The 56,424-nt window shown below is 44.9% G+C and carries 48 protein-coding genes and 3 pseudogenes; 42 read left to right on the top strand and 9 right to left on the bottom strand.

The genetic code is table 11. The features are described from left to right. Positions 1-774: 774 nt before the first annotated feature. Positions 775-1,629, bottom strand: a complete 855-nt coding sequence (locus tag J7E85_RS19860; RefSeq protein WP_215160725.1) for a LysR family transcriptional regulator — start codon at positions 1,627-1,629, stop codon at positions 775-777. A 131-nt stretch (positions 1,630-1,760) separates the two neighbouring features. Here J7E85_RS19860 and J7E85_RS19855 point away from each other — a divergent pair, with 131 nt between their 5' ends. The 6 genes from J7E85_RS19855 (at position 1,761) to J7E85_RS19830 (ending at position 7,698) form a co-directional block, all read left to right on the top strand. After that, a complete protein-coding gene (locus tag J7E85_RS19855) occupies positions 1,761-2,750 on the top strand; it encodes a zinc-binding dehydrogenase (RefSeq protein ID WP_215160723.1) in 990 nt (329 codons plus the stop codon). A 398-nt stretch (positions 2,751-3,148) separates the two neighbouring features. Beyond that, positions 3,149-4,219 (top strand): DUF3048 domain-containing protein, encoded by a 1,071-nt coding sequence (locus tag J7E85_RS19850; protein WP_483311330.1) that lies wholly within the window; start codon positions 3,149-3,151, stop codon positions 4,217-4,219. Between the two features lie 231 nt (positions 4,220-4,450). Continuing rightward, positions 4,451-5,065, top strand: a complete 615-nt coding sequence (locus J7E85_RS19845) for a DUF47 domain-containing protein (RefSeq protein WP_053489885.1) — start codon at positions 4,451-4,453, stop codon at positions 5,063-5,065. Positions 5,066-5,079: 14 nt separating this feature from the next. Beyond that, positions 5,080-6,069, top strand: a complete 990-nt coding sequence (locus J7E85_RS19840; RefSeq protein WP_215160719.1) for an inorganic phosphate transporter — start codon at positions 5,080-5,082, stop codon at positions 6,067-6,069. Positions 6,070-6,171: 102 nt separating this feature from the next. After that, a complete protein-coding gene (corA, locus tag J7E85_RS19835; RefSeq protein WP_215160717.1) occupies positions 6,172-7,128 on the top strand; it encodes a magnesium/cobalt transporter CorA in 957 nt (318 codons plus the stop codon). 204 nt (positions 7,129-7,332) lie between these two features. Further along, entirely contained in the window at positions 7,333-7,698 is a 366-nt protein-coding gene (locus tag J7E85_RS19830) for a YrhK family protein (RefSeq protein ID WP_215160715.1), read from the top strand. Positions 7,699-7,907: 209 nt separating this feature from the next. Here J7E85_RS19830 and J7E85_RS19825 read toward each other — a convergent pair whose 3' ends face one another. Continuing rightward, positions 7,908-8,510: a hypothetical protein gene (locus J7E85_RS19825; protein ID WP_215160713.1), complete on the bottom strand. Its 603-nt coding sequence runs from the start codon at positions 8,508-8,510 to the stop codon at positions 7,908-7,910. Positions 8,511-8,798: 288 nt separating this feature from the next. On the opposite strand from J7E85_RS19825, the gene J7E85_RS19820 reads away from it, so the two are divergent. From J7E85_RS19820 to rlmD, 4 genes are all read left to right on the top strand, one after another. Beyond that, positions 8,799-9,089 (top strand): YerC/YecD family TrpR-related protein, encoded by a 291-nt coding sequence (locus tag J7E85_RS19820; protein ID WP_053489879.1) that lies wholly within the window; start codon positions 8,799-8,801, stop codon positions 9,087-9,089. A 4-nt stretch (positions 9,090-9,093) separates the two neighbouring features. Then, positions 9,094-9,858, top strand: a complete 765-nt coding sequence (locus tag J7E85_RS19815; RefSeq protein WP_215160711.1) for a sirohydrochlorin chelatase — start codon at positions 9,094-9,096, stop codon at positions 9,856-9,858. 18 nt (positions 9,859-9,876) lie between these two features. Continuing rightward, complete coding sequence (locus tag J7E85_RS19810) at positions 9,877-10,758, top strand: diacylglycerol kinase (RefSeq protein ID WP_098742048.1); 882 nt, start codon at positions 9,877-9,879, stop codon at positions 10,756-10,758. Positions 10,759-11,155: 397 nt separating this feature from the next. Further along, the gene (gene rlmD / locus J7E85_RS19805; RefSeq protein ID WP_215160709.1) at positions 11,156-12,667 is read left to right on the top strand and encodes a 23S rRNA (uracil(1939)-C(5))-methyltransferase RlmD; all 1,512 of its coding nucleotides are present in this window, start codon (positions 11,156-11,158) and stop codon (positions 12,665-12,667) included. A gap of 271 nt (positions 12,668-12,938) precedes the next feature. Here rlmD and J7E85_RS35155 read toward each other — a convergent pair. Further along, positions 12,939-13,381, bottom strand: a pseudogene (locus tag J7E85_RS35155) (transposase); the annotation flags it as partial. Positions 13,382-13,534: 153 nt separating this feature from the next. Continuing rightward, on the bottom strand, positions 13,535-14,509 hold the full coding sequence (locus J7E85_RS19795; protein ID WP_215160705.1) for an HNH endonuclease: 975 nt from the start codon (positions 14,507-14,509) through the stop codon (positions 13,535-13,537). Between the two features lie 331 nt (positions 14,510-14,840). Between J7E85_RS19795 and J7E85_RS19790 the strand changes: the two genes are divergently transcribed. The 12 genes from J7E85_RS19790 to J7E85_RS19740 all read left to right on the top strand — a co-directional run bounded on the left by J7E85_RS19790 (position 14,841) and on the right by J7E85_RS19740 (position 29,844). Then, positions 14,841-16,649, top strand: a complete 1,809-nt coding sequence (locus tag J7E85_RS19790; protein WP_215160703.1) for a hypothetical protein — start codon at positions 14,841-14,843, stop codon at positions 16,647-16,649. A 359-nt stretch (positions 16,650-17,008) separates the two neighbouring features. Continuing rightward, positions 17,009-18,445, top strand: a complete 1,437-nt coding sequence (locus J7E85_RS19785; RefSeq protein ID WP_215160701.1) for a TIGR02391 family protein — start codon at positions 17,009-17,011, stop codon at positions 18,443-18,445. A gap of 58 nt (positions 18,446-18,503) precedes the next feature. Then, the gene (locus J7E85_RS19780) at positions 18,504-19,151 is read left to right on the top strand and encodes a hypothetical protein (protein WP_215160699.1); all 648 of its coding nucleotides are present in this window, start codon (positions 18,504-18,506) and stop codon (positions 19,149-19,151) included. 240 nt (positions 19,152-19,391) lie between these two features. Next, positions 19,392-19,556, top strand: a complete 165-nt coding sequence (locus J7E85_RS19775) for a hypothetical protein (protein ID WP_215160697.1) — start codon at positions 19,392-19,394, stop codon at positions 19,554-19,556. 113 nt (positions 19,557-19,669) lie between these two features. Continuing rightward, the gene (locus tag J7E85_RS19770) at positions 19,670-20,827 is read left to right on the top strand and encodes an ATP-binding protein (protein ID WP_215160695.1); all 1,158 of its coding nucleotides are present in this window, start codon (positions 19,670-19,672) and stop codon (positions 20,825-20,827) included. After that, positions 20,820-22,037 carry a hypothetical protein gene (locus J7E85_RS19765; RefSeq protein WP_215160693.1) on the top strand — a complete coding sequence of 406 codons (1,218 nt, stop codon included), beginning with the start codon at positions 20,820-20,822 and terminating at the stop codon, positions 22,035-22,037. The genes J7E85_RS19770 and J7E85_RS19765 overlap by 8 nt, the downstream gene beginning before the upstream one ends. Positions 22,038-22,332: 295 nt before the next feature. Next, positions 22,333-22,467, top strand: coding sequence for a hypothetical protein (locus J7E85_RS34615; protein WP_285228833.1), 135 nt, complete (start codon positions 22,333-22,335; stop codon positions 22,465-22,467). Beyond that, positions 22,461-23,036, top strand: a complete 576-nt coding sequence (locus J7E85_RS19760; RefSeq protein ID WP_251035864.1) for a site-specific integrase — start codon at positions 22,461-22,463, stop codon at positions 23,034-23,036. Before J7E85_RS34615 ends, J7E85_RS19760 begins: the two co-directional genes overlap by 7 nt. A gap of 206 nt (positions 23,037-23,242) precedes the next feature. Continuing rightward, complete coding sequence (locus J7E85_RS19755; RefSeq protein ID WP_215160691.1) at positions 23,243-23,434, top strand: DUF7695 domain-containing protein; 192 nt, start codon at positions 23,243-23,245, stop codon at positions 23,432-23,434. A 244-nt stretch (positions 23,435-23,678) separates the two neighbouring features. Then, positions 23,679-26,942 (top strand): type I restriction-modification system endonuclease, encoded by a 3,264-nt coding sequence (hsdR, locus tag J7E85_RS19750; protein WP_215160689.1) that lies wholly within the window; start codon positions 23,679-23,681, stop codon positions 26,940-26,942. Continuing rightward, positions 26,939-28,357, top strand: a complete 1,419-nt coding sequence (locus J7E85_RS19745) for a class I SAM-dependent DNA methyltransferase (protein WP_215160687.1) — start codon at positions 26,939-26,941, stop codon at positions 28,355-28,357. The genes hsdR and J7E85_RS19745 overlap by 4 nt, the downstream gene beginning before the upstream one ends. Then, positions 28,357-29,844 (top strand): restriction endonuclease subunit S, encoded by a 1,488-nt coding sequence (locus J7E85_RS19740; protein ID WP_215160685.1) that lies wholly within the window; start codon positions 28,357-28,359, stop codon positions 29,842-29,844. Before J7E85_RS19745 ends, J7E85_RS19740 begins: the two co-directional genes overlap by 1 nt. Positions 29,845-30,256: 412 nt before the next feature. On the opposite strand, the gene J7E85_RS19735 is transcribed toward J7E85_RS19740, so the two are convergent. Further along, a complete protein-coding gene (locus J7E85_RS19735) occupies positions 30,257-30,604 on the bottom strand; it encodes a helix-turn-helix domain-containing protein (protein WP_215160683.1) in 348 nt (115 codons plus the stop codon). Between the two features lie 274 nt (positions 30,605-30,878). Between J7E85_RS19735 and J7E85_RS19730 the strand changes: the two genes are divergently transcribed. From J7E85_RS19730 to J7E85_RS19705, 6 genes are all read left to right on the top strand, one after another. Further along, positions 30,879-31,364 (top strand): hypothetical protein, encoded by a 486-nt coding sequence (locus tag J7E85_RS19730; RefSeq protein ID WP_215160681.1) that lies wholly within the window; start codon positions 30,879-30,881, stop codon positions 31,362-31,364. A 596-nt stretch (positions 31,365-31,960) separates the two neighbouring features. Next, a complete protein-coding gene (locus J7E85_RS19725; RefSeq protein ID WP_215160679.1) occupies positions 31,961-32,290 on the top strand; it encodes a nucleoside triphosphate pyrophosphohydrolase in 330 nt (109 codons plus the stop codon). Between the two features lie 355 nt (positions 32,291-32,645). After that, a complete protein-coding gene (locus tag J7E85_RS19720) occupies positions 32,646-34,865 on the top strand; it encodes an MrcB family domain-containing protein (RefSeq protein ID WP_215160677.1) in 2,220 nt (739 codons plus the stop codon). A 7-nt stretch (positions 34,866-34,872) separates the two neighbouring features. Further along, on the top strand, positions 34,873-37,257 hold the full coding sequence (locus J7E85_RS19715; RefSeq protein WP_353049534.1) for a DUF2357 domain-containing protein: 2,385 nt from the start codon (positions 34,873-34,875) through the stop codon (positions 37,255-37,257). A gap of 105 nt (positions 37,258-37,362) precedes the next feature. Further along, on the top strand, positions 37,363-38,445 hold the full coding sequence (locus J7E85_RS19710; RefSeq protein WP_215160673.1) for an endonuclease NucS domain-containing protein: 1,083 nt from the start codon (positions 37,363-37,365) through the stop codon (positions 38,443-38,445). Between the two features lie 24 nt (positions 38,446-38,469). After that, on the top strand, positions 38,470-39,153 hold the full coding sequence (locus J7E85_RS19705) for a hypothetical protein (protein WP_215160671.1): 684 nt from the start codon (positions 38,470-38,472) through the stop codon (positions 39,151-39,153). 38 nt (positions 39,154-39,191) lie between these two features. Here J7E85_RS19705 and J7E85_RS19700 read toward each other — a convergent pair whose 3' ends face one another. After that, the gene (locus J7E85_RS19700) at positions 39,192-39,440 is read right to left on the bottom strand and encodes a helix-turn-helix domain-containing protein (RefSeq protein ID WP_215160669.1); all 249 of its coding nucleotides are present in this window, start codon (positions 39,438-39,440) and stop codon (positions 39,192-39,194) included. A 168-nt stretch (positions 39,441-39,608) separates the two neighbouring features. On the opposite strand from J7E85_RS19700, the gene J7E85_RS19695 reads away from it, so the two are divergent. Continuing rightward, positions 39,609-40,088, top strand: a complete 480-nt coding sequence (locus J7E85_RS19695; protein WP_215160667.1) for a hypothetical protein — start codon at positions 39,609-39,611, stop codon at positions 40,086-40,088. Positions 40,089-40,237: 149 nt separating this feature from the next. Here J7E85_RS19695 and J7E85_RS19690 read toward each other — a convergent pair whose 3' ends face one another. Then, positions 40,238-41,566: an XRE family transcriptional regulator gene (locus J7E85_RS19690; protein WP_251035863.1), complete on the bottom strand. Its 1,329-nt coding sequence runs from the start codon at positions 41,564-41,566 to the stop codon at positions 40,238-40,240. Positions 41,567-41,839: 273 nt separating this feature from the next. On the opposite strand from J7E85_RS19690, the gene J7E85_RS19685 reads away from it, so the two are divergent. Together J7E85_RS19685 and J7E85_RS19680 are read left to right on the top strand one after the other, a co-directional pair. Further along, positions 41,840-42,082 (top strand): hypothetical protein, encoded by a 243-nt coding sequence (locus tag J7E85_RS19685; protein WP_215160727.1) that lies wholly within the window; start codon positions 41,840-41,842, stop codon positions 42,080-42,082. Continuing rightward, a pseudogene (locus tag J7E85_RS19680) lies at positions 41,998-42,189 on the top strand (transposase); the annotation flags it as partial. The gene J7E85_RS19685 and the pseudogene J7E85_RS19680, both read left to right, overlap by 85 nt. Before the next feature lie 127 nt (positions 42,190-42,316). Here J7E85_RS19680 and J7E85_RS19675 read toward each other — a convergent pair. Continuing rightward, the gene (locus tag J7E85_RS19675; protein WP_215160661.1) at positions 42,317-44,641 is read right to left on the bottom strand and encodes a helix-turn-helix transcriptional regulator; all 2,325 of its coding nucleotides are present in this window, start codon (positions 44,639-44,641) and stop codon (positions 42,317-42,319) included. A 275-nt stretch (positions 44,642-44,916) separates the two neighbouring features. On the opposite strand from J7E85_RS19675, the gene J7E85_RS19670 reads away from it, so the two are divergent. From J7E85_RS19670 to J7E85_RS19640, 7 genes are all read left to right on the top strand, one after another. Beyond that, on the top strand, positions 44,917-45,855 hold the full coding sequence (locus tag J7E85_RS19670) for an ABC transporter permease (protein WP_215160659.1): 939 nt from the start codon (positions 44,917-44,919) through the stop codon (positions 45,853-45,855). A gap of 11 nt (positions 45,856-45,866) precedes the next feature. After that, positions 45,867-46,745, top strand: coding sequence for a carbohydrate ABC transporter permease (locus tag J7E85_RS19665; protein WP_215160657.1), 879 nt, complete (start codon positions 45,867-45,869; stop codon positions 46,743-46,745). A 78-nt stretch (positions 46,746-46,823) separates the two neighbouring features. After that, positions 46,824-48,353: a DUF3502 domain-containing protein gene (locus J7E85_RS19660; RefSeq protein ID WP_215160655.1), complete on the top strand. Its 1,530-nt coding sequence runs from the start codon at positions 46,824-46,826 to the stop codon at positions 48,351-48,353. A gap of 37 nt (positions 48,354-48,390) precedes the next feature. Continuing rightward, on the top strand, positions 48,391-49,437 hold the full coding sequence (locus J7E85_RS19655; protein WP_215160653.1) for a glycoside hydrolase family 130 protein: 1,047 nt from the start codon (positions 48,391-48,393) through the stop codon (positions 49,435-49,437). A 76-nt stretch (positions 49,438-49,513) separates the two neighbouring features. Next, complete coding sequence (locus J7E85_RS19650) at positions 49,514-49,930, top strand: hypothetical protein (RefSeq protein ID WP_215160651.1); 417 nt, start codon at positions 49,514-49,516, stop codon at positions 49,928-49,930. A gap of 44 nt (positions 49,931-49,974) precedes the next feature. After that, a complete protein-coding gene (locus tag J7E85_RS19645; protein WP_215160649.1) occupies positions 49,975-50,382 on the top strand; it encodes a nucleotidyltransferase family protein in 408 nt (135 codons plus the stop codon). 210 nt (positions 50,383-50,592) lie between these two features. After that, the gene (locus tag J7E85_RS19640; RefSeq protein WP_215160647.1) at positions 50,593-51,048 is read left to right on the top strand and encodes an NUDIX domain-containing protein; all 456 of its coding nucleotides are present in this window, start codon (positions 50,593-50,595) and stop codon (positions 51,046-51,048) included. Between the two features lie 38 nt (positions 51,049-51,086). Here the strand turns inward: J7E85_RS19640 and murC are convergent, their stop codons facing one another. Beyond that, on the bottom strand, positions 51,087-52,382 hold the full coding sequence (gene murC / locus J7E85_RS19635) for a UDP-N-acetylmuramate--L-alanine ligase (RefSeq protein WP_215160645.1): 1,296 nt from the start codon (positions 52,380-52,382) through the stop codon (positions 51,087-51,089). Positions 52,383-52,536: 154 nt separating this feature from the next. Between murC and J7E85_RS34890 the strand changes: the two genes are divergently transcribed. The 4 genes and pseudogenes from J7E85_RS34890 to J7E85_RS19620 all read left to right on the top strand — a co-directional run bounded on the left by J7E85_RS34890 (position 52,537) and on the right by J7E85_RS19620 (position 56,268). Then, the gene (locus J7E85_RS34890; protein WP_353049533.1) at positions 52,537-52,749 is read left to right on the top strand and encodes a YdcF family protein; all 213 of its coding nucleotides are present in this window, start codon (positions 52,537-52,539) and stop codon (positions 52,747-52,749) included. Beyond that, positions 52,728-53,093 carry a YdcF family protein gene (locus J7E85_RS19630; RefSeq protein WP_353049532.1) on the top strand — a complete coding sequence of 122 codons (366 nt, stop codon included), beginning with the start codon at positions 52,728-52,730 and terminating at the stop codon, positions 53,091-53,093. The genes J7E85_RS34890 and J7E85_RS19630 overlap by 22 nt, the downstream gene beginning before the upstream one ends. A 247-nt stretch (positions 53,094-53,340) precedes the next feature. After that, positions 53,341-54,626 (top strand): annotated as a pseudogene (locus tag J7E85_RS19625) (IS110 family RNA-guided transposase). A gap of 637 nt (positions 54,627-55,263) precedes the next feature. Continuing rightward, complete coding sequence (locus J7E85_RS19620; RefSeq protein ID WP_215160643.1) at positions 55,264-56,268, top strand: phosphotransferase enzyme family protein; 1,005 nt, start codon at positions 55,264-55,266, stop codon at positions 56,266-56,268. The last annotated feature ends 156 nt before the right edge of the window (positions 56,269-56,424 follow it).

The following is a 56,424-nucleotide window of genomic DNA, read 5'->3' as shown; positions in this document are numbered from 1 at the left end:
ATACATATAAACCACTCCTTAAGTGAGTTTTGATTTTTTGGATTAATGAGTCATTCCGTTGTTTCTGATGTCGTTGTTGTTGGTTCTTGTTGCCTTGGGAAGTGATCACCTTCTCTATGTCTTTATTATAAGTGAAAATATTCACATTACATGTGATAAATATCACAAAGTTGTGAACATTCCAGAATGGGCGGTACGCGGAGGGTAATCAGTCATCGAATGCACTGCTGTCTTGAGTGCATTGCTGTCTTGTGTGCGCCGCACTCTTCTGAGCACTGCTCCCTGTGTACAAGGTGTGTAGTCTTGGGCATGCTTGGATGGCTGTTCAATTCCCAATGATCAAGCCTGCGGCTCAGAACCATAGAGCGCTGCTGTCGGACGCCAAGAAAATATAGACATTGAAAGCCGCATAAGTTGTGTTTTTTTGTCTTAAGTCTATAAGTTTTTGTCGTAACTCAATGACAAGAAATTATAGACTTTGCCGAAATTGACAAGAACTTGGTTACTTAGCCGATTAGAAGAGTGTCTTATTAACTGGCATCGTCATATCAGCGTGAGTTCGAGGATACTATGAACGCAGCCGAAATCGTGTCCGTAGGCAATAAAAAAGCAGCTTCGTTCTCAAGAGATTAGATTTCAGGTGGCTTTCCTTGAAATGTCAAATCGGAAGTTGTGTTTTTGCCGTGATGAACCACAAAAAAATAACGGGAGGGGAGGGATCCCTCTCGTTATGGTTATTCGATCCGATGGGCCCGCTTCGGGCCAAAACTTCAATCATTTTAGATGTTCCGGCTCCAGAAAAGCTCGAAGGGCGCTGCTCAGTGGCACATCGCGGTGATAGATAAAATACACCACGACCTGGCGGTAGGACTCCGGCAGTGTCATGGCTGCAATATTTTTCTCGTTGGAAAGCGAAACGGCATTGGACCTCGGGAGGAGCGCTACGCCGAGACCCGAAGCAACCCCGCCTAACACGGCTTCGAGCGAACCGAACTCTATGATTTGCGGATGTTGAATTCCGGCTTCAGCCAGCAGGCGCTCCACTCTGGACCGGTGAGTGCAGCCTGTGGACAAAATAAGCATCGGCTTCTGCAGTTGCTCCTGCTGGCTTGCCGCTCCGGCTTCGGAGATGAGCACCAGTTCCTCATCATACGAAGGAATCTGCTTTAGCAGGGGATGCGTCAAAGGGCCGTACACGAAAGCGCCGTCCAGTTCGCGGTCCAGCACTTGCTGCATCAGCACGCTGGAGTTGCCCGTGGTGAGGGACAGGCTGACCTCGGGGTGACGGGCATAATAGTCGGCGAGGCGTCCCGGCAGATAAGCCGCGGCGGTGGATTCAATCGCACCGATTCGTAGCGGTCCCCGCGGCGTATCCTCCGCCTGTACGGATTTCTCCGCTTCATCCAGCAAATTTAAAATTTGACGCGTGTATCCAACCAGGCGCTCGCCGGCCGGGGTCAGTTCCATCCCTCGATTGCTTCGGATAAACAGCGCTGTCTGCAGCCTGTCCTCCAGCTGGCGGATCCGGCCCGTGACATTGGAGGGAACATACTGCAGGCGTTGGGCCGCCCGCGTAATGCTGCCTTCCTCCGCTACTGCGCGAAATATCCGTAAATCTCCACTTTCCACTAGTCTCACCTTCCTGCCTTCATTCTGACTGAATGCCATCTTCATTACTACTCATTTTACATGCTCCGAAGCGAACTATACAATTGAACCTAACATGGCCTACACAAGCCGGAAGAAGGGGAGAGATTCATGTGAAAGCAGCCATTCATCATGGCCGGAGCGGTCTGGACGGACTTCGGGTCGGCGATATGGAATCGAAACAACCGGGTCCCGGTGAGATTCGGGTCCGTTTAAAGGCGGCCGGACTCAATCACCGCGATCTGTTTCTGATGAAGGGACGCCGTGCGGCGGATGCGCCGCTCATTCTGGGTTCAGACGGCGCAGGCATCATTGATGCCGTGGGTGAAGGAGTGAGCGATCTGACTGTCGGCACGGATGTCATCATCCATCCGACGATCGGTTGGGATAACACCGAAGAGGTCCCGGTGGTGCCGCAGATCCTAGGCGGACCCACGGACGGTACGTTTGCCGAGACGGTCGTCATCCCAGCGGACAATGCCTTCAGAAAGCCGGCATACCTGACATGGGAGGAAGCGGGAGTACTGCCTTTATCCGCGCTAACGGCCTACCGTGCGCTGTTTACGAGGGCGCAAATCAAGGCGGGCGAGCATGTGCTTATACCAGGTATAGGAGGCGGGGTTGCAACCTACGCTATGCTCATGGCCCAAACTGCGGGGGCTGTCGTCAGCGTCACTTCCCGAAGCAAAGCCAAGCTTGAAGAAGCGCGGCGCTATTCTGTGCACGGGGCTTTTTCCAGCGGCGGGGATTGGAACGAAGAGCTGCAAGGGGTGAAGGTGGACGTGATTCTGGATAGTATCGGTCCGGCTACCTTTTCCAAATACTTGGAAGTGATTAAGCCGAATGGGCGGATCGTCAGCTTTGGGGCTAGCTCCGGCAACGTGGTAGAGGTTCCGCTGAGGGCTTTATTTTTTCCGCAGCTGTCCTGGATCGGTACGTCGATGGGGAGCCGCGAGGAGTTCGGAGAGATGCTTCGGTTCATGGAGAAGCACACCATTCGGCCACTGATCGACCGGATGTACCCGCTGGATGAGACACTGGCCGCGTTCCGGCGGATGACAGCGGGCGAGCAGTTTGGCAATATTGGTTTGCGGATCGGGTGAGAATTGGCATCTCTTTTCTCTTCGGAAACTTCTGCGGCTAAATAATCGGATTGAAGCAGGAAGGCTATAAAGCATACGCCCTATACGTATGCCTTTAGAGGCCTTCCTTTTTTATGTCAAAAATCGGGTCGTTAAGAAGCTCGCGATGGTTTGCCTTTTAACTGCTGCCAAGCCAATGCTGTCAAGCTTATTCATTAAAGGATTGTATCCCTTCCATATACAGACAAAGCACGGATTTTGTGATTAAATGTAAACTAAAGTTGAATTGTTGGTTGGAAATTTTGGGCAAATAGGTTGGAAATTTAGGGTAATAAGTAATGGGAGCGTTCATAGGGGGAAACAATATGCATAGCAAAGGGTCTTTCAGGAAATTCGCATGGAGGACAAGCTTGTTGTCGATGGCGACAGTATTGCTGCTGTCCGGATGTGGTGGTAAGCAGCAGGCAGAGTCTGTCCCGGCGCCGGTGGTGGAGGCTCCGATCGAGCAGCCAGTGGAAGTGTCTCAGGAGAATGCATCTTCTCCATATAAGGCACCTCTGACCGGATTGCCGTTAGAAGCATCACTGACGCAGCGGCCACTGGCCGTTATGATCAATAACGCCCCAGCGGCAAGGCCGCAGTCGGGTCTGGGACAAGCGGACATGGTGTATGAAGTGCTGGCGGAGGGAGGGATCACGCGTTTGATCGGCATTTTCCAAAGCCAGAGCGGCATTGAGAAGATCGGGCCGATCCGCAGCATTCGTCCTTATCTGATCAATCTAGGCGAGAGCTACGGCGGCGTTCTTGTGCATGCTGGAGGCAGCCCTGAAGCTTATAGCATCATCCAAAAGCAAGGCAAGCAGGATATGGACGAGATCGGAAATGCAGGCTCTTATTTCTGGAGAGACAAGGAACGCAAAGCGCCGCATAATCTGTATTCCAGCGACGAGAAGCTCCGTGAAGGAGCGGCCAAGCTTAATTATGGCAACGACGTGAAAGTGCCGCAATATTCGTTCTATTCGGAGCCGGCGGCTGCAAGCGGCGATGGTGCAGAGGGAACGGCGCCTGTGGAGGTTGTTTCCGGTGAACCCGGGGAGAAGGTAGAAATCAAATTTTTACTGGATAGTTATGTGGTGGCTTATGAGTATGACGGTTCGACCAATACGTACAAACGGTGGGTCAACGGATCGCCGCATGTGGATCTCAACGATAATGTTCAGCTGGAGGCCGCGAATGTCATTGTGCTGGGGGCGGATCATAAAGTGCTGGATGATGTGGGCCGGCTTGCCGTGAATGTGGAAACGGGCGGGAAAGCGATGCTGTTCCAGCGGGGCGAAGTCATCGAGGGGCAGTGGGTACGCGCAGCGGGCGATGCGATCCGTTTCGTGAAGGACGGCAAGGAAGTGCCGTTGGTGCCGGGAACGACGTATTTCAACATTGTGCCGAATTCGCCTTCTTTTGAAAGCCATGTGACCATTACGAATCCTTGATGCATAAGATGTGGATGGAGGATGCTCTGTCGGGATAATTTGCACTCATACGGAGATGTTAATAGGCAGGAGAATTGAAGCGATATCCATGTATCTTCTTTTTTGTTAGTTCCTTACATTTCTGAGTGTTACTTTTCTATACACACCCTGCCATGGATGTGATAAGATAGTCAAGGTTGTCTATCTTTTGAGGGCGTTCGCGGCAATTTATCGAAAAAAGGGGTTAAGAGTATGAAATTGAAGAAGAAGGATATATTCTTCCAAACGCTGGAGAATATGGCCGATACGGTGGTACAAGCCGCAGATTATTTTTCGCAGCACGTTTCCAATCTTCAAGATGTGCTTGAATTTGCCAATGAAATGAAGAAATACGAGTCCCAGTGTGATACCTATACACATACCATCATTACTGAGCTCAACAAAACGTTTATCACGCCAATCGAACGCGATGATATTATGGACCTGACAACCAGCATGGACGATGTGATGGACGGATTGGAAGCAACCGCATCCCGGTTCTATATGTACAATTTGGGGAAACCTGACGAGTACATGGTACAGTTTGCTGAAATTCTGCGTCAATCGGCTTACGAAATTCAGAAAGCCATTCATTTGCTCTCTCAAAAGAAACTTCTGGCTATTCGTGAGTACACGATCCGCTTGAACGATCTGGAGAACCAAGGCGACGAGCTGCTGCGCATCTGTATCAAGGATCTGTTCGCCACCGTCTCTGACCCGATTCTGCTGATCAAGAAAAAAGAGATTTACGAACGTCTTGAAACGACCACGGACACCTGCGAAGACGTGGCAAATATGCTGGAATCCATCATTATGCGCAACTCGTAAGGGAGTCCTGAACAATGGATACAACGATGTTAGTATTAGTAATTGTTGTTTTTTTGGCGCTTGCATTTGACTTCATCAACGGGTTTCATGATACGGCGAATGCCATTGCAACGTCGGTATCAACCCGGGCCTTGAAGCCGCGGGTAGCCATATTGCTTGCAGCCAGTATGAACTTCATCGGTGCGATGCTGTTCACAGGGGTTGCCAAAACCATCGGCGGCAGCGTCGCGGATCCGACCAAGCTGGATAACGGGATCGAGGTTGTTATTGCAACATTGCTTGCAGCCATCATCTGGAACCTGGTTACCTGGTGGTTCGGATTGCCTTCGTCCTCTTCCCATGCGTTGATCGGGGCATTGGCCGGTGCGGTATTTGTCGGCGCGGGAAGCGACATGCTGAATTACGCCGGATTTAAGGATATCGTCTTGGCGTTGATCCTATCGCCTATCATTGCCTTTGTGATCGGTTATCTGGTCATGCAGCTGCTCAAGGTTATCTTTGCTAAACACAGTCCGCATACAGTGAATAAAGGCTTCCGTACGATGCAAATCTTTACGGCAGCACTTCAATCCTTCACGCACGGTACCAACGATGCACAGAAGGCGATGGGGATTATCACCTTTGCTCTGGTCACCTCCGGTCAATTGACAGAGATGGAAGTTCCGCTCTGGGTTAAAATTTCTGCAGCGACAGCAATGGCGCTCGGAACCTCGATCGGTGGCTGGAAGATCATCAAGACCATGGGTACGAAAATTTTCAAAATCGAGCCGATCAACGGGTTCGCAGCTGACTTCTCGGCCGCATCCGTCATCTTCTCGGCTACGCTACTTCATCTGCCGATCAGTACAACCCATGCGATCACCTCGGCAATTCTCGGTGTAGGCTCAGCGAAACGCTTCTCCGCCGTGAAATGGTCTCTGGCAGGACGCATTATTGTGACTTGGTTTATTACGATTCCCATTACGGCTGTACTGGCAGGAGTCATATTTAAAATTCTTTTCTAAAACGTAATTACACATAGATAATGGATAGTAGTGGGCCAATCAGGAATCGATTGGCTTTTTTTGTTTAACGAAATCGAAGGTGCAAGGAAAGGAGAGCTTATCATGATTCGCACGTTCGCTATTACGCCAAGCTATGAAGCGATAATCGGCCTGCCACTTGAAGAGATTCGAATTGAGGATTACGCCTGGGTCTGGGTCGATTTCAGTGAGCCAACACCGGAGGAGGCCCGGATGCTGGAGAGCTATTTTCACTTTCATCCGCTGGCGGTGGAGGATTGCCTGCACATTCTGCAGCGGCCGAAGCTGGATTATTATGAACAGATGCAGTTTTTTGTTCTGCATGCCCTTCAGCCTGATACGCTGGAAGTCGTCGAGGTGGATCTGTTTCTTGCACCTTCCTTTATTGTCTCCTTCCACGAGAAAGCACTGCCCGAAATGAATGATGCTTGGGAACGCGTGACCTCGGTCGCCGGCAAGGGTCCGCTGGGCCAGGACGGTCCGAGCTTCACGGCTTATACGATCATGGATAAGCTGGTGGATCAGTACTTCCCAAGCTTGTTTGCCATTGAGGATGAGCTGGCGGACCTGGAAAGCCGAGGCGAGAAGGATTCGGTCGAGGAGCTAATGAATCAGGTGTTTGCGCTGCGTTCGAGGCTGCTTCGCCTGCGGCGGACGGTCGTGCCGATGCGGGATCTGCTGTACCGGATCGTGAACTCGCAGCATTTGGAGCATCACGCGCACCATGCTTATTTTTCCGACATCTATGACCATCTGCTGAAGCTGGCGGACATGATCGAGGCCGACCGCGAAATGACGGCGGATCTTCGGGATAGCTACATATCGGTGAATTCGAATCGGATGAATACGATTATGAAGACACTAACGGTGATCACCACCATCTTCATGCCGCTCACCCTGATTGCGGGGATTTATGGGATGAATTTCCAAAATATGCCGGAGCTGGAGTGGCATTACGGATACTTCTTCGTGCTGATTCTCATGTTTGTGCTTGGCGGGGGCATGGTGATGTGGTTTATGCGCAGAGGCTGGTTTAAATAAAAAGGTTTATTATGACGTGGACATCGTGATGCCATTCCGAAGTAGAGGCATGTTAGTCAGAGTTGCTGTGGGTTGGGTCCAAGTCCTTGCCAAGAAGTTATCGGATAAGCGGGAAGGTTGTCCTGCCTCGTAAGGCGAATGCTAAATCGCTGGGGTTTCTTGTTCCTCCGTAAGGGGTAAAGGCTTGCTGAGGAGGGACTGCATATGAAACTCAGGCTCAAACCACATCCCAAGAAGCGTTCATCGCGTCAACCAGATGAGCCTTTGCGTTCCTGGCTGCTGCGCCGGATGCTTCGCTTGGCTTGGAAGCGAAAACGAAAGCTGGCCGTTACGAACCGCTATGAGGTGGGCATGGTCATCAGCGAGATTGCGACCGGCCTGTTGTTCATTGCAGGCAGCATCATGATGTTCTATCCCCATATGAAGCGAATCCCGACCGTGCTGTATCTGCTGGGCAGCATTATGATGCTGCTGCGTTCCGGTCTGCGTGGCTCGTATTGGTTCCGGTTAAAATCACTCGAAAGCGACGAGAATAAAGAAGCCAGCCCCGAAGGGGACTGGACGCGCTGAGGATATTATAGGTTGATAAAAGGATTGGCTCCAGCCTAGGGTAACAGACTGGAGCCTGCTGCATGATGTATGTTGGTTCGGATGATCCCGCCTATAGTGAGCTTCAAACGTATCTGCTAAACCAATCGTGCCCAATATCCTTCGATGATCAGAGGATACGGTGTTTCTGTGACTCACGGTACGGTTTAAAGTCTACCGATCTACATAGATCAACGGCGACGTCTGCTTTTGCCGGATGTTCTGCGCGATCCGGAGCGGCGTCGGCTTCCCGAGGAACGGCGTCTTTTTGGTCTATATTCGTAGGTGTCCTCATTCTGATCCGTAAATGTGCTTGGAGAGGATCCGCTTTTGCCTTTCTTCTTAAGTGCGCCTGCCAGCACGGAGAATATGGGGGCAAGCTGCTGGAAGCCCTGCATGAGCTTTTGTACCTTGCCAATGTTGTTGACGATGCCGTCGATGCCGCCCATCCGATCGATGAGTCCCTTAACGTCGCTCATATTGTTGACCCCGAGCCCGCCGAGGAGCTTGCTTAATCCGCCTCCACCGCCGCTGCCGCTGCTGCCTCCTCCGCCAAGGAGACCTGCCAGGCCACCGCCGCCGGAATTCGTGGATGGAGCCAGAGCCGAAGCCGAAGCCTCCATGTCCGTTACACCGTCGGTATATGGATATAACGCGGTTTCACCCACTTCCGGATAATCGCTGTATGGAGAGATGCCAGGGTATGGCGATGGCGCCTGGGGCAGTGATTCATTTTCAATGAGGGAGCGCTGGTTGGTGGATCGGCGGTGATAATAGTGAGAATGACGCGTCATGATATCACTTTCCTTTTTGAGTTAAGATACTATACTGTATGATGCGGGCGGGCGATGGGTTTAGGCGGATGTCCCGATTTTCGGGATAGGAGCGGAATCGGGCGATAGCCCAGGAAGATTTTGGCGAGCACTGGAGATGGGAAATGTGAGCGTGTATAAGGGATGCTGCCCCTGGGGAATGGTTGTCCTGTAGTGCGTGAAATCGTTAATGCTTGAAAATACTATATCCGCTCGGGTACAATGGGAGTGCGAGTGTTATACACAGTAACAATAGGGGATGATCATCCAGTGCAATTAAAGAAGCTAAATGATAAAAGCATCGATCAATTATTCGAAGCGATATTAACCCTGGGCAGTGTGGAAGAGTGCTATGTATTCTTCGATGATCTCTGCACCGTTAACGAAATTCAGTCCTTGTCGCAGCGGCTGGAAGTGGCGCGCATGCTGGGCAAGGGATGCACATACAACCAGATTGAAGCAGAAACGGGAGCCAGCACCGCAACGATTTCGCGTGTGAAGCGTTGCCTGAACTACGGCAATGACGGTTATAAAATGACGCTGGAGCGTTTAGGACGTTAAACTTATGACGAAGCCGGGTGTGCTGGTTATTAGTCATGGTTCACGTGAACAGAAATGGGTGTCGCTTGTGGACGAAGCCGTCCAGAAGCTGGCCTCTCATATGGATATACCGGTCGTATCTTCGTACCTGGAATTGGTAGAGGGCCGTCTGATTCAGGACGGCATCACGGCCTTGGAAGATCAGGGTGTCACCGACATTCTGGTCATTCCTCTATTTGTCTCGTCCGGCAGCACACATGTCGACGAAATAGCTTATGCTATAGGAGCGAAGGCCGTTCCGGACATGGAGACGGACCTGGCGCCGTTTCGGGTTCAGTCCCGAGTTCATTTTGGTACACCGATGGACGACGAACCCGAGATGGCGGCCATGGTATGGGATAAGGTTAGAGAGCTGTCCGTTAACCCGGCTAAGGAGGTTATTCTTCTCGTCGGACACGGCAGCCGGCATGATCTGTTTCGCAGCCGCTGGGAAAAGGGTATTAACTCTTTGGCACAGCGAGTTAGCGAGGTAAGCGGAACAAGCGCAGATTATGCCTTACTCAGTCCCGGCGATGTTCGGGACAAGGTGACAGCATGGATGGAGCGCGGCTGCGATGTGATCGTAGCTCCGCTTTTTTTAAGTGAGGGGTATTTTACGGAGAAGGTGATACCTGATCGTCTCGAGGGGCTGGAATGCCGATATTCAGGCAGAACCTTGCTTCCGCATCCGCTGCTGCCGCAGTGGATGGAGTCGCAGGCTAAACTTCTTCTTCTATCCTTGAAATCATAAGTAGGTGGCGTATCGTTAATGAGAAATGCAAGGTTAATCTATAATCCAACCTCCGGCCGGGAGGAAATGAAGCGTCGGCTTGCTGATATATTGAACCGTCTGGACAGTGCTGGCATCGAAACCTCCTGTCATGCAACAACCGGAGAGGGGGATGCGACCCGTGAAGCGGCGGATGCCGTCGAACGCGGATACGATCTTGTGATCGCAGCTGGCGGAGACGGTACGCTCAATGAGGTCATCAACGGGATGGCCGGCAGGGATAACCTTCCGCCGCTGGGTATTTTCCCGATGGGAACCACAAATGATTTTGCGCGGGCGCTCGGCATCTCGAAGAACTGGGAGGAGTACTGCGACCTGGTGATTCGGGGCGAGACGCGTCCGATTGACGTGGGCAAAGCGAATGATCGTTACTTCATCAATATTGCGGGCGGCGGTACGCTGACCGAGCTCACATATGAGGTGCCCAGCAAGCTGAAGACGATGATCGGGCAGCTGGCGTATTATTTGAAGGGGATCGAGAAAATGGTCAGCCTCGCGCCGCAGGAGCTCATCATCAACGCCAGCGGTCATCCGGCGATCCATGACGAATTCATGGTGTTCCTCATTGCCAACAGCAACTCGGTTGGCGGCTTTGACAAAATCGCGCCGGGCGCGAGCATCGACGACGGCTTGTTCGACGTCATTGCCCTGCGCAAGTGCAATCTGGCAGAGTTCGTACGCGTGGCTACGATGGCTCTGCGCGGCGAGCACATCAACGACAAGCGGGTCGTGCATTTCCGCACCGACTATATGGAGGTCGTCTCTCCGGGACCGGTTCAGCTGAACCTGGACGGCGAGTTCGGCGGCGTCCTGCCGGGCACGTTCCGCGTCCTGCCGCAGCATTTGCGGATTTTTGGCTGAGATGTTTGGCTGGTAGAGAGGCGGTAGGCATGGAACGCGCGTAAGGCGTGATGGTTGCTGCTGAGTGCTCAGCGGGGACTGACCGCATTAGCGATGGATAGGCGATTGGGGCGATGGGCCATTGATCGAGATGGAACAGGCTGAGGATCGCCGCTTAGACTTCAGGCTCTTGTAAGTAAATGATTGGATTTGCAGGCTGGATGGATTGAATAACATACGAGGCTCCCGTATAATGATGGACGTGAGCTTGTGCGCTAAGCTCCCTTGGGGGAGCTTTTTGTTGTTTAAGCGAATGAAGGTTAACGGAAGATCATCCGCTTTGATTATGGATGGTGTACCGATTGGGAATATAGAGTGGTAAGGGACAAGTTGAACGGAAAGAAGTGAACAGCACATCATGAAGAAGAACCGCAAGGGAAGCGACACGCGCCGCAGCGGCAAGCCGGCGGCTTCGGCGGCCCTCCTGGACCTGCCGGTGGCCAAGAACGACGAGGTCGTGATCGATATTATAGGAATGAACCATGACGGGGAAGGGGTTGGCCGTGCGGACGGCTACACCCTGTTCGTTCAGGGCGCCCTGCCGGGCGAGAAGGCCCGAGTGAAGGTGCTCAAGACCAAGAAGCAGTATGGCTACGCCAAGCTGCTGGAGCTGGTCGAGCAGAGCCCGAACCGCATCGCGGCCCCGTGCCCGATCTACGACCAATGCGGCGGCTGCCAGCTGCAGCATATGAGTTATGCCGGACAGCTGGAGTGGAAGCGCCAGCTGGTGGTGGACAACCTGGAGCGGATCGGGAAGCTGCGGGTGGTGCGAGAGGCGGAAGGTGCTGGAGAGACGCGTGTGGACGACGGACAAGACAATTCAGATCAAGAGGGGATCCTCGTTCGTCCGACACTCGGCATGAGCGAGCCTTGGCGCTACCGCAACAAGTCCCAGGTGCCCATCGGGGTAACAGAAGGCGGCCTGGTCGGCGGGTTTTACGCCCGTGGCAGCCACCGGATTGTGGACATGGAGACGTGCCTCATCCAGCATGAACAGAACGACGAAGTCGTCAGACGCGTCAAAACTATTGGACGGAAGCTAGGCATTACCGCGTACAATGAAGAGACAGGCCAAGGCCTCCTTCGCCATGTGGTGGTGAAGATCGGTTTTGCTACCCGTGAAATGATGATTGTGCTCGTGACGAACGGCGAGCGGATTCCACGCGTGAACGAGTGGATCGCGACGATTCGCGAGGAGCTGCCGGCCGTCGTTAGCGTATGCCAGAATATCAATACGCGTAAGACGAATGTTATTTTTGGGGATGTGACCCGCGTCCTGTGGGGTCGTGAGGTCATCCATGACTATATCGGCGATGTGAAGTTTGCGATTTCTGCACGTTCCTTCTACCAAGTGAACCCAGCTCAGACCGAAGTACTGTACGGTAAAACGGTGGAGTATGCCGGATTAACCGGGGAAGAGACCGTGATCGATGCCTATTGCGGCATCGGGACGATATCTCTGTTCTTGGCACAGCATGCCAAGAAGGTGTATGGGGTCGAGATCGTGAAGGAAGCGATCGAGGATGCCCGTGCGAATGCCGAGCTCAATGGTATGAAGTATGTAGATTTTGAAGTCGGCGCTTCTGAGGATGTGATTCCACGCTGGAAAGAGCAGGGGATTGAGGCGGACGTCATCGTGGTCGATCCTCCGCGTAAAGGGTGCGATCCGCGCCTGCTAGAGACGATTCTTGAGATGAAGCCGGAGCGCGTGGTATACGTGAGCTGTAATCCATCCACACTGGCAAGGGATTTGAGGGTGCTGGAGGATGGCGGGTATCGGACGGTGGAGGTTACGCCGGTTGATATGTTTCCGCATACGGTGCATGTCGAATCGGTGGCTTTGTTGGTGTGGGTTGGTACAGAAGGCTGAGATTGTAGTAGTGGAGCGGATTTAGGGAGTATTACAGATGGAATTGTAGTGTGAAACAGAAGCTTGAAATTAATAGAGTTGACTGATTGTTGACGAAAATAATAGCTCGTATTGGGGATGACAACTTCATAAATCGTGATTGTAATTGGTCTGGAAGGGGTTCGACTCTCCTCGCCTTCATCTTGAAGGGGCTGTCTCAAAAGGATGTCTGCACACACTACTGACATATCACCTAGATCAAATCACGGTAAAAATTGAAGAAATGGCGGCGTTAGGGAGATCCCTGTGCCGCCATTTCTCTATTTCGATCCACAACCGCTTTCTTTAATAGATTATGAGTAAACGAAAGCCACCCAACCTCCAGGCTTACATTTGGCAAGCCACGAAGCAGTAAGCGTCCGAATCCCCGATTATTATTTATTTGCCCAAACACACTTTCAGGTTCAATCATTCGCTGATCATAATGCACATGTCCTTCTTCACTTCATAGCTTTTCCCTAGCCTTTCTCCTCAAACGCATGTACTTCAGACTTGCTTTCACTTCTCTGATACCTACGGCTTTTGTACAAGCAGTTTTAATGTATAGCCTTCACAACTCGTACTACGATAGTGTTCGTACTCAATTTCATAGTCACTTCCCATTTTCTCTTTGCTTTTACGGTAAAAAGCTAACTTCTGTCCGGCTTTACAGGTCCAAATATCTTCGTTGGAATTTTATTTCTAGCTATCTATAATGCTTACAAGCCTTATCTGAAAGCATTCAAGCAAAATACAGTAAATCATTCTTGACCCACTTAAATCACTCGTACCACAGGCTATTTATAGGCTTAACCTAGCAGTGAGACTATGATGTCAAGGTGAAAATCATTATGGTTCCTCAGGATTATTTCTTTGGTTTGAGAGTATTTCCTCTTTGAGATCGTATGAAATCGAGATGTATTCTTTTTCTCCTCGAACCCAATCTGTTCCGGATAAATCTTTTACTCGAATTTGACTTGGTCCAAGAGGATGATTCTCATAATATGGGGACGGCAAAGCTGCGATTTTCGCTTGACCACCTTTATTTAAGTAAGCAAGAAAATTATCATCACACTCGCAGTGTGGAATGGTAATTTGAAACATAAGACTACTGAAGCAAACTGCATAGATTGAATAAGGAGTGGTTGGTTCCGCGGTTTCCTTCCGAAGAAATAGCCAATTACAGGGATAACGGTAAACTTTGAAGCCAGGAGTAAATTGTACAAAAGTTAACAAACCAAACGGACATTTCATTTTCAAGTGATCGGGTTCCATTATCCATTCAATAGTTTTTCTGAAATGCTGTATCTCGGATTCCGGCATTAAGGTGAGAGCCATTTTTACGAAACATTTATATACTGCAACCGGAATGTATGGATCTCTTATCCCAGGGAGGATGATCTCGTTATTTTCATCATTGTTGATGATGGATGGGCTGTCGATGTAGTCACCAATTCGTAGTTGACCATCAACTGATTGGATTTCGAGATCCTTCTTATACTTTGGGGTTCCGCGCTTTCCTCTAACCTGAGAAACAGCCCGCCAGAAGGAAGTATAACTGCCAAGATGGTTCTCCATATCGGAGAAAAATTGATTGCAGCTATCACATTCGTAATGATTTAATAAACGTCTGTTACCTAGCATTTCAGGGATTGCATGAGCTTTCTTCTTGAAAGTAACTTCTGGTCTGCTTCTTTGACAGAAACGGCAAGTTTGATCTTGTTTTGAGCCGAGATATTTCACTCCCTCCCAATTCAAAGGAAGTACACAAGCGTCATATTTATGTTCAAAGAAGGAGAACATCTCTCTTATCTCTTCATTCATATAACAACCCCCAAAAAAATATTGTTATCGTTATATCTAAGGATAGCGAGTTTGTCTAATTATCTTATTCACCCACAAATTCATCCTTCCAATTATACTCCATAATTTGTAATCATAAACGAAAGTCTTAAGAAATAGCTCGGTCTTGATCTAAGTAGGGATCAAAAGAGTTGGCAATGATCCTCAAGGGGATACAGTTGTTTGAACGATAAATAAAATAGCTGGATCAATTGGTCGCTTTGACTTTCCTATTTTATCTATTATCATTAAGAGGAAATGTTATTTTAGACTATATATTCTGTATATACAATTAAGAATTGCAGGTGATTGAATGGACAGTGAGAGAAAAGTAATTTGCGACAATTTGAATAAGTACATAACAGATGAATTGGCAAATTGTATTGATGAAGAATTATTCACTAAGGCCACATTAGAAGAATTAGGCGAATTCTATTATAAAAAAGCATTGTCACAGGTCAACGATGCAACAGATATATTACTTCAAACTGTAATTAGATTTAAAGTCCATAAAGATTTGGCGTTTGAAAATTTGAAAGACTATTATAAAAGTCTTTGCAAAATTATTGGCATAGAAAAATTACCAAGCGAGACATTTATTGAAGTGAAGGGAAAATACAACGATATTTTTGTTCAGAAATATAACATAGTCCTTCAGAAAGCGAGTACCGCAACAGCAGATATAAATAATAAACTTCGGAGGCTTAAGGATGATAGTGACTCTTTAAAGAATGCTCCACCAAATTACTCACTTTTGAGGGATTTAAGCAGTGATGAGTTAAGGCTATATGAGTACGGTAACGAATGTAATGTATTAAGAACAAGAAAAGAAATGATAGAGTTCGTTGTACAATATATGACAACTACACTGATGGAGTTCTGCGATATTCATAATACAAATAGTATTGAGTTAGCCATAAAAGAAGAAACTCTCAAACTGTCAAAAAATGATATTTTTGGAGCGGATGTTTCTTTTTCATCATATAAAGATATAGTAGAAATAACCGAGGATGATATAGACAGACCGTATGCGCTATTTTTTAAAGTGAAATTTTACACTGCCACTGAGATGGCGCGAAAAAAATTATATACATCACAGTATACGTTCAATGAGGAAGCTAGGATTGAGCAATACAAGGCGTATTTAAGCAATATTCCAAGGGTAGATGATTTGCAATTCCATAGAGAGAACGACCAGGAGGCGTATTTATCTTCTTTAAGGAAGTTCGTATCCGATTATCTAATAGTAGATGATTTAACAAATATGTTAGCCGAGAGTATATGCCTACGAGATCGAAAGGATATATTGACAAAATGTGTAGAACTATATAATGCAGAGGAATTTGAGATTTTTGGCAATATTGCGCCAATTCAAATAGAAGGTATGTTTGCAGACTTCTTAAGGGATGCAACAATCTTTAGACGATTTACAAAGCTAGAGGTATATGCAGGCGCTGTTTTACGAGAGAAAATTAAATACTTACAAGATGTAAATAGTGATATTTATCCAGAAGCCGTAGAATATTTTATGTTTTACTTCAACAATATTATTAGGAATAAAGTGGCTCATGGTAGTTACAAGAACATCTTTAAAGATAAAATGCAGGCAGAGATATTTGCTACAGAAGTAATTTTAGATATGAGTATGCTGGTTTACATGCTTTCTAGGAAAAGTGAAACAGAAAAAATGTACCGATTTATAAATGGATATCAAAAATACTACACTCAGATGATTAAGTCTGAGCATCCCTGTTTTGGGGCATTGTTAAATGATATGATAGGTGACAAAATGGTTTCAAATTATGATTCTATTGAAAAATATCGTCCTATCCAAGTTGCTTATTGGCTTGTGAACCCATACTATGAGAAAATATATGAATCTGTGGGAGACAAAAAAGATTTGCTTGATTTGAGAAGTCAATTTCTTAGTAAAGAGTTTTGGTTATATGTTTTAAACGAACTAAATGATGTGGTTCAAACTGGATATGACTATAGAAGAATTAATTTGGAGTTTATTTCTATAGTCAATGGGCTCTTTCGTTGTAATATTACAGATGAAGTTAAAGGAATTTTAGGACAAGTAAATTCAGCGCTTCAACGAATTAAGATTATGGGGAACTAGCATGTTGCGCTGCTACCGATTTATGAGAAGTGAAGATATTAATCAATGGATGCGGTTATCCTTACAAGGGTAGCCGTATTTTATTTTTTCGAAGAGGTTTCTTGCCGATTCGTGTTTTTGGAGCAGGACCTTAAACCGCCTCTGGTGAATATTTACATATGACAATGCATGTGATTTCAATGTATGGAGTGATCGATATGACATCGAAGATTAATTGTCCGCTTTGCGGCAACGAAGCAGTACAAATTAGAGACAGGTCAGAAGTTTACCTGATAAACTGCCTAAGTTGCGGTAACTTCCAGATCACTCGAGAGTGCTTGGAGGATTTGCCCGCTGAGCGTAAACTTCTACCACAGTTGATGAAAGTATCGGCATTTACCAGATACCGTACGATCAATAATGAGCCGGTAGCTACATTATTCATCGGTGATCCCAAAGGCTCGGAGGGGTATTCGGTTCAACAAGTCGTTGATCAATTCCCGTCCGTACCAGAACGTAAACTGAAAGCCCTGCAGAACCTTCAGGGGCTTTCGAAATATTGGGGTGATGCGGTGGCGATTGATCACAAAGACTACGTTGTATTCTTCCCTGAAGTAAATGAAGAGCAGCCCAGTCTGATGATGATGCGAACATTGGTCAAAGAAGGCTTAGTTTCCGGTGAGGTAAAGTTCCCGACACAGCTCACGGTAACAGAAAAAGGTTATTCGCTGTTAAGAGGTCAAGCAGCACCAGAAGCACGATCGCCAGAGCCAAATGCATCAGTTATAGAAGAGCCGCCGACTCCCGTAGCTCAACCCAGTAAGCTGGCGGAGCTACACCCGAAAGTCTTGGCAAAAGCAGAAAGGCTTTTCCAAGATGGGCATTACCGTTCGGCTGTCCTTGACACTTATGTAGCCCTCAATAAAGATGTCCAGCGTAAGAGCAAGCTTAACCAAGATGGTTCAGCTCTTATGCAAAAGTCGTTCTCAAAGGATACTCCAGTATTAAAGGTAGCTGGAGGTGATGATCCACAGCTAGGGGCAATGTGGTTATTTTCGGGAGCTATGATGGGGGTTCGAAATGTTTTAGCTCACGATGATTCAATACATCCTTCTGAGCAGGAAGCGTTAGAGTTGCTTTACTTTGCATCGAATTTATATAGGGGATTAGACCTTGCGGTGAATGTAAATGCGGAGAGACTAATAAATGAAATTTCTCAGCTCACATTCATTCTTAACGGTAATGAGTCCACTTCGAACAGCGCAAAGCTTAAAGCATTCCTTGTAACTTCAAGTGAATTCATTGACAGCGATTTGCACAGGCTTTGTTTCCTCAGGATTCTTGAGATAATTAAAAGCTCATATTTTAACGATCAAAATGCGGGTATCGACTTGTTGTTGGAATGGGATGAAACACTTCTCGACCACCTAATTCACGACGACCATGTCGAGCTGATCTGCTCAATTTATAAAGCAGCTGGCGGCTCGTATCCTTCCCGATCTGCTGGAACATTGATTTCGAATAAATTTAACAAGGTGTCGAAGAGCCTTAAGGTATTTCAGGAGTATATGCTTTCAAGCGATGACGCTTTTTATGAAGTTCTGGAGAAGATTTGGTTTAGTGATGACTTTATCAAATCGATTGTTAAGTACGGTGAGGAAGAGTTCTTGATTACGTTCCTCAGAAAGGTAATTGATAAGGAGTTCCATTTGAAGAGACATGATCTGAACACTTTGAGCTACGAATTGAACCGCGCGGGCATACAAAATATTTTTGAACTAGCCGACAAGGTTGAAAAGATGAATGAGGAATCTTAAAGATAGGTTTGTCTGTTTGACGTGAAGGTAATAATTCGTTCGAGAAGGGAAGCAATCAATGTCATTAGGTCATAAGGAGCTAACTGAACAATTAGAGTTAAGGAAGAAAACTTTGCTTAAGCGGTTGATCGCTAATCCTAAAGATCTGACCTATGAAGAGTTTATTGAAATCAAGGAATTATACGCAGTTATATATTCCATGTTCCATACAATACAGAAGCATTGTAAGGACAATGAATTGTATCATGTCCCTGTGGGAGATCAGATTACGGGGGTGCTTGGAGAAGCTTTCATACTACGTTACTTAAATAACAAGTACAGAGTATCGAAAACCAAACCCAAATTTGCGAAGAACAGTTCGACCAGTCAGGACATTGAATATCACAACGATGATGATGTTAAAATTATCGCTGAGGTAAAGACGACTTCTTATTATTCGGAAAAGCGTTCTTCAACTCCAATAGGGTCGGAGTGGCAAGAGCTTTACTTTGTTTATTTAGACCAACACTTGAATCCAGTAGCAGTTTGGAAAATCAGAAATAGGGAAGGATTCCTAAATTTCCTTGATCCAAAAGATACAAGAAAAGTTAGAATCCCAAAGCCCAATAGTACTGTATCTGGAACAAAGGAAGTTTTTCTTAAAGATAACTGTTTTGCAGAGCCTATAACAGATGATTTTCTAAAATACCTAAATCAGGTCGTTTAGAGGTTCAGAAGCTGCCGCGGAAATTGGCAGCCTTTTATTTTGACATGGATACTAACTCTTTAGGTAGCTTGCTTTGAAGTAACTGACGAGCAGCAGCAAGTCTATCTCGACAAAAAGAAAAAAGAGAAGGCTGACAAAGCGGAATAGAAGCCAAGTTTATATTCAACTACGCGGCTCTGTGGCAGGGGAGTCGCTTCTTAATAAAACAAATAATTATAAAATTGTAGGAGGTTTTTTAATATGGCGAAGAACACAGGAAACGGTTATCGCAAAGGTGCAGTAAAGGATCGTACTCAATTCCAGTCACCAAACGGGAACTGGGCTAAACGTGATACAGATACGGGACGCATTATGGATCAGAAATCATCTGGTGGGAGGTTCAAGGGCGTTCGAACAGATAAGTAATACAGTCGAAAGAACCAGCAGACGATATACTGATGGTTCTTTCGCAATAATAGATGGTAAAATAGAAGGAATATTGTGAGATGTAATAAACAGTTCATAGAGAAGGTGACGTTTTGCGAGGTATAGACTTAGAAGATGAAATTAAAGCATTAATCTTATCCGAACGTGAAGATGACTACTGGGACTTCAAGCAACAGCACCATAGTAATGATGCTAATTTGCTCCATGACATCATTTGCATGGCAAACAATCGAGTTGATCGAGACGCTTATATTATCTTCGGAATCGCTGACAAGACCTTCGATGTGGTAGGGGTCGAGAATGATGGAAACCGCAGAAATCAGCAGCAGATGATCGATTTCTTAAAATCTAAGAAGTTTGTCTCTGGCATCCGCCCGCGAGTCGAGATTCGTACATTGCGGCTGACCAGACATGAAATCGATGTCTTGATCATCAAGAACAGTACCGATACACCATATTTTCTGACAGAGGATTTCCCTAACGTTGGAAGAAGGGTCCGCGCTAACCATATCTACACTCGAGTTAGTGACACCAATACCGACATTGATAAGAGCGCCGACATCAACAATATTGAGTACCTGTGGAAAAAGCGCTTCTTGTTGACCCGTTCCCCATTCGAGCAGATCATAAAACGGCTTGAGAACAAAGAGGAATGGGAAAGTGATGAGTATGTCTATTACAACATTTATAATCCCGAGTTTACCGTCATATTAGAGGATGATAATGAAGGACGTAAGCTAATACCCGAGTTCTATGCATATGCAATGACCAATTCGTCAACATTGTATCAAATGTTGAATATCAAATATTTCGGAACACAATTATACGGAAAACAGATAGTGATTCTGGATGGAGGAAGATATACTACGCCTACACCTGAATGGGAGTTTCTATATTTTGGTCAATACAGGATTCACGCTGATTATGCTCTAAAGTATTTTACGAAAGACAGTCCTGCCTACAAGATAAATGAGTTTCTCTTTAATGAAGATAATCAAGAACAGGGGTCTGCGAGGCGGAGGTTTTTCGAGGTTGTTCTGTTATTTGAGGATCTGCTGGAGAAAGATACGTTTCTTGGATATGTTCATCATCATAAAGACGATTTTCTAAGAAGATTGTCAGCATTAGATGGTGAGTGGTCTTGGATTGAAGCCAACACTCAACGTCAACAGGAGCAAGTCGTTAACCGTTTGAAAACAGGGAAAGTATTAAATCAGATGCTTTGTGAATTTCGGCTAATGGTTGATTAATTTGATAGGATTGAGAATTGAGGGATTAGCTATGGATGAATTAACTTTTTACGATCAAAGTATTCAAAGAATTGCTGAAATCATGAGATTTGATCTTTTTTCTGCTGCTGAATATCTCCAAGAAGAGTTGCAAAAAGATCCGGATGGTATACAGCATTTGGCATCGATAAGGAAACAGTTTTTAACAAAGGATGACGCTAATACTGGATTATATTACTTTATTAAGGACAATTACTTTTCACTCCAGACAGATGATAACGTAGATGCTCTTATCTGTATGGTCATCGAAATATCACATGCAAGTCGAATTCATTATCAGTTGCTTGCATTTGAAAAGTATAACCCTGAACAGCCCATTTTTAGAAAATACCCAGAACTTTTTCAGAAGATTCGTAAAAAAGCAAATGGTAATTTTGATTATGAATTAATTAGATTGGATGCTGTAAATTTCAATCCTCTGCCTAATATGCCGAAGTACAAAGCTTTCAAGTATAAAGATTCTGTCCTTTATATAGATAGTTACCTTGATTCAACAGTTCCATTCTATCTTATGCACAAATATGGAAAGGAACATTTACATATAAGACTTGACCCTCACTATATTTCCAAGAAAATGCCACAAATGCCGTTAGAAGAAGAATTTCTTCAACCGCCTAATCCTCATTGGATAGAGCGCTTAATAATTCATTCAGATCAACATGAGGGCACCGAGCTATTTCTACCGATGCACACAGAAATAGGCAATGAGTGGGAACATTTACAATGGTCTGAATATTCGAAAGGGATTAGAAAGCTACAAATAGTAGCTACCATGAAAAGCGAAGGAAATGGCAAGCATTTCAGCATGTCATTTGAGGAACTCTCAGAAGAAGCAATTGAAGATGGAATGTTAGTTGGTCGAATGATCCACTTGGATGCGATTGATTCTTACGATACTCCATTTGAAAAGGTAAGGCTTAATCATCTTGATCTTGCGGTTAATATATACAGAGGTGAGAGCATACAGGAACGAATGAATTCAACTTTGGCTTCTGGTAAAAGAATAACCGATGCTTCTGTTCGTACTCACCTAATTCGAGCCGATGACATTATGTTTTCAGACTTGCTTGAGATAGCTAACATGTTCTTTAAGTCAAAGACAATGATAGAAGAGTGGATTAACTATCAATTTAAATTCCGCACAGAGGATACCGAATCCAATGTCAAATAGTAAGATAAACGTTACATGAACCGACAGTAAAAATTACTGACGGTTTTATGTTGCTTTGGCTTTTATCAGATTTTTACCGTTGCATAAAGGGGTTCTTAAGCTGCCGCGAAAATCGGCAGCTATTTCTTTTATAACGGATATGTTACTGTCACTCAGACAATTTGAAGGTATTCTTTAATCACAAACTTCAGTCACATAGTTCAATCACAACTGCTGAATCACATATCTCCAATTACTTATGCAAATGCTTCCAGAGCAGTATAATAGGTTTATTAATTCCCAAGGGGCTAACCTAATGAAGGCATCTCCGGACTTTATCAAAGAGTTAGAGTTATTGTATGAGCAGTACGAACAAGAAGTATCGGAGAAGCTGAAAGCGGGTCTGCTTGAACCGAGTGCGGCTAAGAACCGTTTCATTGGCAGATGTTAATTTTGCTAGCCATAACAACTGGCCTTCGACGAGGAGAGCTAGTTGGGCTGGAATGGAAACATATTAATTTAGATACTGGAATTATTGAGGTTAAGCAAAGTATCTCGCTATCAGAGAACGGAGAAAGAATAATAACTGAACCAAAGACCAAAAAGTCTAAAAGAAAAATATCTCTACTGGACTCGATCATTGCGAATTTGAAAGAATACTACTTATACTCTCGCAAAAAAAGATTAACGTTAGGTGATGCTTGGAAGGGAGGAGAGCATTTCTTTGTATTCTCAAATTCTGAAGGTAATGCATATTACCCGGAGACACCTTATCTGTGGTTTCGTAACTTTTTGAAAAAGAATGGCCTTCGCTACATCCGGTTTCATGATTTAAGACATACTTCTGCGACATTATTAATAAATCAAGGCGTCCATGCGAAAATCATTTCCGAGAGGCTTGAGCATGCCAGCATCACTACGACAATGAATGTATATGGCCATGCTCTTCAGTCGGCCGACCGGGAAGCTGCAAATAAGTTTGATTCCATTGTTCCATTGAAAAAGAGAAAAACAAAGTAAGGGTATATCAAGAAGAGTGCTCATTGACGATTTTAACATAATGGACTAATATGGAAATTATTCAAGCTTGTAATGAGCATTTGCAGAATCATAGATATTAGGTCCGTAACGGACATAGGCGATTCCTTTGAGTAGACAGAGCTACTTCAAGGAATCTCTTTTATTTTCATAGAGGAACTGACCTATTTATTTGAAGGAGAAGTCATATGACGAAGAAAAGAATCATCCGCAATGCCGTGCGTTGTAAAAGCTGCCTTGCTATAATTGAATCAAAGACTACTCATGATATTACTTTTTGTTCTTGTGGTAAAGTTGGTGTTGATGGAGGGCATGACTACTTGCGACGCGTAGGTAGTTTGGAGGACTATGAAGAACTTACAGAATGGGTATCTATGTGATCTATTGATTCGGACTAAGTTAGGGCAATTAAAGAGGCTAAACAGCTATATTTAATCAGTGTCGACTAACAACGGATCTAGGCAACTCAAGTAGTGCTCTTCTGCTTTGTTGCGTAATTGTCCAAACTGGAATGAAGGAACATGTCGTCTTTATAGCGAAATAGGAGTAGTGCTTAAGACATATAGCGTTCTAGCTAGTTATATGCGGACATAGATAAATGCAACTTATCAAAGGAGGAGAAGAATGGAGTCTAATTTTGCATTCTTAGAAAGCAACTTTCCTGTACTTGGTCAAATTGGCGCAACAGCAGAAGAATATCTTTATTCGGACCCTAATTCTTGCTTGATCAAATTAGGATTACTGGGCGAAACAATCGTCAACCTCATGATGCAGTTTGATGGCATCCAACCTCCAAGCTACGACAACACGCACGCCAATCGTATTAAGCTACTGAAGGGCCAAGGACTGCTACCACGGGAAATTGATGATATCTTATACAGCTTGCGTATGACTCGGAATAAAGCAGTGCATGCGAACTATGATTCGCTTGAACAATGTAAAGTTCTAATGGGCATGGCCCATGAGCTAAGCATTTGGTTCATGCAAACTTATGGAGACTGGCAGTATAGTCCCCAACGGTTTGTGTTGCCTCTTGAAAAGTCTCAAGCTAAGGTTGATTATGAAGCGATCCTTCGTGAGAAAGAAGCTAGGATTGAAGAACTAACGAAGCTTGCTGAACAAGCTAAAGTGGCCCAGACTATGACGATTGAGGAGCGTACCTCAAGAGGCAGCCGTGCAGCCCAACAACTTCAACTTTCCGAGGCGCAAACAAGGTACATTATCGACGAGCAGCTACGTAAGGTTGGATGGGAAGCAGATACGGTTCATTTGCGATATTCGAAAGGCACTCGACCACAAAAAGGCCGTAACCTTGCAATTGCTGAATGGCCGACACGCAATTCCAGCGGTAAATCTGGTTATGCCGATTACGCTTTATTCGTGGGGCTTCAAATGGTCGGCATTATTGAAGCGAAGCGTCAATACACCGACATCCCATCCGTAATTGACAACCAATGCAAGGAATATGCACAATCCGTAAGTGAAGAACATGCTACTTATCAGGTGGGTAATTGGAATAAATATAAAGTACCTTTTGTATTTGCAACGAATGGTCGGAAGTACTTGAAGCAGCTTGAGACAAAATCGGGGATCTGGTTCCTCGATGTGCGTAAACAATCGAACATCTCCAAAGCCCTTCAAGGCTGGATGAGTCCCGAAGGCATTGTTGAGTTGTTGAACAAAGATACGGATACAGCTGATCAAGCCCTGGGCGCAACACCTTATGATTTGTTGAGGGACCCAGATGGCCTCAACCTTCGCGAATACCAGATTGAAGCGATTGAAGCCACAGAACAAGCCATTATCAATGGACAGGATAAAGTACTACTATCGATGGCTACGGGCACAGGGAAAACGAGAACGATATTGGGGATGTTGTATCGTTTCTTGAAATCTGGCCGTTTCCAGCGTATCTTGTTCCTCGTTGATCGCACTTCGCTTGGTGAACAGGCGCAGGATGTGTTCAAAGAAGTTAAAATTGAAGAACTCATGACACTAGATAACATCTACAACATCAAGGAGCTCAGCGACAAAGACATTGATAAAGAGACCAAAGTGCATGTCGCCACAGTACAAAGCTTGGTTAAGCGCGTACTCTACAATGAGGGTGAAATCATTCCTGCTGTTTCTGACTATGACCTTATTATTGTAGACGAAGCGCACCGCGGCTATATCTTAGACAAGGACATGAGCGACGACGAGCTGCTATATCGTAATCAGGAAGATTATATGAGTAAGTATAGCGCTGTCATCGATTACTTTAATGCGGTTAAAATTGGCTTAACGGCTACGCCTGCCATTCAAACGACACAGATTTTTGGGCAGCCAGTGTTCAATTACACCTATCGTCGAGCAGTGGTAGAAGGTTACCTTGTCGATCATGATGCGCCGCATACGATTGTCACCAAGCTAAGTAAAGAGGGAATCACCTATCAGAAAGGTGAAGTTGTCCCGATTTACGATCCTGTAACGGGAGAAATTACAAATAGTGGCGAGCTGGATGATGAGTTAAAATTCGATGTGGAGAAGTTTAACCGCCAAGTCATCACAGAGAACTTTAATCGCACCGTATTGACCGAGATTGCTCAGGATATTAATCCAGAGGGCGATGCGAAGACGCTGATCTTTGCCGTGGATGATAGTCACGCCGATGTCATCGTGAAGCTGCTTAAAGAAATTTACGAGCCATACGGTGTAGACAATGATGCGGTCATGAAGATTACAGGCAGTATTGGCGGAGGTAACCCTAAGAAAGTCCAGGAAGCGATCAAACGATTCAAAAATGAACGCTATCCCAATATTGTTGTTACCGTCGATCTGTTAACGACAGGCATCGATGTACCTAAGATTACTACTCTTGCCTTTATGCGGCGGGTCAAGTCACGTATTCTCTTTGAACAGATGATGGGTCGTGCAACACGTCTAAGCCCCGAGATCGGCAAGACGCATTTTGAAATCTATGATCCGGTTGGTGTATATGAATCCCTTGAGGATGTTAATACGATGAAACAAGTGGTTGTTCAGCCTTCTACATCATTTGATGATTTGTTGGATGGATTAGAAGAGTTGCCAACTGAGAAGCAACTGCAAAATCAAATTGATCTCATTGTTGCGAAGCTGCATCGCAAGAAGCGGAACATGACCAAAGATACCATGGCCCATTTCCGAGACATTGTACAAGGTGACACACCAGATCAGTTCATCGAGAAAGTCAAACATATGCCTGCAGAAGAAGCAAAAGCCTATGTTCTTGAACATCGGAAAGTCTTTGATATCATGAATGAAGGCGGCAGAGGGAAGCCAAGAGCCATAGTGATTTCGGATAAAGAAGATGAACTCGTCTCTCATGAACGTGGTTATGGTAAAGGCTTGAAGCCGAAAGACTATTTGGATGAGTTCAAAACATTCATTACGAACAACATGAACAAAATCGCCGCTCTCCAAGTGGTTTGTACAAAGCCTAGTGACCTTACGCGGGAAAGCTTAAAGAGTTTGCGATTGGAGCTGGATCGCGAAGGGTTTACAGAACAACAGCTGAATACTGCATGGAAGCAACTGTCTAATGAGGACATAACAGCGGACATCATTAGCTTTATTCGCAAGGAAGCGCTAGGATCTGTACTCGTCAGCCGAGCAGAGCGCACGAAACATGCGATTGCTAAGCTGAAGGAGAAGCATTCCTTTAATAAGATGGAGCTGGATTGGCTAGGGCGAATTGAAACGGTATTGTTACATGAGCCAATTCTGGATCGTGATCTATTTAATACGGGCGCTTTTAAGAATCAAGGCGGCTACAATCGCATTAATAAAGTCTTTCGTGATAAGCTAGACACCATTATTACAGACATTAATCAGTATTTATTTGAAGACAGGGGACAGTCAGCGTGAACAACCAAGAGATCGTATCAAAATTATGGAATCTATGTAACGTCCTCCGAGATGACGGTATTACGTATCATCAGTATGTAACGGAGCTTACCTATATCTTGTTCTTGAAGATGGCAAAAGAAACCGAAACGGAAAAAGAAATCCCAGAGCAATATCGTTGGGATATGCTGCTTAAGCCAAAGGGCATCGATCTTAAGAAGTTCTACAAGGAGCTGCTCAACCACTTAGGTGAGGATACCACAGGGCGAGTGCGTGAAATTTATGCAGGAGCATCATCTAACATCGATGAGCCCAAGAACCTTGAGAAACTCATTACTTCGATAGACGCACTCGATTGGTATTCGGCCAAAGAAGAAGGGCTAGGCAACCTGTACGAGGGCTTGCTCGAGAAAAATGCAAACGAGAAGAAGTCTGGTGCAGGCCAGTACTTCACCCCTCGTGTCCTAATCGATGTGATGACAAAGCTTGCTGATCCGAAGCCAGGCGAGCGTTGCAATGACCCTGCTTGCGGTACATTCGGCTTTATGATCGCAGCGGACAGCTATGTTAAGGATCAGACGGATGATCTGTTTGCGCTATCGCCTGAATTGCAGGAATTCCAGCGTAAACAGGCTTTTTCTGGCTCTGAGCTTGTACATGAAACCCATCGCTTGGCTTTGATGAATGCAATGTTGCATGATATTGAAGGACCAATCAAGCTAGGTGATACATTGTCTAATCAAGGTAAGGCGATGAAAGATTTTGATGTCGTGCTAACAAATCCACCATTCGGTACGAAAAAAGGCGGCGAGCGTGCGACACGTGACGACTTCACTTATCCTACGTCCAATAAGCAGTTGAACTTCTTGCAGCACATCTACCGCAGCTTGAGAGCAAACAATGAAGCACGTGCAGCTGTCGTCCTTCCAGATAACGTCCTGTTTGCAGATGGGGACGGCGCTTCCATCCGTAATGACTTGATGGACAAGTGTAACGTGCATACGATCCTACGTCTGCCTACTGGTATCTTCTACGCACAGGGCGTTAAGACCAATGTGCTTTTCTTTACGCGTGGCAAGTCCGACAAGGACAACACGAAAGATGTATGGTTTTATGATTTGCGCACCAACATGCCTTCATTTGGCAAAACAAATCCGCTCAAGGCAGAGCATTTTGATGCATTTATAGCGGCATATACATCGGAAGACCGTCGACAGGTACAGGATGAGCGTTGGAATGTGTTCTCCCGCGAGCAAATTCGTGAGAAGAACAACAGTCTTGATTTAGGGCTTATTCGGGATGAAAGTGTGCTTGATTACAACGATCTTCCAGATCCGATTGAAAGTGGAGAAGAAGTTGTAGCGCAGCTTGAAGAGGCAGTCGACTTGATTATGAGCGTAGTGAAGGAACTGAAGTCATTGGAGGTTAGTCGCTAATGGCTAGGGGAAAGAAGCAGAGTTTATCGGCAGAAGAGCTATTGGAACAGGCGTTGGTGCCCGAGGATGAGCAGCCGTATGAAGTGCCTGGAAATTGGGTTTGGACAAGATTGGGCATTCTTTCGGATTATATACAAAGAGGTAAGAGTCCTAAATACTCAGAAGATCAACAGTACCCTGTCATCTCACAAAAATGCATTCAGTGGGATGGATTTGATAGTAGTGTTGTAAAATTCATCAATCCTGAGTCCATTAACACATACGGTGATGAAAGATTTATTCAAGTAGGGGATATACTTTGGAATTCCACAGGAACAGGCACGATTGGCCGATTGAATATTTATAACAATGAACTAAGTGAGTTCAACAGAGTAGTAGCAGATTCGCATGTAACTATAGTAAGGATAAGTAAGATTAACAACAATTATGCTTACTTTTACCTATGTAGCCCACGAGTTCAAGATGGGATTGAAAACAGAGCAACAGGTACGACAAATCAAATCGAACTAAATACATCGACCGTCGTTAGAATGCTTATACCACTCCCTCCTCTCGCTGAACAACAACGCATTGTCGATCGTATTGAAAGCCTGTTTGCTAAGCTTGATCAGGCAAAGGAATTGGCACAAAATGCTTTAGTTAGCTTTGAAACACGTAAAGCCGCTATCCTACACAAAGCTTTTACAGGAGAGCTCACCGCGAAATGGCGGGAGGATCATCAGCATTTAGTTAATACAGTGTTACCAGACATAGCATTATTCGCAAACAAGCTCTCTAAAAAAAATAAAGATCTGATTCTTGAAGCCCAAGCAGTAGCAGAACCCTCGAATATTGCCAATTGGTACAACTGCACTATTGGAGCAATTGGTACAGTGACTAATGGTAGTACACCATCTAGGCAATCTGAGGAGTATTGGAATGGAGATATTTCTTGGGTTAGTTCAGGAGAAGTAAGAAACAACGTAATCAATTTAACTAAAGAAAAAATAACGCAATTAGGTTATGACAACTCTTCAGTAAAACTGCTTCCCGTAGGTTCAGTATTGATCGCTATGATCGGTGAGGGGAAAACAAGAGGGCAAAGTGCAATTTTGGAAATACCAGCTACCACTAATCAGAATGTCGCGGCGATTGTGATTGAACATGGATTTGTATCGTCTAGATTTCTATGGTATTGGTTACAGAAAGAATACCAGAACAATCGGAGCAGAGGTAACGGAACAGGCCCACAGGCTCTAAATTGTCAACGAGTTCGAGAGTTGGATTTCATTGTTCCTCCCCTTCTAGAGCAACAAGAAATTGTTAGAATATTAGACAATTTGATTGAAAAGGAAAACCAAATTAATGGGCTTGTTGATGTAATTGATCAGATCGATCTTATGAGAAAAGCAATTCTTGCCCGCGCTTTTCGTGGTGAACTGGGAACGAATGATCCGACAGAGGAAAGTGCATTCGAATTGCTAAAGGAAGTTGTCTTGCCTCAGTAATATAGCGAGTTTATTTGTGTCGTTCCAGATCCCTGTGATCACATCTATGATCACGAACCCTGGATTATCAACGGAAATTCGAGGGAACAGGAAATCAAGCCGAAGTCCGAAAACCCGTACTACAGTTTGGACACTTCGATTCATTGCAGGAAACGGTGCATACCAGACTGGCAGCGATTAGATCAGGATTAACCCTTTTCGTAAGATGACTAGAACTTGTTGACGAACATCGTCAACAAGCAATCAAACTCAAACAAAAGGGACAGTACACATTGGTTAAAACCCTTATAAATCAAGGGTTTTAACCAACTAACACAGAACCCAACCAACTCCCACATGCTCCCGCATACAGTGCATGTTCATCCTATGCTCTAACCTCTAAAAAAGCTGATCGGACTCCGATCAGCTTTTTTTAACTATTTCCATCAATCCGCCTAAAAATTTCATTTAGTATATTTCGGACCATCTCAATATCTTTCGGATCTCGTTCTCTTAGTAAAGAGATAATGTCTTTCATACCCGATTCCTCTGACAGTTCTTCCTGTTCTTTCAAATATGTAAAAAGCTCATACACTCCAACATCTAATGCACTAGCAATCTTCGCCAGATTCTTCATGGAAACATTACGCTCGGCTCGTTCAATAAATCCTATATAACTTATATTGAAGCCAGCCTTTTCTGCTAATGCTTCTTGAGATAATCCTCTTAATTTACGAAGATCCTTTATACGTGCTCCGACTAATTTTAAGACATCAGGCATCTTTACACCTCTCTTTAATAGAAGTGTAGGGAATGTTTTGATTCGTAATAATACATAGATAATAAGTTATTTGAATAAATTACTACTATACGGTAATATTGTATGTAGTTTGTATTTATTTATGCATCCTAAGTGAGTATTTATTTCTATATGTTTACTCTTTTTGATCAACTGAGCTAGAAATATTTTTTTTGCATCTGCAATTTTGGAAAGACCATAAAAGAATTCAGTCGCAGCTGGGGTATCCCCAATAACGGATTAGGAGCTGACGTATGTGAATCATTTAACCTCCATCGATGAATGCAGAGATAGCAAAGATAGGCTGTTAAAAATTCAGGAATACTCTATTCATTCCAAATTAATGATTAAGATGCAGCATTACGTACAGATCTATATGAACTCAGCAGCCCGGTTGATGCATCCGACCTCTGCTCATGTATGTATCTTGTTTAGTGATCGCGCTTTAGGATGCATGCTCAAGGCATTGTATATGAAGGAGAATAATTGCATGTTTTCTCCATCTTACTTTTCGCTTCAGGATATCATCCAGCTAACGGGACAGAATTCCACTCCGGATTTGGATAAGGTAATGTTTATCCATACTCTTAATTTTGTGGTCGGCTGTAATGATGCTTCAATTTTTCAACACATGAATGCCTCGCAGCTTGAGAAGCTTCTGAACCGCGTGGACGATGTGCTGATTCACCTATCGGGTAGAGTAGCATCCAATCCTTCTGAGTTGTATCGCTCGATTTTTTAAAGATAAGCATTTAAAAATTGAAAGCATGTTGAAACAAGATATCATTATGCGTAGATACTGGAGGTATCTTCATGATCATCCAACTGGGCAATTTGAAGTGAATTCCGGACCATTGGTTCTGAGTCTTTTTTGTTTCTACACTAACCTTGAATGATAGGGAGAGAGTTTAAAAGGTACCTTTTTTCTATCGAGATGCTGGCTCTATTAACGGGGTGCCAGAAGGCCCCCCGAATAAAGCATTCGAGACATAGAGACGAAAGGGTGCGAATGCTGTAAGTGCATTTGAAGAAGCAATCCGTACTGCTCGCAAGTAACCTAATGATGCCGAAAGAACAGGACCGGATTACGAAAATGATATTCATCTTATAGACCAATTCCCTGTTCACGTGTTTATATAATAAAGGTTGAGACTATTGCCCTGAAATTGGATTACCATTATTAATTTAAATGGATTTGGTTAAACATGGAGGCGAGATCCTGGTTGGAGACGATATATTGAACCGATCCAGGGGGGGCGTAAGGAAATGAGCATCTACTCTACACTTCCTTCGGTGTGATACAATGGTCGAAATTAACCATGTAAAGGATGAGATACTATGCCGGTTTACAATAAGCTAGTTCGAGATCTTATTCCCCAAGTAATTGAATCTACAGGTAAAGAATTTCGTACACGTATCTTGGATGAAGAAGAGTATACGAAAGAATTGGTCGTAAAGCTCAAGGAAGAGTCTGAGGAATACTTTGCCGCTCAAAGTTCAAAAGAATCGTTGGAAGAGCTTGCAGATATGCTTGAGGTTATTCGGGCGTTGGTCGTCGTACATGGTGCAACATGGGAAGAATTAGAGGTCTTGAGAGAGAAGAAGGTGGAATCTCGAAGTGGTTTCCAGGAACGGGTGTTTTTAATCGATGTCCACGACAACGCTTAATATCAGTCTGATTACAGAATTAAGCAGATACTTTAATCATCAGGATGTAAAATACTTCTGTATCTTTATCAAATACCCATTACATTATTTACATAGTTGGCTGCTTCGTATAATAATTCAAATTTTGATTTATAGGGGCATTGGTATTGATTTGTATTAAGTAGCAATCAATTCAGCTTAATTCCCTTAAGGTTTAGATTAAACCAAGCTTTTTCATGACCGATATTAACTATAAGATATTAGTTTCCTTGATATTTGTACTAATGATGTCAATAGCACCTCTTAGTCTATACCACTGTTTGGAATTAATTCCGTTTAAAATAGTTATAACCTTGCTAAATCCCTGGAGGTCCTAATGCTACCAGAACAACTCTCATCCATATTTCGCACCAAACAAAAATCCTACAAAATGGTCCTAGTTCTTTCACTTATCGAACATTACCAACAGACCCATTCGCTCTATTTCCCGCTCGGCATGATTGCTGAGCGGTTTTTGGCATACTTTCAAGAGAATAGTAAGCTAGGTGAGAGAGTAGATTCACCTCCCCTTGGCAAGGCGAGTCACTGGGATGATTTTACCTTATCCCAAACCATAAGCTTGCTTAAAACACCGTTGGAGGCGCTCTCGACAATCTTAGAAGTAGATCATGGCAAGGAAACAGTAACATTCCGTCCTGATATAGCCGACAAACTAGATGACCACGTCATTCAAGAGTTAAAAGAGTACGCTTTAACCGAGCTCCATAACTATAACGATAAGTTAGGAGAGTCAGTATTCTCCATTCGAAATGCACTGTCCGAAATTATGAACAGTTACATAGTAGCTAGAAACAAAGCATTTGCAGGTCATTCGTTAGGAACTCTATTCAGACAGACGATCCCCGAGCAGTTAAGATCACTTTCTTTTATCGATCCCAACTATAAGATCCAGGGTTCGGTTGGTCAGGGGAACTGGGCCAACATTCCTTGGATCGCGGTGATGGATAAGCGGTTAACGGATACAACGCAGCACGGTGAATATATCGTTTATTTATTTTCAGAGGATATGGAGTCTGTCTATCTTACATTAGCTCAAGGGGTTACTGTACCCAAAGATGAGCTTGGTAAGAAAGAAGGGTACCACTACCTTGAGCAGAAGGCCAGTGAGCTCCGTCAACTCCTTCCACTGGAAGGTCTGCAGAAGGATGATGGCATTAACCTTACCTCGAGAAGCGGTCTCGGCCGCGACTACCAAGTCTCTACGGTGGCGTATATCCGCTATGATCGTGATGCCATTCCAGATGACGATCGATTACTGGCCGATCTAGAGAATGTTGTCTCTAACTATAAAATGTATGTGGACCATGTCATTAACAATAAAGGCGTAGATGAAGAGATGCCATCGAAAGAAGAGAAGGGGAACCCGTCTTTGAGTTCATTAACTGTGCCAGAACAAATCGAGCAAATCCAATCATATATCTCCCAACGAGGATTCCATTATCCTCATGGCCTTATCGAGAACCTGTACCTCTCCCTAAAAACCAAGCCTTTTGTCATTCTGGCAGGGGTATCGGGTACCGGCAAAACCAAGCTCGTTAAGCTTTTTGCTGAAGCATTAGGTGCCACGGGGGATAATCGTCAACTTACACTGATCCCCGTTCGGCCAGACTGGAGCGATCCTTCGGATTTGCTAGGATACAAAGACTTATCCGGAGTGTTCCGAGCTGGACGCTTAGCAGAGGTGCTTGTTGAAGCTTCTCAGCGTGAGAATCAGCACAAGCCTTATTTTGTCTGTCTGGATGAAATGAACTTGGCCCGAGTAGAGTACTATTTCAGCGATGTGCTCAGCGTGATCGAGACGCAGGAATGGAAACAAGATCGGATCGTTACTTCAAAGCTAATTAACCGGGAGTCCTTGCTACCCGAGGATCAAACGGTATATGGGGACTTGTCCATTCCAGATAATGTGTATCTGATTGGAACGGTGAACATGGATGAGACGACGCATCCTTTTAGCAAAAAGGTACTGGATCGGGCGAATACGATCGAGTTTAATTATATTGATTTGCAGCAATATCCGAGCTTAGAACTGCAATATGAGGGAGTGCCTTTGGCTGTGCATAACTCGTTCTTACGAAGCGAGTATTTGCAACTGGTTGACGTGTATTCCGAGTATACGGAGTTAGTTCATGCGACCACGGAGAAGCTGGTGAAGATTAACCACATCCTAGAAGAGATCCATTCTCATGTTGGATTTCGGATTCGGGATTCGATCTGTTTTTATATGATATACAATCAGCGCCATGAGCTGCTCTCGAATGATGAGGCCTTTGATCTTCAGCTCCTTCAGAAAATCCTACCTCGCGTCCAAGGCAGTAGCCTATCTGTGAAGCGGGTACTCCTCAAGCTTCTGCAAGGGGCACTAGGGAGAACTTTGCCAGTGTCAGAACTTATGGATGACGCGTCGGAAATTTATCTAAAATGGAATGACAATGAAGAGGAAGGTAAGGCTAAACATCCTCTAAGCGCTCGGAAAATCACCTTTATGCTACGGAGGTTAGAAGAAGATGGATTCACCTCTTACTGGCTCTCTTAATCAAAGCGTGGAACTACTGCGAGTCGAGACTAACCTCTTCAATCTCTATATTCAGGGCAAACCGTATCATCCTACGGTGGAGTCTATGCAGCTTCATCGCAGCAAAGATGGGGATTGGATTGATACAAGCTTGCAGGTTCATTCCCTTTCGAGTGAATTAAGGATCGAGCAGATTTCAGTGTTCTCACCGGAAACAGGAGTGCTCACCCCATGGGAGGTAGGGGAGAAGAGTTGGCCGCTATTTTTCGAAACGCAGTCGTATGAGCTCGTTGTGGAGAAGAAGCAGACGCTGCCTCTAACCTTCCATCATGAGAATGCTAGGGTAAGACAAGCAATAAAGTCACTTGGCCAATCCATCCTGTCGGGAATCTTGAACTTTCAGAACGAGGTTGGTCTTTCCGATCTGGAGCTTAGGCTAAACGGACAGGCTGTTTTTCAGTTACAACTAGAGATTTTTCCTTCCAAAATGGATTACAAAGAAGATTATCAAATGATACTAAACGATGTGAATCGGCAGATTTATAATTTGTCTTTTGATTTTCTTCGCAAAACGTACCATTTAACCGGATTAAAAGAAACGAAACATCAAAGTCTTACGGAATTTTTTGCAATTCTCCAACATGTGTTTGAACAGCTTGTTCAAGCGGTGGAGCGAATACAGACTTCTCCTAACTACAAGCTAGAGAAAGAGATGAGGAAGGTTGAGGCAGCAAGAGTTAAGAAGACACGTAAAGAAAACATAGCGTACCTGACCAAACACCCTCATTTACTTAGACAAGACGATAAGATCGGTTTTATTCCAGTCAACGGTCAATCCTTATACCCTACCCATGCCTTGGAAATGAAACGTCGAATCCAATATGACACGATGGAGAATCGATTTGTACGGTGGGTGCTGGAGCGCATATCGAAAAAATTAAAGGAATTGAAATCAAAGATATCCGGTAGTGCTCGAATGCAAGATCCCCTCTTAATGAAGCGGATGAGCTCTATGCAGAGTCAGCTGCAGCGATTGCTAAAACTGGATTTTCTAAACGTTGGTGGGATGAAGCAACTATCCGTAACTTTAGTATTGCAAATGGCACCTGGATATCGGGAAGTATATCGCAATTATTTGATGCTCATGAAAGGTTTATCGATCCAAAGTGACTTGTTCCATCTCTCGATGAAAGACTTGGCGCAGCTGTACGAATACTGGTGCTTCTTGAAAATCCATGATCTTCTCAGTCAGAAGTATGAGCTTCTCAAGCAAGATATCATCAAGGTTCAGCGCTCCGGAATTTTTGTGACGCTGGACAAGTCGGCCAGCGCTAGGATGGTGTACAAGAACCCGAGTAATGGGGAAATATTTTCGCTCTATTACAACGCACTTCCTAAAGGCGACCGAAGCGCTACGCTCGGCCAGAAGCCGGATAATGTGCTGACGCTAAAGAAGAACGATGCTACGGTGGAGTATAAGTATATTTTTGACGCGAAATATCGGATAAATCCTGCATACGAGGGAACTCCTTATTATTATAAATACAAGCAGCCAGGTCCGGAGGAAGACGATATCAACACGATGCATCGGTACCGGGATGCAATTGTGTATTCAAACAAGCAAGAGCAAGAGTATGAACGGAGTATGTTTGGGGCGTATGTGCTCTTTCCGTATCATGATGAGGAGAAATTCCGAGAGCACAGTTTTTATAAGAGTATCGAGCTCGTCAATGTAGGAGCCTTCCCGTTTCTACCCAACTCAACAGAGCTACTGGAAGAATTCCTGGATGAGCTCATTAAGGACAGTCCGGAAAAAGCATACGAACGCTCGACGAGACCTCGAGGTACGAAGAGTTACTACCAGGACAAGATGGCTGGCAAAAACGTGTTAGTAGGTTCACTCAAAGAGCCATCCCAACTAGAACAGGCACTGGAATTAAACTTTTACCATATTCCCCTTGAAAATGTGACGGATCATAAGATTCTAACGCAGATCGAATATATTGCCCTCTATCAATCGAAGGGAAAGTTCGCTTCTACCGGAGAAACAGGCATTCACTGGTACGGACGAGTGGCTGACTGGAAGGTACTTCGTCGCAAGGAAATTACCGAACGTCCCGCGAGGCGGGGATCTGAGGAAAAGCTGTATGTAAAATTTACGATCGATAGGTGGATGAAACGGGATAAACCGATTGTTTCAGGTGGACGAGGAATCTACACGGCTCTGTATACATCGAAGTATATTTTCGACCGGGCTGCAGAGATTGCGGAACTGAAATTAGAGACAGAAGAAGATCTGATAAAGTGGCGTGAGCATAGACGAGTTGGAACGGTAAGGGTGGAATTGGATCATGAGCAGGTGGATTTAGCTAAGCGGGTGCTAGGAATTCATAGGAATCAAGCAATAGACTAGAAGTAGATACTATTGAAATTTATTGATAATGATTAATAAGAAGTTGCAGGAATCTCCGAAGATTAAAGATATAATCGGAATTTAATGGTGAAGGAGCAAATTCGAATGCCAATTGAACTAGGGATATGGAAAATCAACGGAGCAGTGGAGAGAGTTCATTTTTCAAGTATCGAGACCGAGCGTAAGCTCGAGGATGTAATCACCAATGATATTAGCATTATAGACCCCTCTTTGATGCTCATCGGAAGGCAGATCAGCACGGCTTTTGGTAAATTCATTGATATCTTGGCTATGAATGCTGAAGGAAACCTGGTTGTGATCGAGCTAAAGCGTAACAAGACTCCACGGGAAGTCGTTGCGCAGACACTGGATTATGCTTCTTGGGTTCAACAGCTGACTTACACGGATATCATAGGAATCTACAGTGAGAAGAATCCAGGAAAGCAGCTGGAACAAGAGTTTGTAGACCATTTCAAAACTGATTTTCCTGAAAGCTTGAATGAGCTACATCAATTAATTATCGTCTCGTCTGAGCTGGATCCAGCTACCGAGCGGATCATCAACTATTTGACGAGCTTCGGGGTTCCGGTGAATGCGCTTTTCTTCCATTATTTCAAGGATGGAGATAGTGAGTATTTAGCCAGGAACTGGCTCATTGATCCGAACCAAGTGGAGGCTAAGACTTCAAGCGCGACGTCCAAAAAGACAGGAAAAGCTCCGTGGAACGGAAAAGACTATTATGTCTCGTTGGGAGACGGTATTCATCGGAACTGGGAGGACTGCAGACGATATGGCTTCATTTCGGCGGGGCAAGGAAGGTGGTACAGTAACACGCTGAATCTTCTCAAGCCAGGTGCTCGAATCTTTGCATGCATTCCAAAAGTAGGGTATGTCGGCGTGGGCATCGTTGAAGACGAAGTCGTGCCTATCAAGGATTTTCAAGTGGTGGTCGATGAGGAGAATATACCGCTTCTCGAGGCCGACTTACAAGTCAGCATGGATATGGATGTCGATGATCCCGATCTGTGCGAGTACGTGGTACGCGTGAATTGGCTTAAGACGGTTCCGAAGCATGAAGCGATTTGGGAAAAAGGGATGTTCGCGAACCAGAACTCAGCATGTAAATTGAGAAACCAGTTCACGATCGAAACTCTGACGGAGCATTTTCAATTAGATGAGGAATCGTAAATTATTAGAATTAAGGAAATTCCAATGATAAATATAAATAGCCAACTTGATGATCTATTTGAGCAGTGGAAAATGCATAGTGCGTGCGGTGAGGGAATTTTTATCCCAGATGGGCATGTGAACGAGGAAGCGTGGTCAGGCGCAGAGCTTAAAGTGGTGGTACTTTTGAAAGAAGTGAATTCATCCGATAGTGGGTGGAATCTGCAGCAGTTTGTACGAGAGAAGGGATATTTCAAGGAAAGCAGTACCTGGCCTACACTTATTCGGTGGACATATGGAATCCTGCATGGATTCCCGGAATATCAAGAGGTTGAACGGCGATATGCCGAGATCAAGGAAGAGGCTGACGCATTTTTTCGAAAGGTCTATTTTGCCAATGTGAAGAAGATCGCTGGTGGCTCGCAGGCAAACCATACCAGTATCGAGCGCCACATGCAGGAGACCGGCGAACTTCTTCTTAAACAAATTAGGATCGTCAATCCCGATCTGGTTCTTTGCTGCGGCGATGTCATATTCCAAGGTGTTCATGACCTATTAAAGAGAGAAGGGCCTTGGTCTTTTGAGCTTAGGCAGACTTCTGGTGGCCTGGAGTACATAAGGTGGGCAGACACCCAAACAGTCATTATTCGTTACCATCACCCGAACGCATATTATCCAAGAGCAATGTCCTACACCTATCTCATGAGGGAAATTCAGAAAATCCTCTAGTCTAAAGTTGAAAAATTCACCAGCTTGAGAGGATCACTCTAATTCTCTAATTCCCTCTCATATCCCTCAATCAAAACCGAAGCCTTAACATGAAGCGCCCTTGCTAATGCAGTAATCGTTAGCAGAGTAGGTGCTTTTTCTCCGTTCTCTAGTTCACTAATATAAGACCGATCGACACGGGAATACAGGCTCAGCTCATCTTGGGTGAGCTTTTTTTCTTTACGAATATTTCGGAGAGCTCTGCCGAAGGCTAGTAACTCTATGGATTTATCATTATGATTAGCCACGTTATAACCCCTTAATAGATAGTTGAATTCATCTTATGTGTTTCTATAAGAGAATTTCAGTAGGTTATTGCCTACAAAATGGTTGGAATGGTATAATACAGATACTGGAAAATACTGAATTGGATAACTAGAGTATGTTCTTAGTGAAAAATGGGAGTGAAGCTAATTATGAAATCGACGGTAACAAGAGATACTGACCTGAATGTGAATACATCCTCCCAACATGAGGAAACAGGCGGCTTTTACCAGGATATGATTGTTCTTCATGCTAGCTGCTCTCAAGAATATATGAATTTATCTTTGCATTTCTTTGACAAAAACATGCATCACGTCAGTTTATTACTATGCAACAGGGCATTAGAATCCATGCTAACCGCTTTATATATAAAGAAGGAGAGAAGGCAGCCTATTTCAAATATGTTGCTAGAAGAAATACTGCGGATGTTCCCCAAAGACTCGGAGATGAATGTGGAGCCGTTGATATTTATACAATCCTTATCCTTTTTATCACAGGAGAACTCCCTTATTAGCAAAATGGGGCCCGTACATCTAATGAACCTGATTAAGAAAGCGGATGAGTTCCTTCTTCAGATATCTAGCCAACTAGAATTACCCTATGAACCATACCATTCTGTTTCTGAGAAATAAAGCTAGCCGAGTACAATGAAGAGCCAAGGCTAATGTAGCGATCAGCCTTGGCGCTATTTTCAGTTCTCTAATTCACTGATATCAGATCAGTTCATCTTGGGAGCCTGCTGCTGCAGTTAAGCTACCATAACACTAAAGCTCCTGTGAAGCTAAGGATGAATGAGAGTGCCGTTAACTTTTAATTGTTTTCGTATTGTAGCATACCTTTCTAGATCGTCATGATTTAGCATAGATTGAATATGCTCCATGGTTGTGCTGCATCTTACGATATTAATTTCAAAATTGATGGTGTATGAGAATTCTAAACTATCCAGTATATATTTTGATCCTTTTTTAATGTTACCCTTCCGTATATAATACATGCCGACATCGGTAAGGAATTTAGCAAATCGGTCATCAATTAGTTGTTCGTTATAACTACCAACTGGTTCTCGTCGCTTGAGATGATCCCTGATCAGATTCTCAAATCTTTCGAGATATTCATCAAATTCAAAATGATACATGTTAGCTGCTTGGATGATTTTAAATAAAGCTCTTAGTATTTCGTTCTCCTTGGAAGAGATATACTCGATGTATGGTTCAAGTACTTCTATGTTGCCTTTCATTAGTTCATATAGATAACGGTTGCCTCTAGCCCATTCCCTGAATTGTTCCTTGGTACGTTCGGCAGCTTCATCTGATTCTATAATCCAGCTTTGATCCTCATAACAGGATAAATAACAAATTGCTTGATCATAATCATCGTTATCTGCAGCTATGGAGCCTAACAGCAAATCGGAGTATAAAATATATCCAAACAACGCTTTGGCTGGCTCTATAGGCTTCCTATGTGGCCTTTTTTTATTATGTTTTTGTGCGTACAGCATTCTGGAGATGCGTCCCATTTCCTGAGCATAGTGCTTTGCTCTATTCCTTTTACGTAAGGACAACAACGTATCAGTTAAGTCTTTTAAAGCATCTAATTGAACCCCTTCAGGAAGTCGCTTGATATAAACTTCAAATTGTATGGTACAGTTCAGATTATGCTCCTGATCCGAGTTTAGGGAGCAAGTAAATATCCTGTATTGACACAAACCTAATCTTTCAGCATGCTGGTGTTTTTCACTTTCGGCAACTTTTTTGTATATGATCAGAGCAGCTTCCCGATTTCCCTTGTGAAATAATGCTTCAGCGCTATCAAAGAGTAGGGATGAATAAGCTGGGTTATCGATGATCAAATTAACAGCCTGATCGATGCAGTAGAGTTTCCCTAGCTCGGCACATCGCATGATAAAGGGACCAAGTCGCCTCCAGTTCGGTGTTGATTCATTTACATATAGAGGATAAAAAAATCCTTCTTCCAGATTCATGGCTTTAGTGATTAAATCAAGACTTAGAACGGAAAGGGGCTGGTTCCCATTGATAAAGCGGCTGAGGGTTCCAGAATTGATTCCCGATTTAATTGCAAAAGAGGAAATGCTGAGTTTTTCCTTCTCCAAGTAACGTAATAGCTCCGTACTGATTGTTCTGTCTGTAGGTACCAAAGATACTCGCCTCCAGATCCGAATTCCATTTTTAGGGAAATGACTTATATAAGTAAGTTAATGTATAAATATACGATGGGTCAATAGCTTTGTAGTATGATAAGGGAGGCATTCTATAATAAAGGGGAAAAACGTAGCTATATAGGGCGTAATTAAAAAACGAACATCACCGCTCGAATCGCCAAATCGGGTAATAAACAGTAAGATCAACCCAAGGTGGCGATAAAAATGAAGAACGAAGAAATCGAGCGATTGAATACAGCCATGAAAGAAACATCGGATAAACGGCTTTACGAAAGGTACCTAGCCGTACGTCTTCGTTTGGAAGGACACTCGTTTGCAGAGATCGGTGATTTGCTCGGTCGCATTCGTCAAACCATCATCGTGAAGAAGAAAAGGCTGATGTGGACGCCTTTATTCGCTTCCTCGAGGATCTTCTGTCCGCGTACCCGAATGGAAAAATCGCCATGATTTTAGATAACAGTCGGATTCATCATGCCACCGGGTTGCAGCCTTTTCTGAAGAAACATCCGCGCCTGCACTTGGTGTTTTTGCCGCCATATAGTCCAAACCTGAATTAGGTTTTAATCTTAATTTCGTTTTATATAGCGAGAAATTCCGGCTCGGTACATTGGGGATTACGAAGAACGGCAACGGGGATTAAGCTACGGAGACTGACGGCCAGATCGTCCCTTTGCCGATTGGTCACTCCTTCTTTTTCTTATGCGTTCTCCGATATTGGGCCGGAGTTATCCCGTACGCTTTTTTAAAGGCAGTGTAAAAGGTGTTCAGCGAGGAAAACCCATAATTCTGAATGATCGGCTCGATTGGCGAATCGGAAGTCAGTAACTCACGGCAAATCAAATCAAGCCGTTTTTCCGAAATCGTGTCCGTGATCGATCGGTTTGTTTCCGCTTTATATAAGCTGCGCAGATAGTTCACGGACAACCCCAGCTCATCGGCCAGCATTTTGGAAGAGAGGTTGGGATTATTAAGCCGTTCCCCGATCAGACGTTCCACCTGCTCGATCAGCACTGCGTTCTTGGACAAGCTACGGGCATCTGCGATGTCTTCCAGCGTTTTATCCAGCAGCTTTTCCATCCAGCGGGCCACGTTTTCAAGCGTCTCCAGCCGAATAATCTGATTTTCGAGCGAGGTCAGCCCCCAGGAGCTGGGCAGAGGCTGATGAAATTGATCCTGCATCAGCCGACGCATATTGCTAAACAAAATGATCAACGACATTTTACATTCAAAATAGGGAAGCTCGCTTAATGTTTCAATGGCAAAAGCCATGATTTGCATTACGGTATCCCGGCTGCCTTTCTGAATCGCCTGCGCCATTTGACGCTCCTTCTCCAGCGGAAGATGGAACAGCGTGCCGGGAGCGCCGGACAACCGGCTCTTGAGAATGATCGCCCCGTGTCCAAACCGGAATCGTTCCTGCGTCAATTCGTACGTCTCCAAATACACCTCGTGCATGTCGGCCAGGTTATCGAGCGTTCTGCCCCAAGCTACGGTCGTTCCGATAGATAAGTACTGTTGTAGCAGTCCTTGCGATCCGCACAGCTTCTCCGCGAAGTCGGGGGACGATGCTGCCGCGGACAGGACTACGCCGATATGATCGTTCCCCATATCGACCGTTTGCAGCCGGTGATCCGAGGTTTGCAGCGACTCCTGAATAATATTCGCCATCGCAAAGCGGAGCAGCCGGCGGTCTTTCTCCGAATACATCTCAGTAAATTCCGGAAAGTGGTCTATCCGAAAGATAGCGACGGACAAGTTTTCCTCCGGAAGATCGATCTCCCACTCCTTGAAATTCCGGCGGACTTCAGCGGGAGAGTGAGCTTCATCCCCCAAAAATTCGCGCAGAAACCTCTCCCTGCCAAGGACTTTGTTATGTCGCCACTGCTCGGTCAGTTCATCGATCTGTTCCTTTTGGGCCATAAAAACACTGGATAAATAATCAAGCTCATTCCTCGACTTACGATCCCCGAGTTGCTCGGCCCGATTCTGCTTCATGACGCTGCTGACCAATTCCTGTATGGGGGAATACACCCGTTTGGAGATCAGGATGATTGCCGTCAGCGAGGCAACGAACAGGCCTAAAAACAAGGATAGGCTAATGTTGCGGAGCACGGAGATCCTGCCCAGAATGACGGCCTTCGGAACGCTCTCAATGAATGTCCAGTCCTGAATCCCCTTAATTGAAGCTGTTGAATAAACCATAAGCTGCTCTTCTTGGCCATGGGGCTTAAACAGCTCCCAGCCGCTCTTTCTTTGCTCCCCCTGATGGCCAAGCTCCGAAACCTGCTCGCCGTTAAGGCGGGCTGTGCTGAACACCTCTTCATTCCTGTCATTCAACACTGTTACTTGCCGATTCGGATAATTCGAATTGTTTTGGAGCAGGGTCATTAATTTATTGGTATCAACGTTCATGACGAAAGCGGAAATGGAACTGCCCTTTTCGTACAGTCTTACGATAGTGATGACATCTTTGACCGTTTCCCCACTTAAGGGAAGTGATAGCGTTCTGGGTAAGGGAACAGCCCGCTTAGTCAACTGAGGATCACGCAGTCGCTTCAGGATATCTTGGTCGTAAAAAGCAGCGGCGTCATTGACACCCAGCCGGGAATCCACCACCGTATCGGTGTAGTCGTTGATCAGGTAGACCGAATCGATCGCGGGGTTGGCGTTTTTGATCTCCCCTAATCGGTTCCATACCGTGTATGTCTCAAAATCTGTGTAATGATCCGAAAGCGCATACACCTTCAGCTGGCTGTCGTTGCTGGAGGCATAGCTGTAATCCAGGGACCATTCCATCAGTCCAGTCGTATTTCTGGCGCTATTAAGCAGAAGCGATTCGGAATGGTCCCCGATTTCCTTCAGGAGCGTTTTTGAGGACTGCCAGTACAGCAGCAGGAAGGAGATGGCCAACACGAGCACATTCGCGCTGACAAAGTAAAAAATGATTTTCATATAGGTCGGATGCTTCTTGAATGAGGTAAAGAGCGGAAAGCTGAATTTCGACATGCCGGAACCCCCGTTACTTATATCTCTCTTTGCTAAGTGCAGATTTATTGTAGCATATTGCGGGTTTACGTCAGTAGAATCGTTCATTTCTGGAAAAGTGATGTTTTTGGGAAAGGCAAAATTCGTGCTTGCGGGAAGAATCCGAGTTCGCCGGAATTGCCTTCCTGAAGGCGGGCTTGTTATGGTGACGACATCGGACCGCAGAAGATGCAGCACCGGAAACCGATTTTTAAACACACAACCGATTTTAGACGCACAAGGGGGGACTAGAAACCATGCAGTACGATAGAAACAAAGGGAGAGGATCCAAACTAAAACATATCGCTCGAAATCCTTTCCTATACGCGATGGCCGTGCCTGGCCTGCTGTTTTTCCTCGTATTCAGTTATCTTCCCATTTACGGGATCACGATTGCATTCAAGGACTATGATTTCTCCAAGGGGATTACGGGAAGCGAGTGGGTAGGCTTCAAAAACTTCGATTATTTCTTCACCTCGGATGACTTTTGGACCGTCCTGCGCAACACCTTGGTGTTGAACGCGCTGTTTATCTTTTTTACGACAGTCGCTGCCGTGCTTATCGCGCTGATGTTCAATGAAATTCGCAACAAATATTTTAAGAGAATCTCGCAATCTCTCATCTTTCTGCCCTATTTCATGTCCTGGATCGTGGTAGGGATGATTGTTCAGTCGATGTTCGGCGGGGAAGAGCCGATGATCAACGCATGGCTGCAAAATATCGGTATGGAACCGGTTAACTGGATGTTCGAGTCGAAGTTGTGGCCTGCTATCCTTACCGTGATTCGGGTATGGCAGGGAGCGGGGTATCTCTCGATTATCTTCCTGGCGGCGATTACCGGCATCTCGGAGGACTTATATGAGGCGGCCCGAATCGACGGAGCTTCCAAGCTACAGACTATGTTCCGCATCACCCTGCCGTTGCTGGTACCAACCATTATGATTATGACGCTGCTCGCCGTCGGCCGGATCTTCAACGGGGATTTTGCCATGATCTATGCCATTATCGGGGACAACTCCCTGCTGTATCCAACAACCGACGTCATCGATACCTTCGTGTTTCGCTCGATGAGACAATTGCACGATTTCGGAATGTCCTCGGCGGTCGGGCTATTTCAATCGGTGATGGGCTTGATTTTCGTAATCATCGCCAACGGGATTACCCGCAAGGTATCTAAAGAATCCGCATTATTTTAGGAGGCAAAACGATGAGACAGAGTGTTCCGGACCGGATTTTTTCGGTGACCGCCTATGTGATTATTCTATTGTTTACCTTATTCTGTCTGTTCCCTTTTCTTTTGATGGTCATCGGTTCTTTTACCGATGAGGGCGAACTGATCGCGCATGGGTACACATTATTCCCGCAAAAGTTTTCTTTGTCCGCGTACGAGGCGGTACTCCAGTCGGATGTATTGTTTAGCGGCTATCAAGTGACAGTTCTGGTCACCGCCGTCGGAGCGGTAAGCGCGCTTTGCATTTCGGCTATGCTGGCCTATTCGCTGGCGAACAAACGGAATGTTCTGCAGACGCCGTTCTTACTCTTCTGTTACTTACCCATGCTGTTCTCGGGAGGCATTATTCCATTCTATATCGTAGTCAGCCAGTGGCTGCATTTGCAAAATACCGTCTGGGTGCTTATTCTTACACTGTTATGCCAGCCTTTTCTTGTATTTCTGCTGGTCAGCTTTTTCCGCACCGTTCCCGAGGAATTGGAGGAAGCCGCCCGCATCGACGGGGCGAACGAAGTGAGAATTTTCTTCCAGATCATCCTGCCGATCTCGAAGCCCATCCTGGCTTCCGTCGGTCTCTTCTATGCCCTGAACTATTGGAATGACTGGTTTATGGGACTCATGTTCGTGGATAATGAAAGATTGTTTCCGCTGCAGTTGATTCTGCGCCGGATGGTATCCAATATGGAGGCTGCGAAGAATCTAATTCCTTCCAGCGCGGCCATCGCGGTCACGCCGCCGACTTACGGCGTGCGTATGGCGACGACCGTTCTGACGATCGGCCCCATCATCCTGCTGTATCCGATGCTGCAGAAATACTTTGTTAAAGGCCTCACGGTAGGGGCCGTGAAAGGGTAACCGAAGATTCCGGCATTAACCGGAATCTTCCCGGTTAAGCATAGATGAATGATTCATACTTAAAGGGAGGTTCACAAAATGAAATTCAAAAAAATGTTTGGTACGGCCATGGCTACGGTATTGGCCTCAGCGCTGTTGCTGGCCGGTTGCGGAGGCAACGGAGGGAATGCTGAGCCAGGCGGCACGAATTCAGGTGCCGACTCCGCTTCCAACGCAGCAAAAGAAAACGTAGAGTTGAAGGCCTATCTTCCGGGGGATAAACCGGTCGGTTTCGATGAGGTGCTGCAGGCCGTCAATGACAAATTAAAAACGGACAACGTCGGTGCCTCGCTGAATATCAACTTTCTTCCGTGGTCGGATTACGGCAACACGGTAGCGGTTAAAATGTCCGCCGGCGAGGATTTCGACATGTACCTGGATGCGCCATGGCTGTCTATGAACCAAATGATTGCCAGCAAATCGCTCCAAGCGTTGGACGCCATGGTAGAGGAGCGGCCGGAGTTGAAGGCATCCATTCCCAACGAAATGTGGGAATACAATAAATTTGGCGGCAAAATTATGGGCATCCCGCTCGGAACGACGCAAGGACCAGTATACGGCCTGCTGATCCGCAAGGATTTGCGCGAGAAATACGGATTGCCCGAGCTGAAGTCGCTGGCCGATCTGGAGAAATTTTTCTATGCGGTCAAGGAAAACGAAAAGGAAATCAAACCGTTTGTCATCAACGGGATCAAAGCGGACAAATTGCCGTTTATCCTGAGCGATTCCGCCAATATGGCGCAGGATGAAGTGCTCGAAATCGGCGTCAACATGTTCGCCTATTCCACCAAAGACAAGAAAGTCGTCGGACAATGGGAAAGCCCGATGATCGCGGACGCTTTTGAACGCGTTACCAAGTACTATAAAGACGGCATATTGTCCAAAAACATCGCCCAGGAGCAAAATGCCGAAACGTTGTTCAAACAGGGCAAATACGCCGCCACCTATTATGCGGCCGACGGTGTGGAAGGGCTGAAATATGCGGAGATGCTGAAGGATGGCAGCGACAAGCTGGAGGTCTTCGTGCCGAACGCGGATCAGGCCAAGCCGTATACCGCATTCCAACAATGGAATTTCCTTTGCATTCCCGCTTCCTCGAAGCACGCCGACCTGGCTATGGATGTCATCAATTGGCTGTCGATCAAAGAAAATCACGATTTGATGGAATACGGTATCCAAGGGAAGGACTGGGAGCCTGTGGGCGATACGAGTTATAAGGCGCTTTCGGGGTATTCCTTCCCGGGGTATACGCTGACTTGGCGTCCGACGCTCAATCGCACGCCGGATACGATGATGGCAGACGACAAGATGTGGTTCGATTTCTCCGCCGACCCGGCTAAATTTACACTTAGCCCAACGGCAGGGTTTACTTTTGACGCTGAGAAAGTCAAAACCGAGTACGCCAAAATCACGCCGTTCCACGACTCTTTGTTCCTGCCGCTGACCCAAGGCGTGATGCCTGCGGATAAAGGCAAGGCGATGCTGGAAGACAAAATCATGGGCGTAGGCGGTCAAAAAGTCATCGATGAAATTCAGGCGCAAATCGATGCCGTGGTATCCGGAAAATAACACGCTATTACTCAAAACGGAAAGAGGTACTTTATCTATGAATGTGATACGCTGTGCGCAAAATCCCGTGATCCGGACGGAGGATGTTAAGCCGTCACGCCCCGATTTCAAAGTGCTGGGAGCGTTTAATGCCGGTGTAGCGAAATGTAAAGACGAAATGATCCTGCTCCTTCGTGTCGCGGAAGCCCCGGTTTCGGGCCGGGCGGGCGAGGTGCTTGTTCCCCGGTTAAACGAAGCAGGGACCGAGGTGATCGTGGAAAGGTACGAGGATACCGATCCGCGTTACGACTTCTCCGATTCTCGCTTTGTTGCGGTGGACGGACAGCTGGTCATGCTTACGTCCCTCTCCCATCTTCGCGTGGCGCGGAGTAAGGACGGGGTTCATTTCGACATCGATCCGCAGCCTGCTCTGTTTCCGGAGAATGCCCTGGAAGCTTGGGGAATTGAAGATCCGCGCATTACGCAAATCGGTGATACTTATTACATTACTTACAGTTCCGCCTCAATTCGCGGCGTTGGTGCAGGTTTGGCGGAGACTAGGGATTTCCGTACGTTCAAACGGCATGGGCTTATGCTGGCTCCCGAAAATAAAGACGTCATGCTGTTCCCGGAGAAAATAGGCGAAAAATACTATACCCTGCACCGTCCGGTTCCGAAATCGTTCGGAGCTCCCGAGATGTGGATCGCCGAATCGCCCGATCTTTTGCATTGGGGTAACCACCGCTTTCTGATGGGACTCAGCGAGCAAGGCTGGGATTCGGGGAGAATGGGCGGAGGCGCAGTTCCGATCCGCACGGAGCGCGGCTGGCTGGTACTGTACCATGGGGCGGACACCAAACATCGCTATTGCATGGGGGCGGCGTTGCTCGATCTTGAAGATCCCGGCAAAGTCATCGCTCGATCGATACGCCCGTTTATGGAGCCGGAAGCGGATTATGAGGTGAATGGATTTTTCGGCGGCGTCGTGTTCTCTTGCGGCGCGCTCCTGATCGGAGATACCGTCCGCATGTATTACGGTGCCGCCGACGAAGTGATGGCGGTGGCGGATATTCCGCTGGACGACATCTTTAGCACGATATCGTAAGATGGTTTTATTAAGGAAGCTCCATGGCCGAGTGATAACGAAAACCGGGCGGTTGTGACAGTACCGACACGGCTGGGTGGAGCTTAGCGACAGGAAACAACCGCATAGTGAAGCAGGCGCAACGCAGGAAGGCTTGATTTGCGTTGTGTCTGCCCTCTTTTTAGATTTGCTTGAATGCGCTTACGAATATTTATCATTCGCCTTCGCGGTGAAAGCTGTCAATACAGGTGACGCAAGCGACTTCTCGGCTGCGGTGCATGCAACGCCTAGAGCACCTGTGCCGGAAACGCCGGGCGGGAACGGTGGCAACAGGGGGAATGGCGGCTCCGGGACTAACGGCAACGCCGATGTTAGCGATTGGGCCAAGAATGGCGCCGTTATTACAACAGACGGCGAACGGGCAACGATTCAGAATGGGAATCAAAGGGATTACGGTTCAGTAAATAAGAGAGTATCTTATGATGTAGATCAATTCCCCAAAAGGGCAGGATAACTCAATAAGTAAATGGAACATGTTACAGGAAGAAGGTGATATTTTTGAATCCAGAGGATGTCAAAGACGTGATTAACGACTTTCTCGAAGAGGATTTAGTACAACGGGGAAGTGTAGAAACTGTCGTCCTTAGCGGCTCTTTTGCAACGGGAAAAGCTACAAAACGAAGTGACATTGATCTGTGCTACATAGGGTTTTCAGGGCTTCAACGAGAGAGTATTAATTTTCAAGGCCATGAATTTCAATTAATGATTGCCCCATGGTCTTGGTATGACAGATGGGCAGTCAAAACTAAATATCAAATTGAAGAATTAAAAGCACATGATCCCATGATGGCAAGTCATCTTAGTAAATGTATTAGCTCGCTTGGTTCGACGGAAGAGTTACAAAACATCTGTTTATATGTACTTGAGCCTGTTGGTGGATGGATGAAGGAGTCATGGAAGTCGTAAAACGGCTAAACTAACGGGAAGCGATAGTTAAATAAATATAGAAAAGCAGCTGGCCATGATCAGCTGCTTTTTGTTCAACTAACGGGCAGTAGAACATAATGACAACCGATCGCGGGATGAACGGCGTCTTGTTCTGTTAAAAGGGCCATGCTATCTCGCATTAATTAATTTCTCCTTAGCATACAATTGTTTACGGAGGTGGAAATAATAATGACAACAAAAACGATGGATTGTTCTGGATTTGCAATTTTTAATGAAGAAGGAAAAGTATTACTTGTTCATCAAACATATGGGAAGAAGAAGTGGTGTTTACCCGGAGGCCAGCAATTTGAAGGGGAGTCAGCATGGGATACAGCTATTCGGGAATGTGAAGAAGAAATAAATGTAAGAATAGTTCCTGAGGATTTTTCTCTATCGGGAATTTATTTCTTATCTCATCGTAACGCATATGCATATACCTTTAAGGTTGTGAATTGGTCAGGTGAACCGGTTCCAGATGGTAAGGAAGTTGATGAAATTAGATTTTTCCCCATAGACGAATTACCATCTCCAATGTCAAATTTCACTGTACAAAGGATAAGAGATGCAGCCCAGTTCCAAGGTAAGGTCTATTTACGAGAACAAAATATCCGTAATTATGTAATAGGCGATACAAAAGAATATTAAGAAGAAAATGGCACCCTTTTGGGTGCCGCTTGAGCGTGTTATGGTTGTAATAGCTGTTCTTGATATTTTTGTATGTCTCCTGCTCCCATAAATATTAGAATAGAATCGCTATATGAAGACAAGTCAGATGTAATGTTGTCGGACAATAACTGCGCATTTGGGATTCGTTTTTTCAGGTCACCAATTGAGACGTTGCCAACTGCTTCTCTGGCAGAACCAAATATTGGGCATAAGAATATTTTATCCGCCCCTTTTAGTGAATGAGCAAAATCGTCCATTAATCTTTCCAAACGACTAAAGGTATGCGGTTGAAATATTCCGACGACCCTTTTTCCAGGGTATTTGCTTCTTGCTGCTTCAAGTGTGGCTCTTATTTCAGAAGGATGATGTGCGTAGTCATCAATAACAACGTTGTTACCCCACACTTTTTCAGTGAATCTTCTTTTAACTCCTGAGAAAGTAGCCAATTGAGTTTTTATTGTTTTCAAATCTCGATCTACTACAAGTGCCACTCCAATTGTAGCCAGCGAATTCAGAACATTATGCCTTCCAAACGAAGGAATGCTGAATCGATCGATCTTTGTATTGTTATAAAAAACATCAAAAAATGTAGCATTATTTTCAACTGTTAGATCCGAGGCTCTAAGTTTATTATTCATTCCGAAGCCATAATAAAGTGTATTTGTGTTTATGTTTAACAATCGAACCTGGGGGTCATCTCCACAAGCAATTACATGTTTTGTCGTTAACGAAGTCATTTGCTCAAAGGCATTCCTAACGTCCTCAGTATCAGAAAAATAGTCTGGATGGTCATAATCAATATTGGTAATTACAGCGATATCCGGTTGGTATGCAAGGAAATGGCGTTTATACTCACAGCTTTCAAATATAAACTGATTAGCATGAGGATGCCCATTTCCTGTTCCGTCTCCGATGATACTAATACACGGTTGTTTCTCATCGATAAACGCATGGACTAACATTCCTGTAGTCGTAGTTTTACCGTGAGATCCTGTAACAGCAATACTTGTGTATTTTTTTATAAGCTCTCCAAGAAAATGGTGATAGCGATGAACAGGAATACCCATTTGTTTACATCTAACAATTGATGGATGGTTTTCGTCAAAGGCATTCGAGGCAATGACAGTCATACTTGGTGACAGTGGCGCATCTTCGAAAGAGTAAAGTGGAATGTTTCGTGATTCAAGAGCTGACTGTGTGAACAGAAATGATTCAGTGTCTTCTCCTTGGACACTATTGTTTAGATCAAATAGGACTTGTGCCAATGCACTCATGCCACTACCTTTAATGCCGATTAAATGGAAACTCCCCATGATGACCCCCTGAAAAGTTAATCGAAATATTATATGTAATTTAGCCCATTGTGTTATAGCCTACGTCATAATTATACAACCAAAACCAAGAATTTACACGAATTCAAGCTGGCTTTGTAATATGGAGAGAATAGATGTTAGGAGACATGAGAAGATGAACTATCCATTTGATCTAATTACCAATTTTATTTTTTTAGAAACTGAGGTTGAGAAATCAGATGTGATTTTGGTACCAGGGGGGAGTCACCCACAGCTGATGGAAAGAGCTTCTGAAATTTATCATCAGCAATTAGCGCCATTTATACTACCTTCAGGTGGAGCAACGAAGCACGTAGAAATAACCGAATGGATTTTCTGTATAATGTAGGTTTAAAGTTAGGAGTGCCCCATAAAGCCATATTAAAGGAAAATAGAGCAACAAATACATTTGAAAATGCAAGATTTTCTTGGGATGTAATGACGGAAGCCGGAGTAAAAGCTGAAAAAGTTATTTTGGTCTGTAAGGCAGGCCACGCATGTAGAGCTCTTCTTACTTATAAAACAGTCTTTCCTAAGGAAACGCAATTTCATATAGCACCTGTAATAGATAAAACGGGAATCAGTAAAGAAAATTGGTATTTGACTGAGGAAGGCATTAAGAGAATAATGATGGAAGTTGAAAAGATAGGTAGATACTTTGGACATCATATTCCGAATTGGGTTAACCAATGATTCTTAAGAACATACATTGCACTAACGGGACTCTTGAGCGTTCTTATTAAATAGCTATTACTGTTACGCTTAATAAATAAAACGCGGCTGCCGGCATGATCGGCAGCCGCGTTGTGCTAACGGGCAGCATTCCTATTATGAAGAAATACGAGGTTTGAGAAACAAAAAGACTCCTTGATATGATGTTAAAGGGTCCACGATGCCTGGCCAGCTAACGGATCCCAAAACAAATCAAGGAGACTACAAAATGAATTCTACTCAAAATGAACGCATTAATCAAATAACTTCTTCTACCTTAATTGTCGGTGTAGACATCGCAAAGTTCAAACATGTGGCTCGCGCACAAGACTACCGCGGAGTCGAGTTCGGGAAGCCCATTGCGTTTGAAAACAACCGAGAAGGATTCGAGTTGTTTGTTAGCTGGTTTCAAAAGATTGCCACGGAGCAAGGGTTTCAGGATGTCATCGTCGGCATGGAGCCAACCGGTCACTACTGGCTAAACCTTGCTCATTTCCTTAGAGAAGAGCAAGTGAAATACGGTGTGGTGAATCCACTGCACGTGAAGAAAAGCAAAGAACTCGACGATAATTCGCCAACGAAAAATGACATCAAAGACGCGAAGGTCATTGCACAGTTGGTCAAAGACGGGCGATACGCCGTACCTAGCCTTCCACAGGGCGTTTATGCCGAACTGAGGGAAGCGATGAAAATTCGCGATCACCTGACCACTGACCTTTGTGTTGTGCAAGCACGTGTCCATAACTGGTTAGACCGGTATTTTCCAGAGTTTCTGACGGTATTTAAGGATTGGGAGTGCAAGTCTGCCATCCAAATGCTGAGCCTTTATCTACTGCCGCACGAGCTTGTTCATGTGCCGGATGAAACGTTGCTGCAGCATCTGAGAGAAGCTGCTAAGCGAGGACTTGGTCTGGGTCGAATCCGGAATCTGAAGGAAGCAGCCAGTCGATCCGTTGGCATTAAGCAAGGGGCAGATCTAGCTAAGATGGAGTTGCGATTGTTGTTGAGCCAATATGAATTGCTTCATAGTAAGCATGAAGAACTGGATGCAATATTGGATGAACTGTTGGAACAAATTCTAAATGTTCAACAATTACTAGCCATTAAAGGAGTGGGCAGGGATACCATCGCAGGGTTTCTGGCTGAAGTTGGTGACATTAGTCAGTACCGACATCCTAAACAGATTATAAAGCTCGCAGGGCTAAACCTGAAAGAAACACATCGGGCAAACACAAACGACAAACCAAAATTACAAAGCGAGGCAGGAAGCGACTTCGAGCTTTACTCTTCCGAGTTATGATGTCTTTGGTTGCCAAAAACGCAGCGTTTAAAGCACTGCATGAGTATTACACGAAACGACCAGTTAATCCGTTAAAGAAGATGCAATCGCTCATCGCTTTGTGTAACAAGCTTATTCGGGTTCTTTTCGGGATTTTGAAAAAAGGACATGAATTCAGTGAAAGTAAATTGATACAGGATATCCCTCGTTTCGCAGAATTACCGCAAGCAGCTTAAGTGAACACTCTACTTGATATGACCAAAGTAAAACGAGATAACAAAAAGCACGGATGAGTCAGAACGAAACTAACATACGGACGAAGATCCTGTCGGGCAGCATATCTGACCTCCACTCATGGACAGGTTGAATGAAGGAATGTGGGAGCGTAGACTCTGTGAGACATGGGAGGGTTGACCGCCATGAGACCATGTGGAGATCCATAGATGCAACCATACTTTACCATAGCAACCACTTTTTACAGTAAGTGGTCTAGGTGGAGATTTTTTTGCACTTTAACAGCCCCACAAATTTCTTCCTCTACAATATCGTTCCAATGAAATGTTATCTGCTCAGAAGAAAACAAGGTCAAAATCTAAGAAAACGTGAGCATTTAAGAGTAAAGTGATTCTCAATAGAGGGAGGATAGTTCCAATATGTGGTAACATGTGGATAGTTATAAAAAAATGAAATCTCTTTGGATAACTAAGCCTTGAAAAAGAGCGCTGTGATATAAAGCTTATCAAAAATCACTACAGACTGGACGAAGGACGAGATGATTAAAGGTACTTACGAAATTTATTCACCAGAACAAGAAAGAACAATGCCATATCGATGTAATAACTAAAACTCATTTAACTATTAAGGGGAAACGACATGAACAGCGGTTTTCAGATGGATACAGATATCAATCGCCGACTTACGCTTAATCAAACGAAACAAGCAGCGCTATATGCTTTGCAAAACTATGATGTTGACTGGAGTTTAATCCATTTCATCCAAGTTTCTGAACATGTGACTTTTCGTATTCAGAGTAGTGAGGGAGAATCCTATTTACTGCGAATTCATACAAGGAATAAATCTTATGCTGAAGTGATTTCAGAACTGGAGTGGTTAGCCCATTTAAGAAGTAAGGGGCTTATTGTACCTGATGGTGTACTAAATCGAAATGGTGAGTTTATTACCGTTGCTACAACGGATGGGAATGCGGAGTATTATGCGACCTTGATGAGATGGATCGAAGGGGATCGTTTAGATAAAAAAGTACTTACCGAGGATAATATTCGAGCGATGGGGAAATTGATGGCGGACCTTCACGGGGCGAGCGTTGATTTTGTTCCCAGTAACACTTTTACTCGTACAACTTGGGGAAGAGAGAGCTTTAACCGGGATTGGGTGCATTTACAGCAGCATCATAATCATTTCATAACAGAAGAAGCTTTCCAGTTGTATACAGAAGCTTCTGCTAAAGTTGCAGATCAAATCCACACCTTCACACCTCATGCACAAAATTACGGGATCATTCATGCAGACCTGCATAATGGGAATATCGTGTTTTGTGACGATCGACCGTTTGCTATTGATTTCGGTAGATGCGGCTTTGGCTACCATATTTATGATATAGCGCAAGCGGTCATGGGACTTCGGCCACATCAAAGAAAACTTTTTATCGAAGGCTATGTGAAGGTCAGACAATTGAGCGAAAATACGATTTCGATGCTGGAGTGCTTCTTCATCATGGCAATCATCGAAGCCTACAGTTTCCATGCGGAGAACGAGCTGGAGACGGAAGGTCTGATCGAAGAGCAGTCGTATGCTCAGTCCATATTGAGAGCATACATAAACGGAGAGCCGTTATTATTCCAGACATTTGATGAGTGATTAACAATTAATTTACACTGGGGAGTCCGTCCGTAGTGAACCATATACGATTTACAAGTAGATGCCACGAATCGAACTAAGACTACGGAACTTTGCTACAGATACTGTCTACAGTGGGGTAGGGTGACCTTTTTCCATTGAACTCCCTCGGTACGA

Origin of the sequence: Paenibacillus sp. ISL-20 (assembly GCF_018613005.1) — a bacterium.
In the GTDB taxonomy this organism is placed as follows: domain Bacteria; phylum Bacillota; class Bacilli; order Paenibacillales; family Paenibacillaceae; genus Paenibacillus_AQ.
The sequence above is the reverse complement of the archived record's forward strand: the minus strand, read 5'-3'. Positions and strand labels throughout refer to the sequence as shown.

Bases quoted from the DNA above. Each gene is read 5' to 3' on its own strand.
- J7E85_RS19810 (WP_098742048.1), top strand. From the start codon at position 9,877: ATGAGAAATGCAAGGTTAATCTATAATCCAACCTCCGGCCGGGAGGAA.
- J7E85_RS19705 (WP_215160671.1), top strand. From the start codon at position 38,470: ATGATAAATATAAATAGCCAACTTGATGATCTATTTGAGCAGTGGAAA.
- J7E85_RS19710 (WP_215160673.1), top strand. From the start codon at position 37,363: ATGCCAATTGAACTAGGGATATGGAAAATCAACGGAGCAGTGGAGAGA.
- J7E85_RS19685 (WP_215160727.1), top strand. From the start codon at position 41,840: ATGAAGAACGAAGAAATCGAGCGATTGAATACAGCCATGAAAGAAACA.
- J7E85_RS19640 (WP_215160647.1), top strand. From the start codon at position 50,593: ATGACAACAAAAACGATGGATTGTTCTGGATTTGCAATTTTTAATGAA.
- J7E85_RS19675 (WP_215160661.1), bottom strand. From the start codon at position 44,641: ATGTCGAAATTCAGCTTTCCGCTCTTTACCTCATTCAAGAAGCATCCG.
- J7E85_RS34615 (WP_285228833.1), top strand. From the start codon at position 22,333: ATGAAGGCATCTCCGGACTTTATCAAAGAGTTAGAGTTATTGTATGAG.
- J7E85_RS19795 (WP_215160705.1), bottom strand. From the start codon at position 14,509: ATGAATGAAGAGATAAGAGAGATGTTCTCCTTCTTTGAACATAAATAT.
- murC (WP_215160645.1), bottom strand. From the start codon at position 52,382: ATGGGGAGTTTCCATTTAATCGGCATTAAAGGTAGTGGCATGAGTGCA.
- J7E85_RS19630 (WP_353049532.1), top strand. From the start codon at position 52,728: ATGGATTTTCTGTATAATGTAGGTTTAAAGTTAGGAGTGCCCCATAAA.
- J7E85_RS19655 (WP_215160653.1), top strand. From the start codon at position 48,391: ATGAATGTGATACGCTGTGCGCAAAATCCCGTGATCCGGACGGAGGAT.
- J7E85_RS19660 (WP_215160655.1), top strand. From the start codon at position 46,824: ATGAAATTCAAAAAAATGTTTGGTACGGCCATGGCTACGGTATTGGCC.
- J7E85_RS19760 (WP_251035864.1), top strand. From the start codon at position 22,461: ATGTTAATTTTGCTAGCCATAACAACTGGCCTTCGACGAGGAGAGCTA.
- J7E85_RS19850 (WP_483311330.1), top strand. From the start codon at position 3,149: ATGGCGACAGTATTGCTGCTGTCCGGATGTGGTGGTAAGCAGCAGGCA.
- J7E85_RS19840 (WP_215160719.1), top strand. From the start codon at position 5,080: ATGGATACAACGATGTTAGTATTAGTAATTGTTGTTTTTTTGGCGCTT.
- J7E85_RS19825 (WP_215160713.1), bottom strand. From the start codon at position 8,510: ATGACGCGTCATTCTCACTATTATCACCGCCGATCCACCAACCAGCGC.
- J7E85_RS19775 (WP_215160697.1), top strand. From the start codon at position 19,392: ATGGCGAAGAACACAGGAAACGGTTATCGCAAAGGTGCAGTAAAGGAT.
- J7E85_RS34890 (WP_353049533.1), top strand. From the start codon at position 52,537: ATGAACTATCCATTTGATCTAATTACCAATTTTATTTTTTTAGAAACT.
- J7E85_RS19755 (WP_215160691.1), top strand. From the start codon at position 23,243: ATGACGAAGAAAAGAATCATCCGCAATGCCGTGCGTTGTAAAAGCTGC.
- J7E85_RS19790 (WP_215160703.1), top strand. From the start codon at position 14,841: ATGGACAGTGAGAGAAAAGTAATTTGCGACAATTTGAATAAGTACATA.
- J7E85_RS19740 (WP_215160685.1), top strand. From the start codon at position 28,357: ATGGCTAGGGGAAAGAAGCAGAGTTTATCGGCAGAAGAGCTATTGGAA.
- J7E85_RS19845 (WP_053489885.1), top strand. From the start codon at position 4,451: ATGAAATTGAAGAAGAAGGATATATTCTTCCAAACGCTGGAGAATATG.
- J7E85_RS19725 (WP_215160679.1), top strand. From the start codon at position 31,961: ATGCCGGTTTACAATAAGCTAGTTCGAGATCTTATTCCCCAAGTAATT.
- J7E85_RS19670 (WP_215160659.1), top strand. From the start codon at position 44,917: ATGCAGTACGATAGAAACAAAGGGAGAGGATCCAAACTAAAACATATC.
- J7E85_RS19720 (WP_215160677.1), top strand. From the start codon at position 32,646: ATGCTACCAGAACAACTCTCATCCATATTTCGCACCAAACAAAAATCC.
- J7E85_RS19785 (WP_215160701.1), top strand. From the start codon at position 17,009: ATGAAAGTATCGGCATTTACCAGATACCGTACGATCAATAATGAGCCG.
- J7E85_RS19780 (WP_215160699.1), top strand. From the start codon at position 18,504: ATGTCATTAGGTCATAAGGAGCTAACTGAACAATTAGAGTTAAGGAAG.
- J7E85_RS19620 (WP_215160643.1), top strand. From the start codon at position 55,264: ATGAACAGCGGTTTTCAGATGGATACAGATATCAATCGCCGACTTACG.
- J7E85_RS19695 (WP_215160667.1), top strand. From the start codon at position 39,609: ATGAAATCGACGGTAACAAGAGATACTGACCTGAATGTGAATACATCC.
- J7E85_RS19830 (WP_215160715.1), top strand. From the start codon at position 7,333: ATGAAACTCAGGCTCAAACCACATCCCAAGAAGCGTTCATCGCGTCAA.
- J7E85_RS19735 (WP_215160683.1), bottom strand. From the start codon at position 30,604: ATGCCTGATGTCTTAAAATTAGTCGGAGCACGTATAAAGGATCTTCGT.
- corA (WP_215160717.1), top strand. From the start codon at position 6,172: ATGATTCGCACGTTCGCTATTACGCCAAGCTATGAAGCGATAATCGGC.
- J7E85_RS19815 (WP_215160711.1), top strand. From the start codon at position 9,094: ATGACGAAGCCGGGTGTGCTGGTTATTAGTCATGGTTCACGTGAACAG.
- J7E85_RS19665 (WP_215160657.1), top strand. From the start codon at position 45,867: ATGAGACAGAGTGTTCCGGACCGGATTTTTTCGGTGACCGCCTATGTG.
- hsdR (WP_215160689.1), top strand. From the start codon at position 23,679: ATGGAGTCTAATTTTGCATTCTTAGAAAGCAACTTTCCTGTACTTGGT.
- rlmD (WP_215160709.1), top strand. From the start codon at position 11,156: ATGAAGAAGAACCGCAAGGGAAGCGACACGCGCCGCAGCGGCAAGCCG.